The organism is Pseudoduganella aquatica (assembly GCF_009857595.1).
Lineage (GTDB): Bacteria > Pseudomonadota > Gammaproteobacteria > Burkholderiales > Burkholderiaceae_D > Rugamonas > Rugamonas aquatica_A.
This window is the reverse complement of sequence record NZ_WWCU01000032.1, coordinates 1-57671: the sequence shown is the minus strand read 5'-3', so window position 1 is coordinate 57671 and position 57671 is coordinate 1. Positions and strand designations below refer to the sequence as shown.

The 57671-nt window shown below is 67.2% G+C and carries 45 protein-coding genes and 1 tRNA gene (1 of these 46 running past the window's edge); 20 read left to right on the top strand and 26 right to left on the bottom strand.

Translation table 11 applies throughout. The features are described 5' to 3' along the window. Together GTP77_RS22610 and GTP77_RS22605 are read left to right on the top strand one after the other, a co-directional pair. Positions 1–108, top strand: the end of a protein-coding gene (locus GTP77_RS22610) for a M13 family metallopeptidase (protein ID WP_161074412.1). Its footprint begins 1941 nt before the window's first position; the window shows 108 of its 2049 coding nt (coding positions 1942–2049); the start codon falls outside the window, past its left edge; it ends in the stop codon at positions 106–108. A gap of 149 nt (positions 109–257) precedes the next feature. Further along, positions 258–2300, top strand: coding sequence for a M13 family metallopeptidase (locus GTP77_RS22605; RefSeq protein ID WP_308807768.1), 2043 nt, complete (start codon positions 258–260; stop codon positions 2298–2300). 118 nt (positions 2301–2418) lie between these two features. Here the strand turns inward: GTP77_RS22605 and GTP77_RS22600 are convergent, their stop codons facing one another. Further along, positions 2419–2967: a c-type cytochrome gene (locus GTP77_RS22600; protein ID WP_161074410.1), complete on the bottom strand. Its 549-nt coding sequence runs from the start codon at positions 2965–2967 to the stop codon at positions 2419–2421. 212 nt (positions 2968–3179) lie between these two features. On the opposite strand from GTP77_RS22600, the gene GTP77_RS22595 reads away from it, so the two are divergent. Further along, positions 3180–3255, top strand: a tRNA-Arg gene (locus GTP77_RS22595). A 130-nt stretch (positions 3256–3385) separates the two neighbouring features. On the opposite strand, the gene GTP77_RS22590 is transcribed toward GTP77_RS22595, so the two are convergent. The 4 genes from GTP77_RS22590 to GTP77_RS22575 all read right to left on the bottom strand — a co-directional run bounded on the left by GTP77_RS22590 (position 3386) and on the right by GTP77_RS22575 (position 7240). Further along, positions 3386–3625: a hypothetical protein gene (locus GTP77_RS22590; RefSeq protein ID WP_161074409.1), complete on the bottom strand. Its 240-nt coding sequence runs from the start codon at positions 3623–3625 to the stop codon at positions 3386–3388. 237 nt (positions 3626–3862) lie between these two features. Further along, on the bottom strand, positions 3863–4246 hold the full coding sequence (locus GTP77_RS22585) for a hypothetical protein (protein ID WP_161074408.1): 384 nt from the start codon (positions 4244–4246) through the stop codon (positions 3863–3865). A 191-nt stretch (positions 4247–4437) separates the two neighbouring features. Beyond that, positions 4438–4884, bottom strand: a complete 447-nt coding sequence (locus GTP77_RS22580) for a hypothetical protein (protein WP_161074407.1) — start codon at positions 4882–4884, stop codon at positions 4438–4440. A gap of 64 nt (positions 4885–4948) precedes the next feature. Next, positions 4949–7240, bottom strand: coding sequence for a dynamin family protein (locus GTP77_RS22575; RefSeq protein WP_161074406.1), 2292 nt, complete (start codon positions 7238–7240; stop codon positions 4949–4951). 160 nt (positions 7241–7400) lie between these two features. On the opposite strand from GTP77_RS22575, the gene GTP77_RS22570 reads away from it, so the two are divergent. From GTP77_RS22570 to GTP77_RS22560, 3 genes are all read left to right on the top strand, one after another. Continuing rightward, positions 7401–8063, top strand: a complete 663-nt coding sequence (locus tag GTP77_RS22570; protein ID WP_161074405.1) for a glutathione S-transferase family protein — start codon at positions 7401–7403, stop codon at positions 8061–8063. Positions 8064–8163: 100 nt separating this feature from the next. Continuing rightward, a complete protein-coding gene (locus tag GTP77_RS22565; RefSeq protein WP_228894307.1) occupies positions 8164–9468 on the top strand; it encodes a sugar MFS transporter in 1305 nt (434 codons plus the stop codon). A 65-nt stretch (positions 9469–9533) separates the two neighbouring features. After that, positions 9534–10595: a S46 family peptidase gene (locus GTP77_RS22560; RefSeq protein WP_161074404.1), complete on the top strand. Its 1062-nt coding sequence runs from the start codon at positions 9534–9536 to the stop codon at positions 10593–10595. Here the strand turns inward: GTP77_RS22560 and GTP77_RS22555 are convergent. The 5 genes from GTP77_RS22555 to GTP77_RS22535 are packed head-to-tail and all read right to left on the bottom strand — an operon-like array spanning position 10592 to position 19623. Further along, a complete protein-coding gene (locus GTP77_RS22555; protein ID WP_161074403.1) occupies positions 10592–11863 on the bottom strand; it encodes a DUF2264 domain-containing protein in 1272 nt (423 codons plus the stop codon). The two genes, GTP77_RS22560 and GTP77_RS22555, sit on opposite strands and share 4 nt — an antisense overlap. 8 nt (positions 11864–11871) lie before the next feature. Next, complete coding sequence (locus GTP77_RS22550) at positions 11872–14232, bottom strand: beta-galactosidase (protein ID WP_161074402.1); 2361 nt, start codon at positions 14230–14232, stop codon at positions 11872–11874. Between the two features lie 3 nt (positions 14233–14235). Beyond that, positions 14236–15411, bottom strand: coding sequence for a glycoside hydrolase family 88/105 protein (locus GTP77_RS22545; protein ID WP_229202299.1), 1176 nt, complete (start codon positions 15409–15411; stop codon positions 14236–14238). A 26-nt stretch (positions 15412–15437) separates the two neighbouring features. Then, positions 15438–16775, bottom strand: coding sequence for a BNR repeat-containing protein (locus tag GTP77_RS22540; protein ID WP_161074401.1), 1338 nt, complete (start codon positions 16773–16775; stop codon positions 15438–15440). Between the two features lie 13 nt (positions 16776–16788). Beyond that, positions 16789–19623, bottom strand: coding sequence for a TonB-dependent receptor (locus GTP77_RS22535; RefSeq protein WP_161074400.1), 2835 nt, complete (start codon positions 19621–19623; stop codon positions 16789–16791). A 228-nt stretch (positions 19624–19851) separates the two neighbouring features. Between GTP77_RS22535 and GTP77_RS22530 the strand changes: the two genes are divergently transcribed. Genes GTP77_RS22530 through GTP77_RS22520 form a run of 3 tightly spaced genes read left to right on the top strand, consistent with a single transcriptional unit; the run spans position 19852 to position 23966 of the window. Next, a complete protein-coding gene (locus GTP77_RS22530) occupies positions 19852–20868 on the top strand; it encodes a LacI family DNA-binding transcriptional regulator (RefSeq protein WP_161074399.1) in 1017 nt (338 codons plus the stop codon). Continuing rightward, positions 20868–22226 carry an MFS transporter gene (locus tag GTP77_RS22525; protein ID WP_161074398.1) on the top strand — a complete coding sequence of 453 codons (1359 nt, stop codon included), beginning with the start codon at positions 20868–20870 and terminating at the stop codon, positions 22224–22226. Before GTP77_RS22530 ends, GTP77_RS22525 begins: the two co-directional genes overlap by 1 nt. 36 nt (positions 22227–22262) lie before the next feature. Beyond that, the gene (locus GTP77_RS22520; RefSeq protein WP_161074397.1) at positions 22263–23966 is read left to right on the top strand and encodes a sensor domain-containing diguanylate cyclase; all 1704 of its coding nucleotides are present in this window, start codon (positions 22263–22265) and stop codon (positions 23964–23966) included. A 10-nt stretch (positions 23967–23976) separates the two neighbouring features. On the opposite strand, the gene GTP77_RS22515 is transcribed toward GTP77_RS22520, so the two are convergent. The 3 genes from GTP77_RS22515 to GTP77_RS22505 form a co-directional block, all read right to left on the bottom strand. Further along, positions 23977–24957: a fatty acid desaturase family protein gene (locus tag GTP77_RS22515; RefSeq protein ID WP_161074396.1), complete on the bottom strand. Its 981-nt coding sequence runs from the start codon at positions 24955–24957 to the stop codon at positions 23977–23979. A gap of 14 nt (positions 24958–24971) precedes the next feature. Then, positions 24972–25586, bottom strand: coding sequence for a TetR/AcrR family transcriptional regulator (locus GTP77_RS22510; RefSeq protein WP_161074395.1), 615 nt, complete (start codon positions 25584–25586; stop codon positions 24972–24974). Between the two features lie 105 nt (positions 25587–25691). Beyond that, positions 25692–27311 carry a glucosyltransferase domain-containing protein gene (locus tag GTP77_RS22505; RefSeq protein WP_161074394.1) on the bottom strand — a complete coding sequence of 540 codons (1620 nt, stop codon included), beginning with the start codon at positions 27309–27311 and terminating at the stop codon, positions 25692–25694. Between the two features lie 149 nt (positions 27312–27460). On the opposite strand from GTP77_RS22505, the gene GTP77_RS22500 reads away from it, so the two are divergent. Genes GTP77_RS22500 through GTP77_RS22490 form a run of 3 tightly spaced genes read left to right on the top strand, consistent with a single transcriptional unit; the run spans position 27461 to position 31978 of the window. Further along, the gene (locus GTP77_RS22500) at positions 27461–28597 is read left to right on the top strand and encodes an acyl-CoA dehydrogenase family protein (RefSeq protein ID WP_161074393.1); all 1137 of its coding nucleotides are present in this window, start codon (positions 27461–27463) and stop codon (positions 28595–28597) included. A 26-nt stretch (positions 28598–28623) separates the two neighbouring features. Then, positions 28624–29829, top strand: a complete 1206-nt coding sequence (locus tag GTP77_RS22495) for an acetyl-CoA C-acetyltransferase (RefSeq protein ID WP_161074392.1) — start codon at positions 28624–28626, stop codon at positions 29827–29829. 10 nt (positions 29830–29839) lie between these two features. Beyond that, positions 29840–31978, top strand: a complete 2139-nt coding sequence (locus GTP77_RS22490) for a 3-hydroxyacyl-CoA dehydrogenase NAD-binding domain-containing protein (RefSeq protein WP_161074391.1) — start codon at positions 29840–29842, stop codon at positions 31976–31978. A 60-nt stretch (positions 31979–32038) separates the two neighbouring features. On the opposite strand, the gene galE is transcribed toward GTP77_RS22490, so the two are convergent. Both galE and GTP77_RS31095 read right to left on the bottom strand, forming a co-directional pair. Beyond that, the gene (gene galE, locus GTP77_RS22485) at positions 32039–33037 is read right to left on the bottom strand and encodes a UDP-glucose 4-epimerase GalE (RefSeq protein ID WP_161074390.1); all 999 of its coding nucleotides are present in this window, start codon (positions 33035–33037) and stop codon (positions 32039–32041) included. 54 nt (positions 33038–33091) lie between these two features. Then, positions 33092–34048, bottom strand: a complete 957-nt coding sequence (locus tag GTP77_RS31095; RefSeq protein ID WP_308807767.1) for a methyltransferase domain-containing protein — start codon at positions 34046–34048, stop codon at positions 33092–33094. 161 nt (positions 34049–34209) lie between these two features. On the opposite strand from GTP77_RS31095, the gene GTP77_RS22475 reads away from it, so the two are divergent. After that, complete coding sequence (locus tag GTP77_RS22475) at positions 34210–35175, top strand: glycosyltransferase (protein ID WP_161074389.1); 966 nt, start codon at positions 34210–34212, stop codon at positions 35173–35175. Here GTP77_RS22475 and GTP77_RS22470 read toward each other — a convergent pair. Further along, on the bottom strand, positions 35172–36647 hold the full coding sequence (locus GTP77_RS22470; protein ID WP_161074388.1) for a lipopolysaccharide biosynthesis protein: 1476 nt from the start codon (positions 36645–36647) through the stop codon (positions 35172–35174). The genes GTP77_RS22475 and GTP77_RS22470 overlap by 4 nt on opposite strands. Before the next feature lie 15 nt (positions 36648–36662). Continuing rightward, on the bottom strand, positions 36663–37856 hold the full coding sequence (locus GTP77_RS22465; RefSeq protein ID WP_161074387.1) for a glycosyltransferase family 4 protein: 1194 nt from the start codon (positions 37854–37856) through the stop codon (positions 36663–36665). Between the two features lie 168 nt (positions 37857–38024). Here GTP77_RS22465 and GTP77_RS22460 point away from each other — a divergent pair, with 168 nt between their 5' ends. The 7 genes from GTP77_RS22460 to GTP77_RS22430 all read left to right on the top strand — a co-directional run bounded on the left by GTP77_RS22460 (position 38025) and on the right by GTP77_RS22430 (position 48367). After that, the gene (locus GTP77_RS22460) at positions 38025–39461 is read left to right on the top strand and encodes a UbiA family prenyltransferase (RefSeq protein WP_161074386.1); all 1437 of its coding nucleotides are present in this window, start codon (positions 38025–38027) and stop codon (positions 39459–39461) included. Positions 39462–39810: 349 nt separating this feature from the next. Continuing rightward, positions 39811–41100: a nucleotide sugar dehydrogenase gene (locus GTP77_RS22455; RefSeq protein WP_161074385.1), complete on the top strand. Its 1290-nt coding sequence runs from the start codon at positions 39811–39813 to the stop codon at positions 41098–41100. Next, complete coding sequence (locus GTP77_RS22450; RefSeq protein ID WP_161074384.1) at positions 41100–42146, top strand: SDR family oxidoreductase; 1047 nt, start codon at positions 41100–41102, stop codon at positions 42144–42146. Before GTP77_RS22455 ends, GTP77_RS22450 begins: the two co-directional genes overlap by 1 nt. Before the next feature lie 85 nt (positions 42147–42231). Continuing rightward, positions 42232–43635, top strand: coding sequence for a TIGR03013 family XrtA/PEP-CTERM system glycosyltransferase (locus GTP77_RS22445; RefSeq protein WP_161074383.1), 1404 nt, complete (start codon positions 42232–42234; stop codon positions 43633–43635). A 34-nt stretch (positions 43636–43669) separates the two neighbouring features. After that, the gene (gene prsK / locus GTP77_RS22440; protein WP_161074382.1) at positions 43670–45751 is read left to right on the top strand and encodes an XrtA/PEP-CTERM system histidine kinase PrsK; all 2082 of its coding nucleotides are present in this window, start codon (positions 43670–43672) and stop codon (positions 45749–45751) included. Between the two features lie 36 nt (positions 45752–45787). Continuing rightward, positions 45788–47143: a PEP-CTERM-box response regulator transcription factor gene (gene prsR / locus GTP77_RS22435; RefSeq protein ID WP_161074381.1), complete on the top strand. Its 1356-nt coding sequence runs from the start codon at positions 45788–45790 to the stop codon at positions 47141–47143. Positions 47144–47155: 12 nt separating this feature from the next. After that, entirely contained in the window at positions 47156–48367 is a 1212-nt protein-coding gene (locus GTP77_RS22430) for a VanZ family protein (RefSeq protein ID WP_161074380.1), read from the top strand. A 4-nt stretch (positions 48368–48371) separates the two neighbouring features. Here GTP77_RS22430 and GTP77_RS22425 read toward each other — a convergent pair whose 3' ends face one another. From GTP77_RS22425 to GTP77_RS22385, 9 genes are all read right to left on the bottom strand, one after another. Continuing rightward, positions 48372–49175 carry a tetratricopeptide repeat protein gene (locus GTP77_RS22425; protein WP_161074379.1) on the bottom strand — a complete coding sequence of 268 codons (804 nt, stop codon included), beginning with the start codon at positions 49173–49175 and terminating at the stop codon, positions 48372–48374. Between the two features lie 19 nt (positions 49176–49194). Further along, complete coding sequence (locus tag GTP77_RS22420) at positions 49195–50460, bottom strand: glycosyltransferase (RefSeq protein WP_229202298.1); 1266 nt, start codon at positions 50458–50460, stop codon at positions 49195–49197. Then, a complete protein-coding gene (locus GTP77_RS22415) occupies positions 50454–51374 on the bottom strand; it encodes a hydrolase 1, exosortase A system-associated (protein WP_161074377.1) in 921 nt (306 codons plus the stop codon). Before GTP77_RS22415 ends, GTP77_RS22420 begins: the two co-directional genes overlap by 7 nt. Further along, positions 51364–52227, bottom strand: coding sequence for a hydrolase 2, exosortase A system-associated (locus GTP77_RS22410; RefSeq protein WP_161074376.1), 864 nt, complete (start codon positions 52225–52227; stop codon positions 51364–51366). The genes GTP77_RS22415 and GTP77_RS22410 overlap by 11 nt, the downstream gene beginning before the upstream one ends. Positions 52228–52241: 14 nt before the next feature. Then, entirely contained in the window at positions 52242–52490 is a 249-nt protein-coding gene (locus tag GTP77_RS22405) for an acyl carrier protein (protein WP_161074375.1), read from the bottom strand. Positions 52491–52493: 3 nt separating this feature from the next. Next, positions 52494–53591, bottom strand: a complete 1098-nt coding sequence (locus tag GTP77_RS22400; protein WP_161074374.1) for a GNAT family N-acetyltransferase — start codon at positions 53589–53591, stop codon at positions 52494–52496. Continuing rightward, positions 53588–54865 (bottom strand): aminotransferase class I/II-fold pyridoxal phosphate-dependent enzyme, encoded by a 1278-nt coding sequence (locus tag GTP77_RS22395; RefSeq protein WP_161074373.1) that lies wholly within the window; start codon positions 54863–54865, stop codon positions 53588–53590. The genes GTP77_RS22400 and GTP77_RS22395 overlap by 4 nt, the downstream gene beginning before the upstream one ends. Before the next feature lie 96 nt (positions 54866–54961). Then, on the bottom strand, positions 54962–55960 hold the full coding sequence (locus tag GTP77_RS22390; protein ID WP_161074372.1) for a polysaccharide deacetylase family protein: 999 nt from the start codon (positions 55958–55960) through the stop codon (positions 54962–54964). Beyond that, entirely contained in the window at positions 55957–57309 is a 1353-nt protein-coding gene (locus GTP77_RS22385) for a putative O-glycosylation ligase, exosortase A system-associated (RefSeq protein WP_161074371.1), read from the bottom strand. Before GTP77_RS22385 ends, GTP77_RS22390 begins: the two co-directional genes overlap by 4 nt. Positions 57310–57671 lie beyond the last annotated feature (362 nt).

Sequence of the window (57671 nt, the reverse complement as noted above, 5' to 3'; positions counted from 1 at the left end):
CGCGCCAACGGCACCATGAAGAACCAGCCCGGCTTCTACGAAGCGTTCGGCGTGAAGGAAGGCGACCCGATGTACCTGGCGCCGGCGCAGCGCGTGATCATCTGGTAAATCTTCAGTAATCGGAAACGACAAAATGGCCACTACTTGTGGTCATTTTGTCATCTGCCGCAAGGCTCTGTGCTAGAGTAAAAATCCCGGTCACGAGCCGGACATAAAACCAGACCTATTCGAGAGGAAGCATCGCTGTGAAACGACATTTGTTGAGTGCATTAACCCTGGCCCTGCTGGCCAGCGCAACCGGCCTGGCCGGCGCCGCCGACGCCGCCAAAAGCCCGACCGGCGGCAAGCTGACTTCCGGCATTGCCGTGGAATACGTCGATCCCGCCGTGCGCGCGCAGGACGACTTCTTTACCCACCTGAGCGGCAAGTGGCTGGCCACCACCGAGATCCCGGCCGACAAGTCCAACTGGGGCGCCTTCGCCAAGCTGCACGACGACATCCAGCCGCAGCTGCGCGCCATCATTGAGCAGGCCGCCGCCAAGCAGAACGCCGGCGCGGACGAGCAGCGCATCGGCGCCTACTACGCGTCGTATATGGACGAAGCCAGGCTGGAGCAGCTGGGCGCCGCGCCGCTGCAAGCCCAGCTGGCCCGCATCGCCGCGCTGAGCGACAAGAAGCAGCTGCCTGCGCTGATCGCCCACAACAACCAGACCGGCGCCAGCGCCCCCATCGACCTCGGCATCCACCAGGACAACAAGGACTCCACCAAATACGTGGTGGACTTCAGCCAGAGCGGCCTGGGCCTGCCGGACCGCGACTACTACCTGAAAAAAGACGACGCCAAGCTGGCCGACACGCTGGCCAAGTACCAGCTGCACATCGCCAAGATGCTGACGCTGGCCGGCGACGCCGACGGCGCCGCCAAGGCCAAGGCCATCATTGCGCTGGAAACCGAGCTGGCCAAGATCCAGTGGAGCAAAGTCGAGCTGCGCGACCCGGTGAAAGCCTACAACAAGGTCGAGGTCGCCAAGCTGGGCGAACTGACCCCCGGCTACGACTGGAACGCCTACCTGGACGCGCTGAAAATCACCGGCAAGGTGAACTACGTCATCGTCAGCCAGCCGAGCTACCTGAAAGGCTTCAGTGAACTGCTGGCGGCCACCCCGCTGGAGACCTGGAAAGCCTACTTCCAATGGCATACCGTGCGCGCCAACGCGACCTACCTGTCGAAAGCCTTCGTCGACGAAAACTTCGCCTTCTACGGCACCGTGCTGAGCGGCGCCAAGGAAATGCGTCCGCGCTGGAAGCGCGGCGTGTCGGTGATTGAAAACGCGCTGGGCGAGTCGGTCGGCAAGGTCTACGTCGAGCAGCACTTCCCGGCCGAGCGCAAGGCGCGCATGGAAGCGCTGGTGAAGAACCTGCTGGTGGCCTACAAGCAAAGCATCGACAAGCTGGACTGGATGAGCCCGGCCACCAAGAAGCAGGCGCAAGCCAAGCTGGCCAAGTTCACCACCAAGATCGGCTACCCGAACAAATGGCGCGACTATTCCGCGCTGGTGGTCACGCGCGACGACCTGGTGGGCAACGTGCAGCGTTCGCGCCAGGCCGACTACGACAAGGAAATCAACAAGCTGGGCAAGCCGATCGATCGCGACGAATGGGGCATGACGCCGCAGACCGTGAACGCCTACTACAACCCGGAGATGAACGAGATCGTGTTCCCGGCCGCCATCCTGCAGCCGCCGTTCTTTGACGCCAACGCGGACGACGCGGTGAACTACGGCGGCATCGGCGCCGTGATCGGCCACGAGATCAGCCACGGCTTCGACGACCAGGGCGCCCAGTACGACGGCGACGGCAACCTGCGCGACTGGTGGAGCGCAGCCGACCACAAGAACTTCGAAGCCAAGACCAAGGCCCTGGTGGCGCAATACAACGCCTTCAGCCCGCTGCCTGGCTACAACGTGAACGGCGAGCTGACGCTGGGCGAGAACATCGCCGACAATTCCGGCGTGGCGATTGCCTACAAGGCCTACAAGCTGTCGCTGAAAGGCAAGCCGGCGCCGGTGATCGACGGCCTGACGGGCGACCAGCGCTTCTTCATGGGCTTTGCGCAAGTATGGCGCAGCAAGATGCGCGATCCGGAAATGATCAGCCGCATCAAGACCGACCCGCACTCGCCGGGCCAGTTCCGCGCCAACGGCACCATGCGCAACCAGCCGGGCTTCTACGAAGCCTTCAAGGTCAAGCAGGGCGACAAGATGTACCTGGCTCCCAAAGAGCGCGTCATCATCTGGTAAGCAAGCACGAAAAAAAACCGCTCGATGATTCGAGCGGTTTTTTTTGGGGGGCGGTACCAAACCCCCGGCGTATCGTATCGATCGTAGGGCGGGTTAGCGCAGCGTAACCCGCCGCCTGTCAGCCCTTGGGCGCAGCGGCAGGAGCCGCCGCAGCCGGAGCCGCCGGCACTTCAGGCTCCTTCAGCTTGCCGCCCGACTTATTCGCCATAAACACCACGGCGCGCGCCACTTCCACGTCATCCAGATCCGGGTTGCCGCCTTTTGCAGGCATGGCGCGCAGGCCTTCCAGCGCATGCTTCACCACCGTATCCTGGCCCTGGGCCAGGCGGGCGCCCCAGGCTGCGTTGTCGCCCACTTTAGGCGCACCGGCCACGCCGGCGCCATGGCAAGCCGCGCAAGTCGAGGAGTAGATGGCTTCGCCGGTCTGCAGCACCTTAGGCGCGTTCGCATCCTTCAGCGTAAAGCCCACGTCGGCCACAGGCTGCAGTCGCTTGCCGATGGCTTCGGCCGACTGGCTTTCCGTCCCGGCGCCGGTTAGTTTAGTTGCGGTAACGAATTGCACCAGCAAGGCGATGCCGAGCACAGTGATGAGGAAGAAGCCGATCACTGCTGCTGCGAGCTGTTTTGGCGTTCTGATGGCGGATTCGTGGTTGTGTGCGTCGCTCATGATTTCCTTAATAACAAACAAATGTCGAAACTTGCGTCGGCGTTACGTTATCGGTTTTGCATGCAGGTGTAGAAGCGCAATTGCTCGCCAAACGGGCGATTATAGTCTCAAAAGATTGCCTGTGGATGCAGAACGGTGCAAAAGCGACACTTTTCATGGACGCACAAGACGAAACCCGGTATCCTTCTGTCACCTCCGAAGTTCCCTCCTACGCGGCTGTAGCTCAATGGATAGAGTATTGGCCTCCGAAGCCAAGGGTTGTGGGTTCGATCCCCGCCAGCCGCACCAGTTTTTTCTATATAAATCAATGATTTTGTGATTCGATCCATCACGGGGGCGTTGTAAGGATGCCAGCGTAGGGCATGGCGGCGATGCCCAAGCCGACCAGCAGGCCGGCATGGCCGGCGGACCACTAGGCTTAGCGGGTAGACGCTTCCGGGCTGGCTGCGCTGCCGCTGGTGATGGTCTGCATATCGTGCTCGAGGCGTTCCTTACTGGTCACTTTCACTGTCGCGTCGCGTCGCGGGAGGCGGCTGCCAGTCTGCGCATATTCTTCCTGGTAGGCAGGTTTGCCCGCGATGTCGGCATCGGTGGCGCAGCCGCACAGGGCGGAGCAGGTGGCGAGTATCAGCGCGGACAGTAATGGTTGTTGCTTCATTTGCACTCCTTTTTGATAACAATTTATCAGAATGCAATCCTACATCGTTGCCCTAAAAAAATGCAACAAAAAACCCGCACTGCCATAAGACATGCGGGTTGTGTTGGGTGCCGCATGGGCACTCACTTTGCCGCTTTCAGGCGGAGCGCATGCCGTCATTACTACCGTCAAATCTTTGCGCGTACCCGTGGTCTACTGTTTCTCATCCGTTTGCAAGTGACTACGGTTTAGCAGCATTCATGAGGTCTTTAACAGTGGACCAGATGCCGCCAAGCTAGCAAGCCTTTTACATTGGCCTGCTATTCCGTGCAGCTCTGGATCGTACATTTTCCCGGATTCGAGTTTGACTTCGCCCAGTTCAGCAAGCGCATCACAGTAAGTAGAAATACGAGACATTACCGATATCAATGTACTTATCTGGTCATGGCCAAAAATTGGCATATCGCCAAACTGGTTATCCAAGTTTAATATGGCGCAGTATCTAAAGTAAGGGTCAGAATGCTCGCATAATTCAACCACCCCAACCTTGATGGTAGAGGTATGCCATTCACCGAAGCCACTTGGTGTCCTCGTCCTTGCATGAATAGTGCGCGAAGCGAAAATTGTGGGTCGTTGTTCCATTCCGTATCCTAAAATCGAGCGTAACAGCCAGTTTTACAAATAGTCTTGCGCGATTCATATCGGACTCCTAGCCGGTAGAATGGAGCGCTGCGCCTTGGGCGGTTTAGGAAACGTATGAAGCTGGAACCATAGCCTGCCGTTGGCAAGGATAATGCATCCAAACACAGGCGTGCAGTTTCAGGCACGCGCCGCTATACCTTCCGCAGGGCCGCCAGGAAAGGGTCTTGTTCCCTGTCGTAAGTGTTGCTGGACGTGATGCCGGCCATGCCGCCGTAGTCGGTTTCCGATTTGCCGAGCAGCGTGCAGCGCCAGTCTTCCCACGTGGGAACGTTGAGCTCCAGGCGCAGGCCAGGCTCGATGTTGAAGCGGCCGCCGTCGAGGCACTGACGGGCATCGTTGAGGACGGCCAGCGCCTGGTCGTAGCCTTCGAAGTCTGCTTTGATGACGCCCGGGGTTTCGGTGTCCAGCGTCACCGGCCCCAGGCCGCTTGCCAGCCGCGCCTGGCCTATCCCCGTTCCGACCCGCGTGCACAGCGCAAGGAAGCTGTCCTTGATGGCTTTCTTGCGCACACGGCGCCGTTCGTCCTTTGCCCGGCTGAGCGCAGGCCGGGGCGGGGACGGCTGCTCCGGTTCCGTCAAGGCATCGTAGAGTTGCTTGACGCCGTAGGCTGTCGCCACGTGCGCTAACAGGGACCGGGCCATATCACGCCGCCCGGCTGGACTCGCCGGCGCGCATGGACGCGAGCGCTGCCGTGACGGTGTGCACGGACTGGTCGAGCTGGGCCGGGTCGTAGGCCATCGCGGCGTCGCGCTTGAGGCCGTCGATATGCGCGTCGGTCTGCTGGATCAGCTCGTTCAGGCCTGCGCCCATGGCTTGCTCAGTGCTGGCCCAGAACGCATCGACAGGCTGTTCGAGGCGGCTCAGCAGCTTGTTCTCGCGCAGCCCGTCGGCCACTTTGCCGGCCAGGCTTTTCTGCCAGGAGCCGCCGAGCAGGCGGTAGAACATATAGCCGATGGCGGCCGCGATCGCGATGCCTATCGTGATGGGACCGCCAATCGCGGCAACGAAAGACGTGACCGAGGTGACGCTGCCGACCATGCCGAGCGAGGCCATCACGCCGGCGGCCTTGCCGACCATGAGATAGGCGCCCAGATTGCTGGCGATGGTCCCCACGTAGAGCGACATGGCGCCCAGGCTGCCCAGGCCCGCCATGCCGCCAACGAAGGCGGCGCGCGAGTTGAACGCGGACAGGTCCATCTCCAGCTTGGCGCCCGGCGCGGACGCGGTCCCCGCCGCCATTGCCGGCGCGGCCGTTTGCCAGCGCTGCAGCAGGTTGTCGACCTCGGCGGAAATCGAACGGCCGCTGGCCTTGAGCACGCTTTCCAGCTTGGCGGTAAACAGCTGGGACAGGTAGTTCACCACTTCGCCCTGGGCTTCCTTCTTGTCCGTGTAGGTGTCGTGGATCAGCTTTTCGATGCTCTCGGCGGAGGCCTGCACGCGGTAGTAGTCGCCTATGCTTTCCAGGTCTTGTTTCTTGCGCTGCGGGCACGAGGCGATCAGCGCCTGGAACTTGGCTACAAGCTCGCCAGCCTCGCCGCGAAATCGGGCCTCCTGTTCTTCTACCTCCTTCACGCGCTTGATCGTGTCCTCCTTGCGGAAGGCCAGCTGATCGACGGCCGTTTGCAGCGCCGCCACCATCTGCTCCATGGTCTGGGCTATGCGCTGGTCGACAATCGCGTCGTAGCTGGCGGTCAGCTTCGTGGCCATGTCGCGGACGCGGCGCAAGGTGGCGCTGCGGTACAGGTCGTTCTCGCGCCAGAAGGGCTGGACGCGTGAGGCAAGCTGCTCCGCGCTTGGCAGCGTATCGATGTGCCGTTCTTCCATCCACGCGCCGAAGATCATATTGTCCAGCTGGCGCTTCACGCGGCGGAAGGCGCTCAGGCCAACGCCGTCGACGTCGGCTGCGGGAATCTCGCCATGGCAGTGCGACTGCACGAACAGCAGGTGCTCCAGGCTGTCGCTTCCTTTGGCCGGCGGGCGTGCGCGGATAACGTTGGCGGCAAAGCCGAGGTCGCTGTCCTTGAGGAAGCCGGTGTGGTTGGACATGAACACGATGCCGTCGGTCAGCTCCACGCCGGCCAGCGCCTTGTCGGTGTCGGAGTCGTCGCCGTCGCCCAGCTGGCCCGGCGTGTCGAGCAGCCAAACCTGGTTCAGGATATCCGCCGCCGAGAACACCACCGCCACGTAAGCCTGCTGCGCCTGTTCGTTGTCTTGCTGGTGCATGCCGTAGCGGCGCAGCAGCTCGCCGTCGCCTTGCTCGATCAGGTGCTGCTCAACCAGGGCCGCGTCGTGGATCATGTGCGGCATAAAGCCCTTGCTGAAGACGGCCACGTTGCCGACCAGGGCGGCGGGGCGGTCCGACGTATGCATCAGCAGGTTGATGACCGAGGTGGCGGGCTGGTACTTGGTGGGCAGCACCGATTCGCTGATGAGCGTGTTCAGCAGGGTGGACTTGCCGGCGTCGAAGTGGCCGAAGCAGCCGATCACGGGTTTGCGCTGCAGGCCGTTGAGCAGTGCGTGGCTGCGCTCGAAGGTCTCGCCCAGCTGCAGGGAGCTGATATACGTGTCCTTCGCAGCGGCGATGATGGCTTGCGCCTGCTCGAGCCTGGCATGCGCCTGGGCCAGTTTTTCGTGGATGCCGCTGTGTTGGGGGGTGGCCATGTTCGGGTCCGTTTCTTCTTGAATGGTTAATCGGGACAATTCGTTGAAGTAGTCGGTGGGCGTGCATCCCACCGCCGTCATGTAGGCTGCGATTTTGAGCGCGTCCGAGGACAGGGGCGCCTGCTCGATGCGCGACACGGCGCGCTGGTCCAGCAGGCGTCCCATGCCGAACACTTCCGACCGGGCTGCGACGTCGCTTTGCGACAAGCCTGCTTCGTCGCGTTTGGCAATGAGGAAGGCCTTGAGCTGCTCTTCCAGGGTTTCAGTGTTCATTCCAGTTCCTCGCTAGGCATCGATGACTGAATCTTAGACTGATTTGTCTGAGTGCGCAACATGTTAGTCAAAAATGTCTGAAATGTTTGCGGGGCGTGCCGATCGCCCCCAGCGGTGGTACTCTAGCCATGGGAAAAGTACAACAACAAGGAGATGAATCTTGAGCGAGCTCGCACTTTATGGCCATCCGTTTTCCTCCTACACGCAGAAGGTGTTGATCGCCCTGTACGAAAACGGCCTGTCGTTTGACTTCCGCACCCTGGGGCCGGATACGCCGCAGCATGCGGCGGAGTGGCTGCGGCGCTGGCCCTTGCAGAAGTTCCCGCTGCTGCTGGACGGCGAGCGCCAGGTGGCGGAGAGCAGCATCATCATCGAGTATCTGCAGCTGGCGCATGCCGGACCCGTGCTGCTGCTGCCCGCCGAGCCCATGGCCGCGCTGGACGTGCGTTTCCTGGACCGCTTCTTCGACCTGCACGTCATGAGCCCCATGCAGCATGCGGTGGGCGGCGCGCTGACCGGCGTGGCGGCCAAGCGGGAAGAGGCGCTGGCCTTTGCCACCGGCAAGCTGGAACTGGCCTATGCCTGGCTGGAAAGCCATCTGGCGGGACAGACCTGGGCCGCCGGCGAGGCGTTCACGCTGGCCGACTGCGCGGCCGCCCCGTCGCTGTTCTACGCGGACTGGACCCACAGGATAGGCGAGCAGTACCCGCTGCTGCGCGCCTATCGCGCGCGCCTGCTGGCCCGGCCCTCCGTGGCCCGCGCGGTGGACGAGGCGCGCGTGTTCCGGCCGCTGTTTCCGCTGGGTGCGCCGGACCGCGACTAATATCAAAATCGATATAGATCCTCGCAATTTAGTTATTGGTATTGAATAGCAGAACCCTCTAGCATGGACGGCTCCAAAATAAGATTCCAGGGGACGTTCCGTGGCTGCGCCGATTGCTTCCGTTAGTACCAATTCCACCGGGCAAGCGCCCGCCACCGCCAGCTACAAGTCGGCCATGTCGCTGCTTGCCAGCCTGTTCTTCACCTGGGGCTTTATCACCGTCATCAACAACACGCTGCTGCCGCACCTGCGCAGCGTGTTCGAGCTGAACTACACGCAGACCACGCTGATCGAGTCGGTCTGGTTCATTGCCTACTTTGTCGCCTCCATCCCGGCCGCGCGCCTGATCGAGCGCGTCGGCTACAAGAAGTCGCTGGTGGTGGGCCTGTCCATCATGGCGCTGGGCGCGCTGATGATGATACCGGCCGCGCGCCTGCCGTCCTACATCGTCACCCTGGTGGCGCTGTTCGTCATCGCCTGCGGCATCACGCTGCTGCAAGTGGCGGCCAATCCCTACGTGGCCGTGGTGGGAACGCCGCAGACCGCGTCCTCGCGCCTGAACCTGGTGCAGGCCTTCAACTCGCTGGGCACCATGTTCGCGCCGCTGTTCGGCGGCTACCTGATCCTGGGCCGCTCCAACGCCGGTACGGCGGGCGCGGACCAGGTGCTGACCCAGGCCGAGCGCCTGGCGGACGCACAGGCGGTGCAGCTGCCTTACCTGATCGTGGCGGGCGTGCTGGTGGTGCTGGCCGTCATCATCGCGCGCTTCCCGCTGCCGGAAATGGGCGCGGCCACCAGCCGCGTGTCCAAGGCCGAGCGCGCCTCGCACTCGCTGTGGCGCCACCGCAACCTGGTGTTCGGCGTGCCGGCCATCTTCATCTACCTGATCGCCGAAATCGGCGTGGCCAATCTGTTCATCAACTTCGTCTCGCAGCCCGACATCGGCAATGTCAACCATGAGCAGGCGTCGCACTACCTGTTCCTGCTGTGGGGCGGCATGATGGTGGGCCGCTTCATCGGCAGCGTGCTGATGCGTTCCATTTCCGCCGAACACGTGCTGGCCGCCGCCAGCGTGGGCGCCTGCATCGTGATGCTGGTGGCCACCTTCAGCACCGGCCCGACCGCCATGTGGGCGTTGATTTCCGTGGGCCTGTTCCATTCCATTATGTTCCCCACCATCTTCACGCTGGGCATCAAAGGCCTGGGTCCGCTGACCGAGGAAGGCGCGGGCCTGCTGATCATGGCCATCGCCGGCGGCGCGCTGGTGGTGGTGCAGGGCTGGCTGGCCGACATCTACGGCCTGCAGACCTCTTTCCTGCTGACTGCGGCATGCGAACTGTACGTGCTGTTCTACGCGCTGTGGGGCGCGCGCGCCACCAACGCCTTCCCGGAAGCGGAACAGTAGGCAGCGGGGACGGTCCGGATTCGCTTCCGTTGTAAGATGGGCATGTCTGAATCAAATGGAATGCCATGAATCTGGATAAATTGTATTACGGTACGGCGGCCACGCTGGCTTTGGCGCTGGCGTCGGCCGGCGCCGCGGCCCAGGAATGGCCTCGGCTGGAAAATGGAAAAAACGTGGCCGAGTGCCAGGCTGCCCTGCAGCTGGCCAAGCTGGCGCATCAGTCCGGCAGCGTGCTGCCGTGGACGCATCCGGACGCGATCCCGGACGATTTCAGCAGCGACCTGGTGCTGGCCCCCAAGAGCACCAGCGTGACCGCCGGCGATGTGCTCGAATTCGACGCCGAAGTCTTCACCCAGGTGCCCCTGCCCGAATACAAGCCGCGCAGCATCTACTGGCAGACCGCGCCCGCCAACGGCAAGCGGCTGGTGGTGGAGGAAGTGCCCTTCGGCTGGCGCGGCGATATGCACCGGGTGCGCGTGGTGGACCAGGCCATGAGCGTGAAGGACTACTTCGGCGCTTCGCTGGACGAGCGCAACGCCAGGCTGGGGCCGCCCTTCAGCGACGGCTGGCGCGCGCCCTTTATCTTCAGCAACGAAAGCGGCGGCCTGTGGATGATGTATATCGCCGAGCCGGGCGGCTTCTCGGGCAACTGGAAGGTGTATCTGACCGCCTCGGGCCAACCCAAGCTGGCTTGCGAAGTCCAGTTCCGTCCACAGGTGAAGCGCGCGGAACAGCTGCTGCCGCCGGCGCTGCAAAAGCTGGCGGCGCTGCTCGACCGCACGCTGGGCAGCGGCAAGGACGACGGCCCCTGGCAGCCCACCGCGCGCGTGCGCGCCAGCGTGCAGCAGGCCTGGGCCAACGCCGTGCTGCGGCCGTGGGTCACGGAAACGCCTTACAACACCCGCACCGAGGTGGACGACAACCTGCTGGAATGGTCGCAGCAGGACAAGGCCAACAAGAAGCTCTACGCGTCCATCCTGGCGCAATATGACGTGGCCGAGCGCGCGCTGGCGCAGCACTACGCGCGCCAGCTGCGCATGCCGGCGGAGGAAGCGTCGGCGACGGCCAGGACCATACTGGATATCGCCTTCCGCATGCACTTCATGATCAACAAGGAGAGCTACTAGTAGCTCACGTGGTAGTCCTTGGGGAATTTCTTGCCGGCAAAGGCTTTCTTCTGCGTCCAGTCCTGCGCCGGCGCGGTCCAGTAGGAATCGCTTTCCGGCAGGCCCAGCGGCAGCAGCGTGGCGGAGGCGATGTACATGCTGCCGTTGTTGGAGTACCAGTCGCCCAGTTCCGGCTGGTGGCCGACGAAGCCTATGGTCAGGTAGCCGTCCCTGGTGAAGTTGCTGGGCTCGGTCCAGATCGCTTTGTGCGCCGCGTGCAGGGCGGCGCGCACCTGGCCTTCGGGCAGCGACGTTGGCAACTGCTTGCGCCAGGCCAGCAGGGCCAGCGGCTGGAAGGCGGCGGTGCGGTAGGTCAGCGAGCGGCCTATGGGCGGATAGCTGCCGTCGGTGCCGATAAAGCGCTCCAGGTGCTCGCTGTAGCGCTGCATGCGCTTCACGGCCTGGGCCTGCAGCTCATCCGGCTTGCCGTTCCAGAACGGCCCCTTGAACTTGGCCAGCACGTCCAGGATTTCCACCAGCATCGGGTACATCACGTAGGAATTGTAGTAGTCGAAGTGGAAGGCTTCGCCGTCCTTGATCCAGCCGTCGCCCACATACCATTCGTTGATTTTGCGGATAGCCACGTTCATGCGCATGGGGTCGTATTCTTCGCCGATGGACATCAGCCAGGCTTCGTTCATGGCGGCGAACAGCATCCAGTTGATGTAGGGCGGCTCGATGCGCCGCAGCCCCTTGATGGCGGCGATGATGCGCTGCTTGGTGGTGCTGTCGAGCGGCTCCCACAGCGTCTTGGGCGCGCGCATCAGGGCGTTGGTGTAGTAGGCGGAGTCCACCAGGATCTGGCCGGGGCCTTTCCACAGCAGGCAGTCCGGGCTGGCCGGATCGACCGAGTGGACATAGCTTTGCAGCGCCATCTGCTGCATGCGCTGGCGGTAGCGGCCTTCCGGCGTGGCGTCGGCAGGCAGGGCCAGCCAGGGCGCAATGCCGGCGATAAGGCGGCCGTAGCATTCCAGATAGGCCACGGCGGGATCGCGGCCGTCCCAGGTGGGGCTCAGTTCCAGCGCGAATTTTTTGTGGAGCTGCCCCTGGGACATGGCGTTCAGCACCGGGTCCGACATTTTTTGCAGCAGGCCCAGCAGGTAGGCGCGGTCGCCGCCGGCGGCTGCGCTGGCCGGGGCGGCGGCTCCGGCAGCGATTGCGTTGCCGCTGGCGCCGATCAGGCCGGCCGAGCCGGCCGCCAGCGTGCGCATGAAGTTGCGTCGTTCCATGGTTTCTCCTAGTTGCCCGTGACGAGCTGGTCGCCGATATAGATGCGGTATTGCTTGACGCGCCCGGTGACTTCGGCCGTGCCCTGGCGCGGCACATAGCGCAGGCCCGCCACTTCCACCGTCTTGCCCAGGTCGATCACGATGCGGTGCGGATGCGGCGTGCTGGCCGCCGCGCCGGTGTAGGCCGTGTGCCAGTAGTCGGTGTTCTGGCCGTTGATGGCGTTGAGCGCCGAGCCGTCCTCCTTGCGCGCCTCCTCGCTGCTGGCGTAGGCGATGGTCCAGCTCGACTGGTTGAGCGGCTTGCCCGCCTTGTCCAGCAGGGCGATCTCGGCCACGGCGGCGTAGCTCTTGCCGTCGAAGGCGCTCAGCGATTCCAGGCAGAACTGGCGGCCGCTGGCGGGCGCGGCGAACATCACCTGCTGCGTGGCGGAGCCGGGCGCGAACTCGGCCGCATGCACCGGCGCGGCGCCGTCCAGCTGCAGCCTGGCGGTGCTGGGCGGGCGGGCCAGGTCCAGCTCGGGGCGCAGCTGGTCCAGCACCGGCACGGCCAGTCCGGCGATGCGCGCGCTGCGCGGGCCGGTCAGGTCCAGCACCACCACTTCGTTGCGGCCGCGCTTGATCCACGGGCCGGGCAGATACATGGTCTGCGTCGGCCCTATGCTCCAGTAGCGGCCCAGGCAGCGGCCGTTGATCCACACCACGCCCTGGCCCCAGCCGGCCATGTCGAGAAAGGTGTCGCCGGTCTTGTCCACGCTGAAGCTGCCGCGCCAGAAGGCCGGGCCTTGCGCGCGGCTGCGCTTCCATGCCAGCGGCGGCAGCACGCCGTCCGCGTCGAAGTCGATGGCGCGGATGGTCCAGTTTTCCACTGCCTGAGCTTCACCCTCCTGCGGCGTGAACGTGACCGGACCGTGCAGGCCCTTGCGGTCGTGGATCTCCACGCCGAAGTTCACGCGCGCTATCGTGTACAGCAGGATGTCGACCGTGACCGGCTTGCCGCGCGCAGGCAGCGCCACCTTGAAGCGGCGGTGGCGCGTGTCCATGGTGCCCAGCTGCTTGCCGTCCACGAAGACCCAGGCCAGGTCGCGCACCTTGGCCGCCGCCAGCACGCCGGCCGGTCCTGCGGGCAGGGTGGCGCGGTAGGCCACCAGGCCACGGCTGATGTCGTACTGCTCGATAGGCTTGGGCGACACGTCGCTGATGGCGCGCGCGGGCAGGTTGGCCATCACGGCGGCGCTTTCCTGCAGTGCGAAGGCGGGGATGGTGATGACGGGCATGCGCGCCGGCGCGTCCGGCAGCGTTTCGCCGGCCGGCAGCAGCGGCGTGATGCCGTCGCGGTAGGCCGTGAACTTGTCGCCGGTCCAGCCGGCTTCGCCTATGGGCGCGTCGTAGTCGTAGCTGCTGGTGTCCGGGCGGAAGGGACGGTCGCAGCCGCCCCACAGGCCGAAGGTGGTGCCGCCGTGCGCCATGTAGAGGCTGAAGGAGCCGTTGGCCTTGAGCATGGCCTGGATGTCGGCCACGGCCTTGTCGGCCGAGCCGCGCCGGTGCGGCGCGCCCCAGGTGTCGAACCAGCCGGAATAGTATTCGCCGCACATGAGCGGGCCGCGCTGCACCTGGGCCAGCGTCTTGAAACCGGTGGCCGGATCGCTGCCGAAATTGGCCACCGAGAACAGCTCGGGGATATGCGACTTCGCCACCGCGTTGGTGGGGTTGCACTGGAACAGCGGCACGTCGAAGCGCGCGTCCAGCAGCGCCTGGCGCATCACGCGCAGGTAGTCCAGGTCTTCGCCGAAGAATCCGTATTCGTTCTCCACCTGCACCATGAGGATGGGGCCGCCCTGCGTGATCTGCATGGGCGCCAGCGCGCGGCCCACCTCGCGCAGCCAGCGCCGCGCCGGCTGCACAAAGGCGTCGCTGCGGGTGCGCAGGAAGGCGTCGCCGGGCTGTTTCAGCAGCCACCACGGCAGGCCGCCCATTTCCCATTCGGCGCAGGCGTAGGGGCCGGGGCGCAGTATCACCCACAGGCCTTCCTGCTGCGCCATACGGCAGAATTCGGCCGCGTCGCGCTGGCCGCTCCAGTCGTACTTGCCCTCGCGCCATTCATGGTAGTTCCAGAACAGGTAGGCGCACACGGTGTTCAGGCCCATGGCCTTGATGGCTTGCAGGCGGTGGCGCCAGTACTCGCGCGGCACGCGGGCAAAGTGCATTTCGCCGCAGCGGATCTGCAGCGGTTTGCCGTCGAGCAGGAAGTCGTCCTGGCCGATGGCGAAGCGCGCGGCGGCCTGGGCGCTGGAAGAAAAAGGCAGCAGCGTGGTGGCTGCTGCAACCGCCGCCCCTTGCAGGTGGCGGCGGCGAGAGAACTGTAGTGTCATGGATTAGCTCAAAGTTTGCTTGTCGAGGAAGCGCGCCAGTTCGGCGGCGGCCAGCAGGAAGGCGCCCACGCCGAAGGAGGCGGTGGCGTTCTGGTCCACCACCTGGCCCGGAATGGCGCGCTCGCCGATGGGCTGCACATAGCCCAGCTTGCCGTCCGGCTGCAGCGCGGTGCGGCTCAAATAGGTCCAGGCGCGCTTGACCACCGGCGCGTACTCCGCCTGGCTCAGCAGGCCCTGGTTCATGCCCCACAGGTAGGCGTAGGTGAAGAAGGCGGTGCCGCTGGTTTCCGGGCCGGGCGCGTGCGCCGGGTCGAGCAGGCTGCGGGTCCAGTAGCCTTGCTCCTGCTGCGCCGGTTTCAGGGCCTGGGCCATGCGCTGGAAGCGCGCCACCAGCAGCGGGCGGGAGGGGTGGTCCTGCGGAATATAGGGCAGGGTCTTGGCCAGCGCCGCGAACACCCAGCCGTCGCCGCGCGCCCAGAAGTCCTTGCCGCCGTTGCTGCTCTTGTGCTTGGGGTAGATGTATTTGGCGTCGCGGTAGTACAGGCCGGCTTCCTGGTCATACATCAGCTGGTCGGCGAACAGGAAGTAGTCGTGCAGCTTGTCCAGGTAGCGCCGCTCGCCGGTTACCTTGTAGAGCTTGGCCATGGCCGGCATCACCATGTACAGGCCGTCCGCCCACCACCAGTAATCGTTGTTGGGCGTGCCGGTCTGGTATTCCAGCACTTCGCGCGCGCGGGCGATCTTGCGCGGGTCTTTGGCCGGGTCCAGGTTGTACAGGTCGATATAGGTCTGGAAGCAGACCTGCCAGTCGCCGAACAGCACGTGCTCGCTGGTTTCGCCGTAGGTGTATTTCCACGCGGCCTTCACGTCCGAGCGGGCCGAACTCCATTGGTTGTGCTCGGCCCAGGCGGTGGAGTATTGGCGGTAGCGCTCCTCGCCGGTGAGGTAGTAGGCCTCCATATTGCCGGTGTGGTAGGCGGCCACGTCCCAGAACGACCACAGCGCGGGGCTGTTGTTGCGCTGCCAGTAGTCGTTTGCCAGGCGCAGCGCGGCCAGCACGTCGGCTTTTTTTACTGCGCCGGCGGCGGCGGGCGCAGCCACGCCGCCCAGCGTGCAGCCCGCGGAAAGGGCCGCCACGCTGGCCAGCGCCGCTTTCAAACAAAGTCGTCTTCTCATCATGTCGTGATCCTTGCGTGGATGGGGAGTCAGAAGTTCGGTGTCCATTGCAGCACGCGCACGGTGGAGGGGGCGGCCTGGGCCACGCCTTCGCCGTCGACCTGCTGCACGGTTTGCAAAAACAGGTTCAGTTCGCCGCTGCGCTGCCACAGCTCGGTGTCGAAGCTGGGTTCCCAGGCGCCCACAGTGGCGCTGTCGAGGTCGAGCACGTTCCAGCGCGCCCGGCCGAAGTCGCTGATGCGCACGGCCGACACTTTGCTGCCGCGCTCGGCGTCGCGGAAGATCAGCAGGCCGGACGGCTTGCCGTGCTGGATGTTGACCATGATCTGCGGCCGCGCAATCGGGATGGCCTTGGTGCCCATGCCGCTCAGCGAGAAGGGCTGCTTGCGGAAGTCCAGGGCCAGTTGCTTCCATGCGCCGCCGTCCAGGTAGAGTACGCGGTATTGCGGCGCCGGCGAGGCCGCGTCGCGCCAGTAGCTGGCGATATAGGGATTGCCGTCCTTGTCGGCCGACATCGAGGTTTGGTTGATCAGCTCGCTGTTTTGCGGGATGCGTGCCGCATACTCGGCGGTGGCTGCCGTAATCGGCAGCGTGTAGCGCTCGCCGGTCGACTTTTCCCAGGTCGCGCCGCCGTCGCGCGAGCGGGCGTAGGCCATGTCGTGGTTGCTGGCCACGTCCGGCGATTCGCGCCACACCCAGGACAGGTGCAGCGTGCCCCGGTGGTCCAGGAAGGCCTGGGTGTAGGCGCTGCGCCGGCCCTCGCCGCTGATGAGTTTGCTGTGCAGCCGGGTCCAGCCGGAACCGGAGGCTGCGGCCGGGTCGTAGCGGTTCATCACCAGGTCGCCGCGCCCGGAGCCGCCGTCGCGGTACAGGAACAGCAGCTTGCCGTCCGGCTGGCGGTAGAACTCGGGGTAGGAGACGGAGTTTTCCTGCTGCCCCGTCATCGCCGTGGTGTCGCCCAGCGTCAGCGCGCCGGGGGCGGTGGAGCGCGCGTAGCGCAGCGGCTGGTTGTGCAGGTCCCAGGCCAGGTGCAGAAAGCCGGCGCCGTCCACCATGAGGCTGATGCTGTTGTGGGCGTCGCGCACCCGGCCCTGGTACTGGGTGCGCTGCAGCTGCCACTGTTCGCTGCCCAGCTGGCGCTTGCCCAGCACCAGCCAGGCTTCCTGGTCGTAGAAGGCGATGTACTGCGTGCCGCCATGCGTGACCAGGGAGTTTTTGCGGAACACGACCGCATTGACCGAGTTGCCTGCCCAGCCAGGCGCGACGTCGACAATGCGCACCGGGCTGTCACCGCCGGCGCGCGCGGGCGCGGTGAGGACGGCAAAGGCGGCAAAGGCGGCGGCGGCAAGGCGGGTGGTCAGGGTCATTGCTTGCTTTCCTTTACAGTTTGCCGCGTATGCCGAACTTGATGGTGCGGCCGTCGTACTTGGCGTAGTCCATGCGGGTCTTCTTGCCGCTGCCGAACTGGCCGGAGGCGTCTTCGAAGTAGTCGTAGCTCAGCGTGTTGGACAGGTTCATCGCATCAATGCGCAGTTCCAGCATGTCATTGATCTTGTAGCTGATGTTGCCGTCCAGGTAGCCGCGCGCTGCGCGCCAGCGTATCAGGTCGTCGCCCAGGTTGCGAGGGTTGTCGCCGTGCAGGGAGCGGCCCTTGTAGTTGTAGGACAGGCGCACCGCCAGCGGGCCGTTTTCATAATAGGCCGTGGTGCTGTAGGCGTACTTCGGCACCGAGTTCACCTCGATCTCCTTGCCCGCGTTGGTGATCCACTTGGCGCTGTTGAAGGGATTGATGTGGGTATAGCTGGCCAGCGCGCCGAAGCCCTTGAACGGTTCGGGCAGGAAGCTGAAGGCCTGCTGGTAGGCCAGCTCGTAGCCTTTCAGCGTCTGCTGGCCGGCGTTGGTGTAGCTGCGCAAGGTCATCGGCAGGTTGGGGTCGACCTTGCCTTGCGCGTTCTGGAAGATGGCGCCCAGCGCCGTGTCCGGCAGGCCAAGCGCGCCGAAGGTGGTGTTGCTGGTGTTGGCCACGGTGGCGTCGGTCAGGTCCTTCTTGAAGTAGGCGGCAGACAGCAGGCTGCCCGGCTGGAAGTACCACTCCAGGCTGGTGTCCAGGTTCTTCGACTGCTGCGGACGCAGGTTGGGATTGCCGGCCGTGGCCGAGTTGTCGAAGGGATTCGGGATCACGGTCTGCGCGGCGATGATGGACAGCGAGGCGCGGCTGATGGTCTTGCCCCAGGACGCGCGCCACATCAGGTTGTCGCTCACGTCGAAGGCGGCGCTGAAGGCGGGCAGCAGGTTGTGGTAGGAGCCGGACTCGGTGTTGGGCGCGTACACCAGGCTGGCGCCTTGCTGCTTGTAGTTGTCGATATCGGTCTCGGTGCGCGAGTAGCGCAGGCCGGCGTTGAAGCGCAGGTCGTGCTCGAACACCTTGCCGCTGAAGTCGGACTGCACGAAGCCGGTGGTGACTTTCTCGCCCGCCGTGAAGCTCTGCGCCGGGGTGAAGGTGGACTCGGCGTTGTTGACCAGCGGATTGAAGGTGGAATAGGCGTAGTCGCGCGTGAACGTGCCCCAGGCGTGCGGCCAGCCGGCGCCCATGTCCAGGTTGCCGATCGGCAGCTGCGTGGTCATGCCGCTGCGGATGCCGGCCGTGCCCAGCTGGTTCATGGTGGCCTTGGCCAGCGCGGTGCCGTTGCGCTTGTTGATGCCCTTGGTGGTGTCCACATAGCTCACGCCGGCTTTCAGGTGGCCCTTCCATTCGCCGGGCAGCTGGTAGTCCCAGTCGGCGATCAGGCGGCCCTGCTTGGCCTTGTCGGTTTCGCGGGTCCAGCCGGTGCCGATGTCGAAGCCCTGGTAGTTGTTCAGGTCGGTGTAGCTGGAGGTCGACGACAGCGAGGGGTAGACGTGGTCCGAGCCGTAGTCGATGGTGGAGGTGACGCCGAAGATCTGGCCGGACAGGGTGTCCTGGTAGCTCAGGGCCTTGCTGTCGTTGCTGCTCAGCTGGCCGCTCAGCACCAGGGTGTCGCTGGCGGCCCAGCGCCCGTTCAGCGAGACATAGCCGAACTTGGTTTCGTCCTGGCTGTAGGTGACGCCGCTGCTGTAGGAGGTGTTGCCGAAGGTGCCGGTCAACAGATTGGACTCGGGATCGATCTTCACGTTCATCGGCACGAAGCCGTTGTGGCCGGCCTGGCCGGCGGGCGCGGCGGGGTTGGTGGTCTTGCTGTTGCGTACCAGCAGGCCGAAGTACATCTCGTCGCGCGTGTTTTTCAGTTTCGAGTACAGCGTGTCCAGGCTCAGGTTCAGGCCGCCGCTCTTGTATTGCAGCGAGGACACCAGGCCGTCGCGCGTGCGGTCGTTGGCCGAGCCGTAGAAGCGGTAGATGCGCGGCAGCAGCGCGTTGTCGACCTGGGCGCGGGTGTAGGCGCCCAGGTTGGCGCGCGGATCGTCATAGTCCAGCGTGACGGCGAAGTTGCCCTTGACCGGGCTCTGGCTGCCGCGCGCCGAGCTGTTGTAGCCGCCGGTGGCTTCGAAGCCGGAGCGGTTGTTCACGCTGGAGCCGTGCGAGCCGCCGATCAGGAAGCCGAACTCGTTCCAGGTGTTGGAGTACAGCGCGAAGCCGCTCGGGTCGGCGTGCTTGGAGGTGGTGTTGTAGGACTCGGACAGCGCATAGCGCACGGTGCGCTTGGGATTGTCGAAGGGGCGCGGCGTCTGCAGGTCGACGATGCCGCCCAGGCCGCCTTCGGTCAGCTCGGCCAGCGGCGATTTGTAGAAGTCCACGCGGCCGAACAGCTCGGAGGCGAACACGTCGTAGTTGAAGCCGCGCGCGGCCGAGCCGATGGTGCTGGTGGAGGTGGTGTTGACCGGCGCGCCGTTCAGCGTGGTGACCGAATACTCGGTGGGCAGGCCGCGGATGGAAATGCGCTGGCCTTCGGCCGAGCTTTCGTCGCGGTTCAGTATCACGCCCGGCACGCGCTGCAGCGATTCGGCCACATTGGCCTCGGGGAATTTGCCGATGTCCTCCGCCACGATGGAATCGCGCACGCCGATGGCCTGCATCTTCAGGTTCAGCGCTTTTTGCAGGCTGGAACGGAAACCGGTGATCACCACGGTGTTTTCCGGCGCGGCCGCTGCCGATGCCGCGGCTTCCTGCGCCAGGGCGGACCCGCCGTAAGCGGCGGCCAGGGCGGCCGGCAGCAGGGTGGCCAATATTGTTTTCTTCATGTGCTCCTCCAAGTGAACGACATTCAATCCATCTCCCCAGTACCTTTGATATTGTTGTCAGTACCGTATGGTCACGTTACCACCCTATCCGGAACGGCATGCCATGCGCATTGCTCATCTTTTTGAGCAATCTTTTAAGCCGTTGATTTTTATGACGAATTGATTATTGGAAGGACGGCGGTGGATGTGGTATCGTGACCACATTGCATATCAGCGGTGGAAACAAGCATGGGCAAAGCCAGCAAACTGAGTGAAGTGGCCAAGATCGCCGGCGTGTCGCCGATCACGGCCTCGCGCGCGATCCGGGGCAACGGCTATGTGTCCGAGGCGGCGCGCGAGCGCGTGCTGGCGGCGGCGGCCCAGCTCAACTACACGCCCGACATGCTGGCGCGCCGCATGCGCGGCGACAAGAGCAAGCTGATCGGCGTGTTCGTCAACAATTACGGCTCGCTGGTGGTGCACGAGATCGCCAAGGCCATCAGCCAGGAAGCGCGCAACATCGGCTACGACATCCTGATCTTCAACGCCGAGCGTTTCGACGGCCCCGGCCGCGCGCCCACCTGCGACATGCTGAGCAAGCTGTGCGACGGGCTGGTGCTGCTGCTGCCCAACGGCGAGGACGGCTACCTGGAGGTGATCGAGCGGCAGCGCATCCCGGCCGTGTTCTTCAGCTTCGACGCGCGCGACGTGAGCGTGCCCGTGGTGGCGGTGGAGAACCGCGAGGCGGCGCGCGCCGCCGTCGAGCACCTGATCGGCCTGGGCCACCGGCGCATCGCCTTTATCGGCGGCTCGCGCGCCACCGGCCAGAGCGGGCAGCGCCAGAAGGGCTATGCCGACGCGCTGGCCGCCGCCGGCCTGCCGGTGCTGCCGGAGCTGATGGTGGAAGGCCGCTTCGTGCAGGCCGGCGGCTACGCGGCCACCGAGCAGCTGCTGGCGCTGGAGCAGCTGCCCACCGCCATCTTCGCCGCCAACGACGAAATGGCCTTCGGCGCCATCGACGCCATCCACAGCCGGGGGCTGGAAGTGCCGGCCCAGATCTCGGTCATCGGCTTCGACGACATCCCCACCGCCAGCGGCGTGTTCCCCACCTTGAGCACCATGCGCCAGCCGCTGGCCCAGATGGCGGCCTGCGCGGTGGACGAGCTGGTGGCGATGATAGACGGCGCGCCCGTGGCTTCCAAGAAGCTGGCCTTCCCGATGGAGCTGGTGGTGCGCAATTCCACCGGCCCGGCCCCGGCGGCCTGATGTCCGCCGACGGCGCCGCGCTGTCCAGTGGCAGGGCTTCCGCCGCCTTGCCGCTGACCGCCGCCGGCCTGTTCGCCATCGGCTGCTGGTTGATGCTGGGCGACCTGGGCATCGCCATGCGCGAGCGCGTGGCCTTGCCCAGCGGCCTGGAGCTGCTGCGCCGCAACGCCGCCTCGGACACCACCACCTCGTTGCTGCTGGCCACCATTCCGGCCGTGCTGAGCGTGCTGCTGGTGCCCTTTATCGGCTACCACTCGGACCGCTTCCGCAGCGCCTGGGGCCGGCGCCGTCCCTTCCTGCTGGCGATCGCGCCGATAGGCTGCGCGGCCATGCTGGGCCTGGCGCTCTCGCCCGTGCTGGGCGCCTGGACCGACGCCGCGCTGGGCGCCGCCTCGCCCGGCGCGCGGGTGTGCAACCTGGGCTGGTTCTGCCTGTTCTGGACCGTGTTCGAATGCGCCGCCATCAGCGCCGCCTCGCTGTTTACCGGCCTGGTCAACGACGTGGTGCCGCAGGGGCTGCTGGGGCGCTTCTTCGCCGGCTTCCGCATCGTCGGGCTCAGCCTGGGCATCGTCTTCAACACCTGGGTGTTCGCGCTGACCGACCACTACCTGGCCGAGATCCTGGCCGCCATCGGCGTGGTGTTCGCGCTGGCCATCCTGGTCATGTGCGCCACCGTCAAGGAAGTGTGCCCGCCGGGCCAGGCGGCGCCGCCTCCGGGCGGGCCGCGCGGCCGCTGCACGCTGCTGGTGCCGCGCGCCCATATCCTGGAATGCTTTAGCTACCGGCCCTATCTTTGGATGGTGGCGGCCTTCATATTCGCCTGCGTCACCTTCAGCCCCTTCAACACCTTCTGCCAGTACTACGCGCAGATGATGGGCATCTCCAAGGCCGCGCTGGGCGGCATGACGGCCTACGGCTACGCCTTCTCCATCGCCTCCGCCTTCGGCGTGGGCTGGCTGGCGGACCGCTACGGCGCGGTGCGCGTGTCGGCCGTGTTCATGGGCCTGTACTGCGCCGCCGCCGCGCTGGGCTACCTGGCCGTGCGCGGCGCAGACAGCTTCCGCGTGTTCTACATGGCGCATATCATTATTTCCGGCGCCTATTTTACGGCGGCCTCGTCCATGCCGATGGCGCTGTTTCCGCGCGCCCGCTTCGTGCAGTACAACTCCACCAAGGATTTGATGGTGGTGTTCGGCAATATCCTGGTCAGCAGCGCGCAAGGCCCGATCCTGGACCTGTCCGGCCACGACTACCGCCTCACCTTGCTGAGCGGCGCCATTTTCGCGCTGCTGGCCATTATTTGCCTGCTGCGGCTGCTGCGGCTGAGGCGCTGGCCAGCAGAGGCTTGCAAGGTGTAAGCTGTCGGGCACGTTTATCGGAATAAGGACGCAGGCATGCCCGAGCCAAGCAAGATGGCGCCGCCCCGTTTGGCCACCCTGGTTACCCTGGGCACGGCCGCCATTGTGGCGGCGACCGTGTTGCTGCTGCTGGGGCTGATCAACCACTACGCCATCCGCTATGCCGGCAAGGAAGCCGGGCTGCGGCTGCAGCAGCTGTCCTGGCAGATGCGCGATTCGCTCGACCGCGTGGTGGCCCAGGCCGCCGGCGACGTGCAGCAGCTGTCCGAACTGCAGCAGGTGCGCGAGGCGCGCGCGCCGGCCGAGGTGCGCGCGGCGCTCGACAGCCTGCAGAAGACCTTCCCCGACTATGCCTGGATAGGCATGGCCGACAACGGCGGCGTGGTGTACGCCGCCACCGGCGGCATGCTGGAGGGCGCCAACGTCAGCGCACGGCCCTGGTTCCAGAAGGGCAAGGCGGGCCTGCGCGCCGCCGACTACCACCCGGCCGTGCTGCTGGGCAAACTGCTGCCGCAGTCCGCCGATCCCTGGCGCTTTGTCGACGTGGCCGCGCCCGTCACGCAGGCCAACGGCGACGCGCGCGGCGTGCTGGGCGTGCACCTGAGCTGGGACTGGGCGCGCCGCCTGGCCCGCACCCTGATCACGCCGGCGCTGCGCGAGTACGGCGCGGAAATCATCGTGCTGCGCGACGACGGCACCGTGCTGCTCGGCCCGCAAGGCATGGAGGAGCAGAAGCTGGCCACCGCCAGCCTGGCGCTGGCGCTGGACGGCCAGACCGGCTTCCTGCAGGAGGTGTGGCCGGACGGGCGCCGCTACGTGACCGGCTACAGCCGCACCGGCCGCGCGCAGGATCTGGCTTCGCTGCAATGGGTGGTGCTGGTGCGCCAGCCGGAGCATGCCGCGATGGCGGACTGGCACAAGCTGGAGCGCCGCATTTTGTGGCTCAGCCTGGCGCTGGGCCTGGCGCTGGCGGGCACGGCGGCCTGGCTGGCGCGCCGCCTGGCGCGGCCCATGAATGCCTTGAGCGAACTGATGGAGGCGCGCGCGGCCGGCGCCGGCGGCACCGCCGCTGCCGACGTGCCGGTGCTGGACGGCTTCCGCGAGGCCGGCGTGCTGTCGCGCGCCATGCGCCACCTGCTGCAAGCCGAGGAGCAGCATCTGTCCGCGCTGCAGACCATGAACGAGGAACTGGAGGCCAAGGTGGCGGCGCGCACCGCCGAACTGGAGGCGATCGCCATGCGCGACATGCTGACCGGCCTGCCGAACCGGCGCGCGCTGATGGCGGCGCTGCAGGCCGCCCTCAACCGTTCCCGCCGCACCGGCAAGGCCTGCGCGGTGCTGTTCCTGGACCTGGACGGCTTCAAGGGCGTCAACGATACCCACGGCCACGACGAAGGCGACGAGCTGCTGCGCCAGGTCGGCGCGCGCATCCTGGCCTGCGTGCGCAAGACCGACATGGTGGCCCGCCTGGCCGGCGATGAATTCGTGGTGCTGCTTGAACTGCTGGCCTATCCGCCGGACGCGGAGGAAACGGCGGCCAAGATCATGCCGCTGCTGCGCGCGCCGTACACGCTGCGGACCACCGAGGTCGCGCTCAGCGCCAGCATCGGCGTGGCGCTGCACCAGCCGCACGACACGGAGACCCTGGAGGGCCTGCTGTCGCGCGCCGACCACGCCATGTACGGCGCCAAGCGGCAAGGCAAGAACTGCATCGCGCTGGCCCCGCCGGCCCAGCCTTAGCGCGCCCGGTTCAGGCGCCCGCGGCGCGGCCCGGTGTGGACACCAGGCGCAGCACGTCCAGGTAGCCGGGCGGCGCGTCCACCGCGCCGCGCGCGCGCAGCATGGCGTGCATGGCGGGCAGGCGGTGGTAGGGCACGGCCGGCATCAGGTGGTGCTCGATATGGAAGTTCACGCGCAGCGGCGCCACCGTGGCGCGCGCCAGCAGGCCGGCGCGGGTGGTGCGCGTGTTGCGCAGCATGTCGCTGCCGGGCGCGGTGCACGCGTGTTCGGCCATCGAGCGGATGCGCATGAACAGGCTGTAGGTGCTGAGGTAGGCGCCCAGCCAGGCCTGGTAGAGCCAGGCGTGGCCGGCGGCGGCCAGCAGGCCCAGCAGCAGGGCGTGGAAGGCCAGGTATTTCCAGCTGTTGCGGACGCCGTCGCGCGCATAGTCGCGCCAGCGGCGGCCTTGCCGCGGCAGCCATTGCACGTCGCTGGCCACGGTCCAGCGCAGCAGGCCCAGGTTCATCAGCAGCAGGCCGTATTCGCGCTTCAGGCCGGACACGCCGCTCAGGTCGCGCAGGAATTTGCGCGCCAGCGAGGCGCGCGTGGCGGGGAAGGGCGCGGACAGGCTGCGGTCCGGATCCTCCCCGGTGCCGGTCTTGCCGTGGTGGACCAGGTGGTGGCGCTTGTAGCGCTGGATATCCACGCCGACCGGGCTGCCGCACAGGTAGTCCGCCAGCACCTCGTTGAGCCAGCGGCGCTGGAACAGCGTGCCGTGCGCGGCGTCGTGCATCAGGATGGCCAGGCTGAGCTGGCGGCCGCCCAGCACCACCAGCACCGCCAGCCACATCAGCGGATGCGGCTGCCAGGCCAGCAGCGCGAAGCACAGCGCGATCACGCCCCAGGTGAACAGCACGGCGCGCGCGCCGGCCCAGTCGGAACGCGCGGTGAGCGCGGCGATGTCGTCGCGGCTGAACAGCTCGCTGAGTTTGCGGCGCGGGGCAGTGCTCATGGGGACTCCGTGGTTTAGTTGAAAGCGATGCGCATGATGGCGGCAGTGGCTTCCCTTTGCAGCTCGGCCAGTTCCTCATGCTTGGGGCGGGTGTCGGACAGGAAGATCATCAGCCCGATAATTTGCGACACGATCAGCGCGCCGCGGATCTCGGCCTGGGCCGGCGTGAGCTGGGGCGCAATGTCGCGGATCAGGTTGCGCGTGGTGCGGCGCGCGCGCGTGAGCATGCCGTCGAACATCTGCGCGGCATAAGGATGGCGGTTGGCCAGCGCGGCGATTTCGAAGAACAGGCCGCTGGAAATCTGGTCGCGCAAGTCGTCCAGGAAGTAATCGATGATGGACTGGAACACGGCCATGCCGGACTTGTCGCCTTGCTGCGACAGGCGTTCATCGACGGCGGCCTGGTAGCCGTTGAAAGTCTGGTTCAGCAGCGCTTCCAGCAGCACTTCGCGGCTGGGATAGTAGTGCTGCACATTGGACAGGCTGACGCCCACCCGCAGCGCCACGCTGCGCATGGACAGCGCCGCATAGCCCTCGGTGCCGAGGATCTCGTGGGCGGCCGACAGGATGGCGCTGGCCCGTTCCTGGCCCTTGGTGGTGGTGTTCGATTCCTTGCGTTGCATGGTCATGGCCGCTTGCGCTTTTCCTGGGTGGTTTTGCCTACCGGGAAATATAGGTCATATGACCTAGAAACGCAAGCGGCAGTTTGGAAGGACCGCGCCGCCCCTTAGCCTTCAGTGCGGAGGCGTGGCCGGGCCGCCATGGGCCGCGTCCGCCGACGGGCCAAGCTTGACCAGGTAGCGGTCGCCGTCGCGCACGACCGAGCCCGCGCGCGGCCACACCGGCATTTGCTCGAACTGCGCGGTGTTGGCGCCGCGCTGCTCCGGCGGCATGGCCTGGATGCCGGGATGGCCCATGATCTTCATGAAGGCGACCACACGCTGCAGATTGCCCTTGTCCCAGCCGAAGTGCGAGCCGGCGGTGGTGTTGGTGGGCGCCGTCGCATAAACGGTCTGGTGCGATTCCAGCAGATGGCCGTAGGTGTCGAGGATGATGGCGGGCGGCGTCTCGCCGGGAGGGGCGAGTTCGGCCAGGCGCGCGCCCAGCGCCAGCGCGGTGTGGCGTTCGGCCGCCTGGGCGATGGTGGCGGCGGCGGTGTACTGGGACGTCAGGTTGATGACCTGCAGCTGGTACAGCGCGAGCAGGAGGGCGCCGGCCGCCGCCAGCTGGGATTGCCGGGCGTGCAGCACCAGCAGGGCGGTGAGCCAGGCGATGTAGGGCAGGGCGACCACGGTGCGCATGGGCAGGTCCGGCGTGGCGGCGGCCAGGTGCAGCAGGAAGGGCGCGCCCAGCACCAGCACCAGCAGGGCGGCCAGCGGCAGGAGCTTGCGGCGCGCGGTGGCCAGCACGCAGGCGCAGGCCACCGCCAGCAAGGGGCCGGCCGCCCACAGCGTGGCGCCAAACACGGTGGCCGAGCCGGCATAGATTTTCAGCGCCGACATGAGCAGCGCGTGCGCCAGCCACAAGGGGGCGGTCAGGTTGTGCGGCTGGAAGAATTTTTCCACATACTTGCTGGAGCCGGTATCGAGCAGCGCCAGGGCGGTCTTGTTGATCAGCAGGTAGAGCACGCCGGCCACGCAGGCGCACAGCACGGTTTGCACCGCGCCCCGCAGCAGCGGCCGCAGCAGCTCCCGGCTGGCCAGTTCCGAGCGCTGGCAATGCACCAGGGCGACGCCGGCCATGGCGGTGACGAACAGGACCAGCAGCGACTGGTAGGCGCCGGCGGCAAAGGTCAGCAGCAAGGCAGCGCATGCCGTGCGGCGCCAGCCGGCCGGCGCGAAGATGCGCGGGGAGTGGTCGCACAGCACATGGACGGCCAGCGCCACGGCCAGCAGCCCCAGGCCGAGGGCCGGTACATTGGCGGCGAATTCGGAGATCAGCCACAGCACCGGCGAGGTGACGAAGGCCGGAAATGCGGCGTAAGTCTTCCACGAGACCGCGTAGCCGTGCGCCCGCACCAGCAGCATATGGCTGAGGGCGAGGCATAGCACCAGCAGCAAGTAGGGCGAAAACGGCACGGCCGGCTGCGGCACCAGCCAGGATTCGATGAGATAGATGGTGTAGCGGCCTTGCGCCAGCCAGACCCCGTGGTTGCTGCGCACGGCGGCCAGCTCGTCGTCGATGGACACCGACAGCGTGGACAGGAAATACAGGTTGGCAATCGCCCCGAGCACGAGCAGCACCAGCAGCTCCTTCCAGGTGAAGGCGCCGCCGCGCAGCCAGGCCGCCGCTGCCGGCCAGCGCTGGCTGGCAGCCAGCCCTTCCACGGAGCCCAAGCTCGGTTCTTCTCTCATCTTTGCCTCTTGAATTCAAAATTATCAATATATCATTTCCCTCCAGGCCTGCGAAGGCAGGCCGGGCCACGCCGGATTGCGCTTTTCCTGAAAACAGGTCAACATAGCTGAAAATATAGGTCATGTGACCTAAAACAAAGGAGACGACAGTGATTCCCCGCACCCTGTTCACGGAAGAACACGAGATGCTGCGCCAGTCCGCGCGCCGCTTTATGGAAACCGAGGTGCTGCCCCACCACGAGCGCTGGGAGGAGCAGGGCTATGTGGACCGCGAAGTGTGGCGCAAGGCGGGCGCCGCCGGCTTCCTGTGCGCCAGCATGCCGGAGCAGTACGGCGGCGCCGGCGCGGACCAGCTCTACAGCGTGGTGCTGATCGAGGAGCAGGCGCGCGTCAACGCCACCGGCCTGGGCTTCGGCCTGCATTCGGAAATCGTGGCGCCCTACCTCCTGCACTACGGCAGCGAGCAGCTGAAGTCGCACTACCTGCCCAGGCTGGCCAGCGGCGAGATGGTGGGCGCCATCGCCATGACGGAGCCGGGCACCGGCTCCGACCTGCAGGGCGTGCAGAGCACGGCGATCCGCGACGGCGACCATTACATCCTGAACGGCTCCAAGACCTTTATCACCAACGGCTGGCATGCGGACGTGGTGATCGTGGTGGCCAAGACCGACCCGGCGGCCGGCGCGAAAGGCATCAGCCTGTTCGTGGTCGATACCGGCATGGCGGGCTTCTCGAAAGGCAAGCGCCTGAAGAAGGCCGGCATGAAGGCGCAGGACACCTCCGAACTGTTCTTCGACAATGTGCGCGTGCCGGCCGCCAGGCTGCTGGGCGAGGAGGGGCGCGGCTTCGCCTACCTGATGCAGGAGCTGCCGTGGGAGCGCCTGCAGATCGCCATCATGGCGGTGACGTCGGCCGAGGCGGGCCTGGACTGGACGCTGCAGTACACGCGCGAGCGCAAGGCCTTCAAGCGCGCGCTGGCCGAGTTCCAGACCGTGGCGCACACGCTGGCCGAGATCAAGACCGAGATCAGCTGCATGCGCGTGTTCGTGGACCGCTGCATCGAGCTGCTGCTGGAGAAGCAGCTGGACGCGGCCACCGCCTCCATGGCCAAGCTGGCCGCCACCGAGATGCAGTTCAAGGTGCTGGACCGCTGCGTGCAGCTGCACGGCGGCTACGGCTATATGTGGGAATACCCGATCACGCGCGCCTGGGCCGACGCCCGCGTGCAGCGCGTCTACGGCGGCACCAGCGAGATCATGAAAGAGCTGATCAGCCGCAGCCTGTAAGCAAGATACCAGCACTGGAGACCAGCATGGAAGCATACATCTACGACGCCGTGCGCACGCCGCGCGGCAAGGGCAAGAAGGACGGCTCGCTGCACGGCGTGACGCCGATACGGCTGGCCGAAACGGCGCTGCGCGCTATCGCGGCGCGCAACGCGCTCGACACCGCGCTGGTGGACGACGTGGTGCTGGGCTGCGTGGAGCCGGTGGGCGAGCAGGGCGCCTGCATAGGCCGCATCGCGGTGCTGGCGGCGGACTACGCGCAGAGCGTGGCGGGCGTGCAGATCAACCGCTTCTGCGCCTCCGGCCTGGAGGCGGTCAACATGGCCGCCGCGCAGGTGATGGCGGGCCAGTCCGACATGGCCATTGGCGGCGGCGTGGAAGCCATGTCGCGCGTGCCCATGGGCGCGAGCGGCTGGGCCTGGCCGGTGGACCCGCAAGTGGCGTTCAAGACCCACTTCGTGCCGCAGGGGATCTCGGCGGACGCCATCGCCACCCTGCACGGCTACAGCCGCGCCGACGCGGACGCCTACGCCGCCGAAAGCCAGCGCCGCGCCCACCACGCGCAGCAGCAGGGCTGGTTCGACGGCAGCGTGGTGCCGGTAGTGGACCGCAACGGCCTGACCATCCTGGCGCGCGACGAATTCATCAAGCCGGACACCACGGCCGCCACGCTGGCCGCGCTCAAGCCCGCCTTTGCCGACATGGGCGAGCAGTTCGGCTTCGACGCCGTGATCCGCAAGCGCTATCCGGAAATCGAACAGATGCAGCACATCCACCATGCGGGCAACAGTTCCGGCATCGTGGACGGCGCGGCGGCGGTGTTGATCGGCAGCCGCGCGGCGGGCGAGCGGGCGGGCCTGAAGCCGCGCGCGCGCATCCGTGCCTTCGCGTCCATCGGCTCAGAGCCGTCCATCATGCTCACCGGCCCGAGCTACGCGGCCGAGAAGGCGCTCAGGCGCGCCGGCATGACAGCGGCCGACATCGATCTGTGGGAACTGAACGAAGCCTTCGCCTCGGTGGTGCTGCGCTTTATGGACGTGCTGTCGGTGCCGCACGACAGGATCAATGTGAACGGCGGCGCCATCGCCATGGGCCACCCGCTGGGCGCGACCGGCGCCATGATACTGGGCACGCTGCTGGACGAAATGGAACGCCGCGGCGTGTCCACCGGCCTGGCCACGCTGTGCGTGGGCGCGGGCATGGGCACGGCCACCATTATTGAACGCATTTGAGGAGCTGCGCATGATAAGCGTAACTGTAGAGGCCAGCGGCATCGCGGTGCTGAGCTGGGACATGGCGGGCCGCAGCCAGAATGTGCTGAACGCCGAAAGCTGCCAGATGCTGTGCGACCTGATAGACGAGGCGGCGGCGGACGGCGCCGTGAAAGGCATATTGATGACGTCGGCCAAGCGGGACTTCATCGCCGGCGGCGACCTGGAATGGCTGAGCGCTACGGACGACGCGGCGGTGCTGTTCGAACGCGTGATGCGCTTGCACCGCGCGCTGCGCAAGCTGGAGAACTGCGGCAAGCCGGTGGCCATGGCCTTGCCCGGCTCGGCGCTGGGCGGCGGCCTGGAGCTGGCGCTGGCGGGCCACTACCGGGTGGCGGCGGACAATCCCAAGGCGCGCTTCGGCCTGCCGGAAGTGACGCTGGGCCTGCTGCCGGGCGGCGGCGGCACGCAGCGTTTGCCGCGTTTGATCGGCATCCAGAAGGCCTTGCCGCTGCTGCTGGAGGGCAAGCGCCTGAAGGCGGCGGACGCGCTCAAGGCCGGCATCCTGCACGCCGTGGTGGCGCCGGGCGGCGAACAGGAGGCCGCGCGCGCCTGGCTGCACGACGCGATGCTGGCCGCGCCGTCCGAGCGCGTGCAGCAGCCGTGGGACGTGAAGGGCTACAAGGTGCCGGGCGGCGCGGTGGCGTCGCCGGCGGTGCAGCAGGCCATCATGGCGGCCAACGCCCTGGTGCACGCCAGGACCTGGGGCAATTACCCGGCGCCGCACAACATCCTGTCCTGCGTCTACGAGGGCCTGATCACCGATATCGACACCGGCCTGATGACGGAGGCGCGCTACTTTGTGCAGACGGTGCTGTCGCCGGAAGCGAAAGCCATGATACGCACCCTGTTCTTCAGCATGGGCGAGGCGAATAAACTGGCCGCGCGCCCGGCCGGCGTGCCGCAGCAGAAGTACACCAAGGTGGGCGTGCTGGGCGCGGGCATGATGGGCGCGGGCATTGCTTACAAGGCGGCGCAGGCGGGCTTGCAGGTGGTGCTGATCGACCGCGCGCAGGCCGATGCGGACAAGGGCAAGGCTTACTCGCAGGCGCTGCTGGAGAAGCAGGCGGCGCACGGGCAGGGCACGCCGGAGCAGGCCGCGGCGTTATTGGCGCGCATTACCCCCACCACGGATTACGCGCAGCTGGCGGGCTGCGATATCGTCATCGAAGCCGTGTTCGAGGACCGCGCGCTGAAAGCGGCCGTCAACGCGCGGGCGGAGGCGGTGCTGGGGGCGGACGCCATCTATGCGTCCAACACGTCCACCCTGCCGATCAGCGGACTGGCGGAGGCGAGCGCGCGGCCGGCGCAGTTTATCGGCCTGCATTTCTTCTCGCCGGTGGACAAGATGCCGCTGGTGGAAGTCATCGTCGGCAAGCAGACCAGCGCGGCCACCTTGGCCCGCTCGCTGGACCTGGTGCAGGCGCTGGGCATGACGCCCATCGTCGTCAACGACGCGCGCGGCTTCTACACCAGCCGCGTGTTTTCCACCTATGTGCTGGAAGGCCTGGCCATGCTGGCCGAGGGCGTGGCGCCGGCGCTGATCGACAACGCCGGCCTGCAGGCGGGCATGCCGGTGGGGCCGCTGGCGCTGACGGACGAGGTGTCGAGCGAGCTGATACACAAGATCGACCGCCAGACGCGGCTGGACCTGGGCGCGGCCTACCAGGGCCGTCCCGGCCACGCGGTGGCGGCGCGCATGGTGGAGCTGGGGCGCATCGGCAAGAAGGCGGGGCAGGGGTACTACGATTATCCGGAGGCGGGCAAGAAGCGCTTGTGGCCGGGGCTGGCCGAGCATTTCCCGCGCGCGGCCGCGCAGCCGGACCCGGCGCAGCTGGTGGAGCGCCTGATCGCGGTGCAGGCGGTGGAAGCCGTGCGCTGCATGGAGGAGGGCGTGCTGACCACCGCGCGCGACGCGGACGTGGGCGCGATACTGGGCTGGGGCTTCCCGGCTTTCCGGGGCGGTCCGCTGAGCGAGGTGGACAGGGACGGCGCGGCGGCCTTCCTGGCGCGCTGCGAACGGCTGGCCGCCAGCCACGGCGAGCGCTTTGCGCCGCCCGCGCTGCTGCGCGCCATGGCGCAGTCGGGCAAGACCTTTTACGGCGCTTGAGTCCAGCGGCCCCGCACGGCGGATTACGCTGGCTCGGCGCCCCCCGCTAATCCGCCCTGCTCACGAATCGGCGCTCTGGTAGCGCCAGGCGTCGCGGCACATCTGGTCGATGGCGCGCTCGGCTTTCCAGCCCAGCTCGCGCTCGGCGCGCGTGGGGTCGGCGTAGCACTGCGCCACGTCGCCCGCGCGGCGCGGGCCGATCTGGTAGGGCACGGGACGGCCGCTGGCGGCGGCGAAGGCCCGCACCATTTCCAGCACGCTGTAGCCGCGCCCGGTGCCCAGGTTGTAGGTCAGCAGGCCCGGCCCTTGCGCCAGCCGCGCCAGCGTGCGCACATGGCCCAGCGCCAGGTCGGTGACGTGGATGTAGTCGCGCACGCCGGTGCCGTCCGGAGTGGGATAGTCGTTGCCGTGCACCGCCAGCTGCGCGCGCTGCCCGGCCGCCACCTGCGCCACATAGGGCAGCAGATTGTTGGGGACGCCGTTCGGCGTTTCGCCTATCAGCCCGCTTTCGTGCGCGCCCACCGGGTTGAAATAGCGCAGCAGCGCCACCCGCCACTGCGGCTCGGCATGGCACAGGTCGCGCAGCATGTCTTCAATGATGAGCTTGCTGCGGCCGTAGGGATTGGTGGCCGACAGCGGGAAGTCCTCGGTGATGGGCACGCTGGCCGGGTCGCCGTAGACCGTGGCGGACGAGCTGAACACCAGCGTGCGCACGCCGGCCTCGGCCATGGTCTCGAACAGCACCAGGCTGCCGGCCACGTTGTTGTCGTAATACGCCAGCGGCTTGCCGACCGATTCGCCCACCGCCTTCAGGCCGGCGAAATGGATCACCGCGCCGATGGCGTGCTCGCGGAACACGGCGCGCAGCGCGGCGCGGTCGCGGATGTCGGCCTGCACCACGGGAAAGCTGCGCCCGGCGATGCGCTCGACGCGCTGCCGCACCGCCAGCTGCGCGTTGCTCAGGTTGTCGTAGACGACGATGTCGTGGCCTTCGGCCAGCAGTTCGACACAGGTGTGCGAGCCGATATAGCCGAGTCCGCCAGTAACCAGAATTTTCATAACATGCCCGGGATGAGTGCTTTCCAGCGGCGATAATAAATTGATACGGTTTTTTTAGCAAACCGAGCCCCGGAAGCCGCGCAGCAATTCCTGGTCGGACAGGGGCTCGCCCTGCAGCCGGCCGAAGAAATAAAAGCCGGAGGCGGCGTCGTAGTTGCCGCGCTTGGCGTGCACCGCGTAGTCCAGCCAGCGCAGCGGCCAGGCCGCCAGCAGGCCGGCCAGCTTGAGCCAGCGGCGCGGGCCGGGCCGGTCCGACAGCGCGGCCAGCGCGTAGCGCAGCATCTGGCCGGCGCTGACGCCGGTGCCGGCGGTGGTGCCGCTGCGCAGTTCGGCGAAGTGGCGGAACAGGCGGCGGTGGCCCAGGTGGGTGAAGCGGGTGAAGTCGTATTCGCGCATATGCACCGGCTGCATGAAGGGCGTCTCGGCGTAGACGTAGCCGCCCGGGCGCAGCACGCGGCGGATTTCGTCCACGCAGCGGTAGGGGTCGAGCACATGCTCGAGCACGGCGCAGGCCACGCAGGCGTCGAAGCTGGCGGCCTCGAAGGGCAGGTCGTGCGCGTCGGCGATGCAGCTGACGTGCTTGCCGAAGGCCACGTCGGTGTAGACCGCGCCGCCGGCCACCGTGCGCTCGCCGGCGCCGATCACCAGGATGCGCGCCTGCGGCTGCTCGCGCAGGATGGCGGCCAGCGCGTCGGCCAGGCCGAAGTCGCGCCGTGGGGCGCCGGCGTCCATCAGGCGGATCACGGCGCGGCGGTACAGGCGGCGCAGCCCGCTGCTGCGGTCCAGGCTGCCGGCGTAGCCGCTGGCGCCGTCGTAGCCGCCCCGGCCCTGCCGCGGCAGGTAATCGGCCTCGCGGAACACGCTGTTGCTGTGATGCAGCAGGATCGGGATGCCGTCCACCGTGGGGTAGCTGCGGCCGCATTGCGCGCAGTGCCAGTCGGCCAGCGCGGTCTTGTGCACCGGGCAGGCGTAGGGCGCAGGATGGCCGGGGCCGGGTGCGGCGTCGCTCATGGCTACTCCCTCGCGTGGCTACAAAAAACCACCATAGCAAGGGGGCGGCGCGGCCGTTCTGGCCTGCGTCAAACCTTGTGCAATCAGCGCTGCGCGTTGACACTTGGTTTTATATCAACTAGGCTCTGGCAGGAAACCACTCCTTCAAGGATAGAGCAGCCATGCCGCGCGTCACCGTCATCACCGCCACTTACAACGGCACCCGCTATCTCAGCGCCGCCATCGATTCCGTGCTGGCCCAGTCGCTGGCCGATTTCGAGTACATCATCATCAATGACGGCTCGACCGACGGCACCGCGGCCTTGCTGCAGGAGTATGCCGCGCGCGATCCGCGCATCCGCCTGGTGCACCGCCCCACCGCGTCCGGCGGGCCGACGGTGCCCAAGAACCTGGCGCTGGCCATGGCCAGCGCGCCCTATGTCTGCTTTCTGGACCACGACGACTATTTTCATCCTGAGAAACTGGCGCAGCTGTGCGCGGGCATGGACGCGCACCCGGAATGGGTGGGCGCCTTCCACGACGTGCAGCTGGTGGAGGAGGACGGCAAGCCGCACAGCGGCACCTATCTGTCGAACGCCGACTTCAAGCAGATCGCGGCGGCCCACCTCGCGCCGCTGGGGCAGGACTGGTATGACTGCGGCGAACGGTTCTATGAATTCATGTCGCTGCGCTACGCCGCCATCCACACCATCTCGGTGATACTGGCGCCGGGCCGTTTGCTGCAGGATCCGGTGAGCTTCCGCGCGCGCTTCCGCGGCTCGGACGATACCGACCTGTGGCTGCGCGTGGGCTTCCAGGGCCGGCTGGGCTATCTGGACCAGGTGCTGGCTTTTTACCGCCAGCACGGCTCCAACCTCAGTTCGGACAATGTGGCGATGACGCAGAACGCCGTCGAGCTGCACGAGGATAATTACCTGCGCGCGCGCGCCCGGCTGCGCAAGCCGGAGATGGCGGCCTACCGGAAAAAAATCCTGTCCTACCGCAATTCCCTGGCCTATGGCCTGAACCGGGCCGGCCGCTATGCCGACGCCCGCACGGTGTACCGCGACATGCTGCGCGCCGGCCCGTCGCTGCGCGCGCTGCGCGGCATCGGCAAGAGCTGGCTGCTGCAGCTGCTGGGCCGCTAGCGGCGCAGGGCCTTGTCCAGCAGGTAGCGCTCGGCGCCGTCAGGCCGTCCGGCCAGCTGCCACATGGCCAGCAGCAGCAGCACGTACAGCAGCGCGCCGGCGCCGGCGTCTATCATCAGGCGCAGCAGGGGCGCGGCGGCGTGCAGCGTGCTGTCGAGCAGCTGCACGCCGGCGTACATCAGCGCCACGCTGGCGGCCGGACGCCACAGCCGGGTCAGCCAGGCGGACCAGGAAAAGCCCAGCAAACGCTTGGTCACCACGATGGTGTAGGGCAGCGTGCAGGCCGTGGCCAGCAGGTAGGCGTAGCCGGCGCCGACGATGCCCACCGCCTTGAGCAGGAAATACAGCGCCGGGAACAGCACCAGCAGGAAGCCGCCGGCCAGCAGCGTGGTGTTGCGCGGCTTGCCCAGCGCCATCCAGACGGTGCTGTTGTTGCCCTGGGTGGCGCCGATGGCGCCGTGGATGGCCATCAGCTGTATCAGCGGTATCGCGTCCATCCACTTGGCGCCCAGCAGGGCCAGCACCAGCGGCTGCGCCACCGCCGCGATGCCCAGGCCGACCGGCAGGATGATGGTCGAGATGGTGCCCAGCAGCTTGAGGTAGGACAGGCTGATTTCGGCCGCGTCCTGCATCTTGGAAAAGCCGGGCAGGGTGGCGCGGTTGATGGGCGCCACCAGCTCGGTCGAGGGCAGGTTGGAAATCTCGTAGGAGATGGCGTAGATGCCCAGCTCGTTGGCGCCGAACAGGCGGCCGATAATAAAGGTGCAGCCGTCGTGCAGCAGGAAAAACAGCACGTTGTTGACCAGCAGCCACTTGGAAAAATGGAACAGCTCGCTGGCCGCCGACAGGTCCAGGCGCGGCCGGTAGCTGTTCATGCGGTAGCTGATGCCCACGCCGACGATGCGGCCCACCGTCATGCCGATCAGCAGCGCCCAGTAGGAGTACAGCACGAAGGCCGCGCCTATGGTGACCACGAAGGTGACCACGCGGCGCGCCAGCACGAAGTTGAATTCCTGGCGGAAGTTGAGCTCCTTGCGGAAGGCCACCACGCCCACGTTGCCGAAGCCGCCCACGAAGTAGGACAGCGACAGCACGCACATCACCATGGCCAGCCGCGGTTCGCTGTAGAAGGCGGCGGCCGGCCCGGCCAGGGCCAGCAGCGCGCAGCCGCACACCAGGCCGAAGATGACGTTGAAGGTCCACACCGTGTCGTAGTGGCGGCGGGTGGCGTTGGCGTTCTGGATCAGCGCCAGGTCGAAGCTGAAGGCGCTCATCAGGTCCAGCACGCCGCCCACGGCGGTGGCCATGGCCACCAGGCCGAAGTCGCCCGGCACCAGCAGGCGCGCCAGGATCAGGGTGCTGACGATGCCGATGCCGCGGTCGATCAGGCGCGCCAGCACCATCCAGACGATGCCATTGGCCATGCGGCGGTTCAGCGTGGGCATGGGCAGCCCGGTTTGCGTATGCGGCACAAGATCAGCCTGTTCTCAGTGGAGGGGAAAGGGGGCGGACGGCAGCAGCGCGGCATAGCCGGCGGTGCTGGCGTGCCAGGAAAAATGGCGGCTGACATGCTCGCGCAGGCGCGCGCCCATGGCCTGCGCTCCGCCGGCGTCGCTCAGCACGGCGCGCAGCGCCCGGGCCAGGCTGGCCGCGTCGTCCGGCGGCACCAGGTGCGCGGTCACGCCGTCGTCCAGGATTTCGGGCACCCCGCCGACCGCCGAGGCCACCACGGGCAGGCCCAGCGCGCCCGCTTCCAGCAGCACGATGCCGAAGGGTTCCTGGCGGCTGGGCAGCGCGAACACGGTGGCGGCGCCGAACAGCGCGGCAACCTGGGCGTGCGGCACGTCGCGCAGCAGGCGCACCCGTCCGGCCACGCCCAGCCGCGCCGCCTGCTGCTCCAGTCCGGGCAGCGCGTGGTCGCTGGCGCCGGCCAGCGTCAGGGTCAGGTCGGGGAAGTCGGCGGCCAGGCTGGCGAAGGCGTCCAGCAGCACATCCTGGCCCTTCTTGTGCTCGAACTTGGCCACGTTCAGGATGCTGCGCCCGGCCGGCCGGTCCGCGCGGCCGGCCATGGCGGCGAAGCCGGCCGCGTCCAGGCCGTTGTGGATCACGGTCACGCGCAGCTGCGCGCCGAAAATGTCGAGCAGTTCGCGCCGCAGGTCGCGCGAGCAGGTCACCAGCGCGTCCATGCGCGGCAGGGCGGCGCTCCACAGCGCGCGCTCCGGCGCCGGCGCGCGCCGCAGCGCGCCCAGGTCGGCGCCGTGGAAGGACAGGATCAGCGGCACCGGCCGCGCCATGGCGGCCACGCAACGCTGCAGGGCCAGCGCGCCCGCGCCCGGGTAGTGCACATTGACGGCGGCCACGCCGCGCGCGCGGCACAGCTGCTCGAACTGCACGCGGAAGCGGCGCTCCCACAGCCGGTAGGCGAGCTTTTCGCGCAGGCCCATGCCGGCATGGTAGGGGCGCACGCGCCAGCGCAGCGTGGGCAGGCCGCACTCGACGGTCTCGGCCGCTTCGGTGGCGTTCCACTCGGTGACCAGGATCAGGGGCTGGAAATGGCCTTGCTGCTGCATCTCGCGCGCCAGGTTGATGACCACCTGGTTCACCCCGCCCACGCCGGAGAGCGACCAGGGCAGTACAAAAAGATAGACGGGGACGGCGCCGCGTTCGGGTAGGGTGGCCAATACATTCCTCTTATCACAAGGAGCCCTGCGGGCTCCGGCTTGTTGCCCGGACATTATAAAACGCCATGTGTGTAAATTTTCAATTACTTTTTATTATTGGTTTCCGTATGCGGCCGGGCTGGAAAACTTTAATATAATGACAAACTGTGATACACGCATGGAAGTTTAATGGACCCTGTAAACCATACGCTGGTGGTCGATCTGGACGGCACGCTGACGCCGACCGACACCCTGGTTGAATCCGGCCTCAAGCTGATCCGGCGTTCGCCGGCCGCGCTGCTGAGCATGCCGTTCTGGCTGCTGTCCGGACGCGCCGGCTTCAAGCGCGCCATCGCCGCGCGCTGCGGCGTGGCCGCGCCCAGCCTGCCCTACCACCAGCCGCTGCTGGACTACCTGCGCGCGGAAAAGGCGCGCGGTCGCCGCATTGTGCTGGCCACCGCCGCCCACGGCAGCATCGCCGCCGAAGTGGCCGGCCACCTGCAGCTGTTCGACCAGGTGCTGGCCACCGGCGACGCCGGCAACCTGAAGGGCGCGGCCAAACTGGACGCCATCCGGCGCGAAGTGGGCGCCGACTTCGTCTACGCCGGCGACAGCCGGGCCGACCTGCCGGTGTGGCAGGGCGCGCGCGGGGCCATCCTGGTGGGCGCCAGCGCGCGCACCAGCGGCATCGTGCGCGCCGGCGCGGTGCCGGTGGAGCGCGAGTTCCCCGGCCACAGCCGCTCGCTCAAGGTCTGGCTGCGCGCGCTGCGGGTCCACCAGTGGCTCAAGAACCTGCTGCTGTTCGTGCCCCTGTTCGCCGCCTTCTCCTTCCTGGACCTGGCCAAGCTGGGCCACCTTGCGCTGGCTTTCGTGGCCTTCTCGCTGGCCGCCTCGGCCACCTATGTGGTGAACGATTTGTGGGACCTGGAGTCGGACCGCGCCCATCCGCGCAAGCGGCTGCGGCCCTTCGCCAGCGCCCAGCTGCCCATCCTGCACGGGCTGGCCGTGGCCGGCGCGGCGCTGGCCACGGCGCTGGCGCTGGCCGCGCTGGTGTCGCCCGGCTTTTTCCTGGCGCTGCTGCTCTACCTGGCGCTGACCAGCGCCTACAGCTGGGTGCTCAAGGAGTACATGCTGGTCGACGTGCTGATGCTGTCGCTGCTCTACACCCTGCGCATCCAGGCCGGCGCGGTGGCCACCGGCATCACGGCCAGCTCCTGGCTGCTGGCCTTCTCGGTGTTCGTCTTCCTCAGCCTGGCGCTGATCAAGCGCTGCTCCGAGCTGGTGTCGCTGCAGCAGGACGGCCGCACCGCCACGCGCGGGCGCGACTACCGGGTGGACGACCTGGTGGTGCTGTGGCCGCTGGGCGTGGGGGCGGCGCTGAGCGCGGTGGTGGTGCTGGGGCTGTTCATCAGCGCGCCCGAGACGCAGGCGCGCTACCGCAGTCCGGACCTGCTGTGGCTGGCCGCCTTCGGCATGATCTACTGGCTGGGCCGGCTGTGGATCAAGACCTCGCGCGGCGAGATGCACGACGATCCGGTGGTCTACGCCATGCGCGACAACGGCAGCCGGGTGGCCATCCTGGCCATCGTGGCGCTGGCGCTGGCGGCGCGCTTCCTGCCGCGCTAGGGCTCCCGCCCGCCACGCCCGGGACCGGTTTTTGCCGTGATTTATTTCCTGTCGATATGGGCCGACAGGTGCTATCATGAGGAAATATCGCTATGAAAATTGCAACATGTATTGTATTCTAGTACACGATTCGCCATAGTTTTCAATTGTTAATTCTCGATTGAAACTCTGTGGTGCGTGCCCAACAGTTCAGGCCGCATCCAGCGGCGGCATGAACCACGGCCGCGCAGTAGCGCTAAAATGGATGCCCGCCCTGGCTGGCCCGCGCGCCGCGACACGATGTTGCAAGAATTGTAGTGAAGCATGCTGATTTTTTTGCAATGAATTTTATTTCTAGTATGGAATTGAAATGAACAATGCCAAGGTAGTTGCGGTTGTCGGTTTGGGCTATGTGGGCTTGCCGCTGGCGGTGGAATTCGGGAAGAAGCGGCCCACCATCGGTTTTGACTTGTCCGAACGCAAGATCGACAGCTACCGGCGCCATTGCGATCCGACCGGTGAAGTGTCGTCCGAGCAACTGGCTGCCGCCACCCAGCTGCGCGTCACCAGCGACCCGGCCGACCTGGCCGGCGCCGACTACCTGGTGGTGGCCGTGCCGACCCCGGTCGACCAGGCCCACAATCCCGATTTCACGCCGCTGATCGGCGCCAGCATCACGGTCGGCCGCAACCTGAAAAAGGGCGCCATCGTGGTGTTCGAGTCCACCGTCTACCCGGGCGCCACCGAGGAAGTGTGCGTGCCCATCCTGGAGCGCGAATCGGGCCTGAAATGGAAGGAAGACTTCCACGTCGGCTATTCGCCCGAGCGCATCAACCCGGGCGACAAGCTGCACACCCTGACCACCATCCTGAAAGTGGTGTCCGGCGACGACGCCGCCACGCTGGACGAGGTGGCCGCGCTGTACGAATCCATCGTCACCGCCGGCGTGTACCGCGCCTCCAGCGTCAAGGTGGCCGAGGCCGCCAAGGTGATCGAGAACACCCAGCGCGACCTGAACATCGCCCTGATGAACGAGCTGGCGCTGATCTTCGACAAGATCGGCATCGACACGCTGGAAGTGCTGCAGGCGGCCGGCACCAAGTGGAACTTCCTGCCCTTCCGTCCGGGCCTGGTGGGCGGCCACTGCATCGGCGTCGACCCCTACTACCTGACGCACAAGGCCGACATGGTCGGCTACCACCCGCAGGTGATCCTGGCCGGGCGCCGCATCAACGACGGCATGGCCAAGTTCGTGGCCGAGAAAACCGTGAAGACCATGATCGCGGCCGGCTGCCACGTGAAGGGCTCGCGCGTCAACGTGATCGGCCTGACCTTCAAGGAAAACTGCCCCGACCTGCGCAATTCCAAGGTGGCCGACATTATCGCCGAGCTGAAATCCTACGGCGTGGAAGTGCATGTGCACGATCCGGTGGCCGAAGCGGACGAGGCCCTGCATGAATACGGCGTGGAACTGGAGCGCTGGGAAGACCTGCCGCGCGCCGACGCCATCGTGGCGGCGGTGCCGCACAAGGAACTGCTGGCGATCCCGTTCGGCGAGCTGTGCGCCAAGCTGACCCCGATGGGCTGCTTTATCGACGTCAAGTCGGCCTTCGACCTGGCGCCCATCAGCGCCGCCGGCCACGCGGTTTGGAGGCTGTGATGACGCCGGCGCCGGCGGCCTACCTGGAGCGGCAGCGGCAGCTGCGCGCCCAGCCGCGCCACTGGCTGGTGACCGGCGCGGCCGGCTTCATCGGTTCCAACCTGGTCGAGGCGCTGCTCAAGCTGGGCCAGCGGGTTACCGGGCTGGACAACTTCGCCACCGGCCACCAGCACAATCTGGACCAGGTGCGCGCCGCCGTGGGCGAGGCGCAGTGGGCGCAATTCCGCTTCCTGCGCGGCGACATCCGCCAGCCGGCCGACTGCGCCCAGGCCTGCGAGGGCGTGGACTACGCGCTGCACCAGGCCGCGCTCGGTTCGGTGTCGCGCTCGATCGAAGACCCGCACACCACCAACGACGTCAACATCACCGGCTTCCTGAACATGCTGACGGCCGCGCGCGACGCCAAGGTGCGCCGCTTCGTGTACGCCGCCTCCAGCTCCACCTATGGCGACCATCCGGACCTGCCCAAGGTGGAGGGCCAGATCGGCAATCCGCTGTCGCCCTACGCGGTCACCAAATACGTCAACGAGCTGTACGCCGGCGTGTACGCGCGCTGCTACGGCGCCGAGTCGGTCGGGCTGCGCTATTTCAATGTGTTCGGCCCGCGCCAGGATCCGAACGGCGCCTACGCCGCCGTGATCCCGCAGTGGGTGGCCGCGCTGATCGCCGACCGGCCGCTGTTCATCAACGGCGACGGCGAGACCAGCCGCGATTTCTGCTTTATCGACAATGTGGTGCAAGCCAATGTGCTGGCCGCCACCGCCACCGCGCCGGACGCGGTCAACCAGGTCTACAACGTGGCGCTGAACCAGCGCACCAGTTTGAACCAGCTGTACGGCTTGATGGTGGCCCTGCTGCGGGAGCGTTTCCCGCACCTGGACCAGCACCGGCCGCAGTATGCCGGCTTCCGGGCCGGCGATGTGCGCCACTCGCAGGCGGACATCGGCAAGGCGGCGCAGCTGCTCGGGTATGCGCCCACGCACCGCATAGAAGAAGGCTTGGCCGTGGCGATGGACTGGTATGTCGGTAGCCTGACAGCCAGGTAGCACAAATAGAACGAGCCCGGCCTGCGCGCGGCCGGCGCCGTCATCCATCGCCGCGAGGTGCGCGCACTGGGGAAGGAACAACAACATGTTAAAAATTGCCAATCACTACGTGTCCAAGGTCGCGTTCAGCTTGCTGTTCGTGGAAATCCTCATCCTGATCGGCGCCTTCTACGCCGGTTCGGCCATCCGCTTTTTCGACGGCGACGACTTCCTGCTGCCCCGGCTCGACCATTTCCTGATGTCGGCCTGCGTGTTCACCGCCGCCATCGTGTTCTCGATGAGCGCGCTGGGCATGTACCAGCTCAATTTCAGCGAAGGCCTGCGCAATCCCTTCTTCCTGCAGCTGGTGCCCTCGTTCGCCATGGCCTTCGGCATCCTGACGCTGGTGTTCTACGTGGCGCCGGAGCTGTATTTCGGGCGCGGCATCCTGCTGCTGGTGTTCGCCATCTCGGCGGCCGGCATCCTGATGGCGCGCGCCATCTTCTTCACCAGCTCCAAGTTCCGCTTCCTGGAGTCGCGCATCATCTTCCTGGGCAACGGCGCGCTGGCCAAGGAGTGCGGCGACCTGGCCCTGCATTCGAACAGCTACCACAAGTACGACGTGGCCGGCTATGTGGCCATGCCGGAGGAGGAGTCGCGCGTGGCCGCCAATTCGGTGCTGGCCATGGAGCCCGGCATGTCGCTGGTGGCCCTGGCGCAGAAATACAATGTGCGCGAAATCGTGGTGTCGGTGCAGAACCGGCGCGGCGGCACCTTCCCGATCCGGGAGTTGCTCGAGTGCAAATTGTTCGGCATCAAGGTGACCGACGCCGCCACCTTCTTCGAGCGCGAAACCTGCCAGATCCGGGTCGAGTCCCTGCAGCCGAGCTGGCTGGTCTTCGGCGGCGGCTTCGACCAGAGCTTTATGCGCACCTTCATGAAGCGCGGCTTCGACCTGATCGTGTCCATCATCATCCTGCTGCTGGCGCTGCCGGTCATGCTGTTTACGGCGGTGTGCATCAAGCTCGAGGACGGCGGCGCGCTGATCTACAGCCAGGAACGGGTGGGCAAGGGCGGGCGCAGCTTCAAGGTGCTGAAATTCCGCAGCATGGGCACGGACGCGGAAAAAGGCGGCAAGCCGCAGTGGGCCGCGCAGAACGACCCGCGCGTGACGCGCGTGGGCGGCATTATCCGCAAGCTGCGCGTCGACGAGCTGCCGCAGCTGTGGAATGTGTTCAAGGGCGAGATGAGCTTTGTCGGCCCGCGCCCGGAGCGGCCCTATTTCGTCGAGCAGCTGAGCGCAGACATCCCCTACTACAACGTGCGCCACAGCATCAAGCCGGGCATCACCGGCTGGGCGCAGGTGCGCTACGGCTACGGCGCCTCGGTGGAGGACGCGGTGCAGAAGCTGCAGTACGACCTGTATTACGTGAAGAACAACAGCCTGTTCCTCGACCTGCTGGTGCTGATCGATACCCTCAAGGTGGTGTTGTTCGGCAGCGGCCGCTGATGGCGCTGCCCTTGGCCAGGGTGCCGGAGCTGCCATGCTGAGCAGCGTCGCCGCGTACAGCTACGGCGCCGCCGCGCTGGCCTTTGCGCTGCTGTGCGGCTTGCTGCTGAGCATATGGCGCGCCCGCGCGCACGCTGCCGTGCTGGCGGCGGCCGCGCTCGTGACGGCGCTGTGGGCCGGCCTGAACGCCTGGGAGGCGGTCCACGCGCCTGGCCCGTCCACCCTGAACGACGCGCTCGACATTGCCCGCAACGCGGCCTGGTCGGCCTTTCTATTGTTCCTGATGGGCCTGTTCCAGCAGGGCGCCGGCTGGCGCTTGCTGCGCCACAACCGCCTGCTGCGCCTGGTGGCCGGCTTCTACGCCCTGCTGCTCGCGGCCGAGCTGCTGGCCAACTGGGCGCCGGGCGTGCTGGCCAGCCTGGGCGGCCTGCTGCCGCTGGCCATGCTGCGCGCCGGCGCGGCGGTGCTGGGCATGATCCTGGTCGAGCAGCTCTACCGCAACAAGCCGCTGCAGGAGCGCTGGGCGCTGAAATACGCCTGCCTGGGCATAGGCGGCATGTACGCCTACGACTTCTACCTGTACAGCGACACCATGCTGTTCCGCCAGGTCAACGGCGACATCTGGGCCGCGCGCGGCTTCGTGCAGGCGCTGACCATGCCGCTGATCGCGCTGGCGGTGTCGCGCAGCGCGGCCTGGTCCAACCAGCTGTCGGTGTCGCGCCGGGTGCTGTTCCATTCGGCCGCGCTGGCCGGCTCGGCCGGCTATCTGCTGGTGATGAGCTCGGCCGGCTACTATCTGCGCTTCTTCGGCGGCAGCTGGGGCTCGGTGATGCAGGTGGCCTTCCTGTTCGGCGCCACCGTGCTGCTGGCCGGGGTGCTGTTCTCCGGCACCTTCCGCGCCTGGCTCAAGGTCTTTATCAGCAAGCATTTCTACAGCTACAACTACGACTACCGCGAAGAATGGATGGGCTTTACCCGCATGCTGTCGGCCGACGGCCCCAAGCTGGCCGAGCGCGCGGTGCAGGCTGTGGCCGGGCTGGTGGAAAGCCCGGGCGGCGCGCTGTGGCTGCTGCGCGAGTCCGGCCGCCACGAGCCGGTGGCGCAGTGGCACGTGCCGCTGGCCAGCGAGTCGGAGGCGGCCGACTCGGAACTCTGCCAGTTTCTCGAGAGCAAGCAGTGGGTCATCGACATGCAGGAGTACCAGCGCAACCCCGGCCTGTACGGCGACATCGCCATGCCGGACTGGATCTGCCGCTACCCGCGCGTGTGGCTGGTGCTGCCGCTGATTATGCAGGGCCGCCTGTCCGGCTTCATGCTGCTGCAGCAGCCGCGCAGCGCCATCCAGCTGAACTGGGAGGTGATCGACCTGCTGAAGATCGCCTGCAGCCAGGCCGCCAGCTATCTGGCGCAGCAGGACGCCGCCATGGCCCTGATGGTGGCGCGCCAGTTCGAGTCCTTCAACCGCATGTCCACCTTCGTGGTGCACGACCTGAAAAACCTGGTGGCCCAGCTGTCGCTGCTGATCCCCAACGCGCACAAGCACCGCAACAACCCGGAATTCCAGCAGGACATGCTCGACACCGTCACCCATTCGGTGCAGAAAATGAAGCTGATGCTGCAAAAGCTGAGCCGCAACGACGCGCCGGCCCGTCCGCTGCCATTGTTTATTGACCAACTGTTGCAACAGGCCGTATCCTTGAAGGCGGCGTTCGAACCGCGTCCGCAATTGCGGGTGGAAACGCCCGGCCTGCGGGTGCTGGCCGACTGGGAACGGCTGGAGCGGGTGCTGGGGCATTTGATACAGAACGCGATCGAGGCCACGCCGCTGGACGGCCAGGTGCGCATCGCGCTGCGCGGCGAGCATGACGCGGTGCTGGTGGAGATCAGCGACAGCGGCGCCGGCATGACCGAGGAATTCATCCGCGAGCGGCTGTACAAGCCCTTCGAATCGACCAAGCCGGCCGGCATGGGCATAGGCGCGTTCGAGAGCCGGGAATACATCCATGAACTGGGCGGCGAGCTGGAGGTCAGCAGCAGTCCGCGGCAGGGCACGACCTTCCGCGTCACCCTGCCGCTGTACCGGCAGGACGCCGGTTCCGTGGAGCGCGCGGCCTGAGATTTCCGGCCGCCAGACTGAACATAGAGGAATACCGTGAGCAAAGCGAAGCTGCTGATTATCGAAGACGACCCCGGCCTGCAAAAGCAGCTGCGCTGGAGCTTTGACCAATACGAAGTGCTGGTGGCGGGCGACCGCGAGGCGGCGCTGGCGCAGGTGCGCCGCCACGAGCCGGAAGTGGTGATCACCGACCTGGGCCTGCCGCCCGATCCGGACGGCGCCACCGAGGGCCTGGCCACCTTGCAGCAGATCCTGGCGCTGGCGCCGGAAACCAAGGTGGTGGTGCTGACCGGCAACCAGGACCATGCGCACGCGGTGTCGGCCATCGGCCTGGGCGCCTACGACTTCCACCAGAAGCCGGCCGACCCCGACCTGCTGGGCCTGGTGGTGCAGCGCGCCTTCTACCTGCACGCGCTGCAGCGCGAGAACCGCCGCATGCAGCAGGCCCAGGCCGATTCGCCGCTGGCCGGCGTGATCAGCCGCGACGCCGGCTTGCAGAAGATCTGCCGCAGCATCGAAAAAGTGGCGCCCACCTCGGCCTCGGTGATGCTGCTGGGCGAGAGCGGCACCGGCAAGGAAGTGCTGGCGCGCGCGCTGCACCAGCTCAGCCCGCGCTCGAAAGAGCGCTTCATGGCCATCAACTGCGCCGCCATCCCGGAAAACCTGCTCGAGTCCGAGCTGTTCGGCTACGAGAAGGGCGCGTTCACCGGCGCGGCCAAGCAGACCAAGGGCAAGGTCGAGCTGGCGCACGGCGGCACCTTCTTCCTCGACGAGGTGGGCGACCTGCCCATGCCGCTGCAGGCCAAGCTGCTGCGCTTCCTGCAGGAGCGCGTGATCGAGCGCATCGGCGGCCACGAGGAAATCCCGGTCGACGTGCGCATCGTCTGCGCCACCCACCAGAACCTGAAGGAGCTGGCGGTGGCCGGCCGCTTCCGCGAGGACTTGTACTACCGCCTGTCCGAAATCGTGGTCACCATTCCGCCGCTGCGCAACCGCGTGGGCGACGCGGCGCTGCTGGCGCACCACTTCAAGAACAAATTCTGCGCCGCCGAGTCGCGCCCCGCGCTGCATTTCAGCCAGGAGGCCATGAATGTGATCGAGGCCTACCCCTGGCCGGGCAATGTGCGCGAGATGGAAAACTGCATCAAGCGCGCCGTCATCATGGCCGACGGGCCGCACATCGTGGCCGAGGACCTGGGCCTGTCCGGCGCGCTGCTGCCGGAGGAGCCGCTGAATTTGCGCCAGGTGCGCGACGAGGCCGAGTACAAGGCCATCGTCAAGGTGCTGGCCCGGGTCGACGGCAACATCGTCAAGGCCTCCGAGCTGCTGGGCGTGAGCCGCCCCACGCTGTACGACCTGATGAGCCGGCACGCCATCAAATCCGGTTCCTGACCGGGGCGCGCCATGCGCCAGGCCGTCGCCGTCTACGTCTTGCTGCTGTTTTACGGCAGCCTCTATCCCTTCCAGTGGGCGGCGCGCACCGAGCCGCTGTTCGGCTTCCTGCTGCATCCGGGCGCGGCCTACCTGGAGCGCGGCGACCTGCTGCAGAACGTGCTGGTGTACATGCCCTTCGGCCTGCTGCTGGCGGCCTGGTGGGCGCGGCGCCACCGCTACTGGCTGGCGCTGCCGCTGGCGGTGCTGGTGGGCGCCGGTTTCAGCGTGGCCGCCGAGGTGGCGCAGGAATGGCTGCCAGCGCGGGTCTCGTCGGCGGCGGATGTGGCCATGAATGTGCTGGGCACGCTGTGCGGCGCCCTGCTGGCCGGCCTGCTGCGGCGCGACACCTTCAGCGGCGCCCGCCTGCAAGCCTGGCGCGACGGCTGGTTTGCGCGCGGGGCCATCGCCAACACCGGCCTGGTGGTGGTGGCGCTGTGGTTTTTATCCCAGACCAGTCCGCTCATGCCGGTGTTCGGCCTGTGGCGCTGGCGGCGCGCGCTGGCGCCGCTGTATTTCCAGCTGCAGGCGGCCATGCCGGTGAGCCTGCCTGCCATGATCTGCCTGGCCTGCCAGTTCGCCGCGCTGGGCCTGCTGCTGCGCGCGCTGATACGGCCGGGGCGGCCGTGGTGGCGGCTGTACGGCGCGCTGCTGCTGGCGGTGCTGGCCTGCCAGGTGCTGATCGACGGCCACACGCTACGGCTGGAGGAGGTGGCGGGCGCGGCGCTGTCGCTGCCGCTGCTGGCGCGGCTGTGCCGTTCCCCCTCCACCAGCGCGGCCGGTCCGTCCGCCTGCGCCGCCATCGTGCTGCTGGCCCTGGCGATGGCGCTGGGCGAGCTGACCCCGGTGCGCGGCGGCTGGCTGGGCGGCGGCTTCAACTGGATACCGTTCCGCGGCCATATGCGCAGCCTGCAGGGCTATACCAATATCCTGGAATTCCTGTGGCCCTTCATGGCCATGGCCTGGCTGGCGCGGCAGGTGTCGGCGCCGGCGCGCCACCACCGCATCGCCCTGGCGGGCGGGGTGGCGGTGGGCGCGGCCATGTTCGCGCTGGAGTGGGCGCAGCTTTCCCTGCCGGGCCGTTCGGCCGACATCACCCAGGTGATGCTGGCCTGCGCCGGCTGGTGCGCGCCGTGGCTGGTGGAGGAGTGGGTGCTGGCGCACCCGCAGCCGGCCACCGCTTAGCGTATCAGCGTCCGGCCGTGCCGGCGTCCGGCTTGGCCGGCGGCGGCGCATCCTGGCTGGCGGCGGGTGCGGCGGGCGCGGCCTCGCCGGCTTCCGCCGGCTCGCCGTCGGCCGGTTTCTTCCTGGCGGCCTCAGGCGGCGGCGCGGCGGACACGTCCCATTTGCCGGCTTGGACCAGCATATTCTTCAGGCCCGGCAGCGGGAAGCCCAGCGCATAGGCTTTCTGCGCGTATTTGTTGGCGTTGACCATGTCCTTGTTCTTGAAATAAACCAGGCCCATGTTGTAGTTGGTGCTGGGATTGTCCGGGTCCAGCTCCACCGCCATCAGATAATGGGGCCGGGCGTCGGCCTCGCGGCCGACCGACAGCAGGTAGCTGCCGTACAGTGTGTGGGCGGCCGGATCGTCCGGCGCGAAACGCACCGCGCGGTCGAAAAAGCATTCCACCGGCCGGTTGCCACCCGGCAGATAGAGGTTTTTCGGGTTGCGCGCCGCCACCCGTATCACGGTGTTGAGCGCGCCGGGGTGGTTGGGGAAGGCGCGCAGCGTGTAGTCGATGTCGCCGCCCAGCGTGCTGGCGTTGCCTTTGATGCCGTTTTCCACCTCGTCGGTGAAGTGGGCGCCTTCCACCAGCTTCAGGTGGTGCGCGAACTCGGTGGTGCCCTTGCGGTAGTCGTAGGGACCGTAGGCGTTGGCCAGGTTGCCGCAGAACGGCGTGGCCTTGCGTTCGGCGGCGCGCGCGGGCAGCGCGGCGGCGGCGGCGGCCACGGCCAGCAGGCCGGCCGCCAGGATGCGTTGCTTGTGCTTCATGTTGTCCATCTCCCCATCTTCATTGAGCGTGGCTGGCGCTGACCTGGTCCAGCAGCAGCGCCAGTTGTTCGGTGCGCGCGCGGCGCGAATGGGCGGCGATCACGGCGGCCGAGGCCAGCGGCGCGGTGCCGCTGCGCACCTGCTCCAGGAAGCGCGGCAGCATGGCGATGATCGCATCTTTCTGGTCCAGCGGGGCGATGCTGTCGATGCCGGCCTGGCGCAAGGTGGCGGCGGTGTCGCCGTCGCTGTCGGTCAGGGCCAGGATGGGACGGCGCGCGCGCAGGTATTCGTACAGCTTGGCCGGCACCTGGTGGTTGCAGTTGCTCGCCTGCAAGATCAGCAGGCCGTCGGCGTTCAGCATCTCGGCCAGGGCGTCGCGGTAGGGCACGTGCGGCGCCAGCTGCACCAGGTCGGCAATGCCGTGCTCGGCGATCAGGCCGCCCAGGTAGTCGTCGTGGGCGGTGGCGCGCAGCACCACGCGCACGCTGGCGGCGCTGACGGCGCCCTGCCGCTTGAGCGCGGCCAGCGCCTGGAACAGCGGCACCGGGTCGCGCTCGGAGGGGTAGATGATGCCGCTGTGCACCAAGGTCAGCGGGCCGCCGTGCGCGCCCGGCGCGGCCGCCGCGCCGCCGCGTTCGGCGTCGGCGAAGTTTTCCTCGTCGTAGGCGTTCTCGATCAGGCGGTAGCGCTCGCGCGGGATGGCCGGGAAGCGCGCCTCGTAGGTCTTGATGGCGCCCGGCGTGGTGCACACGGCCACCGTGCAGTGCTCGATGGTCTTGCGTTCTATCCACTGGAACACGCGGCGCGTGCGCGGGTCTTCCGGATAGCTGACGTCGGTCATCGGGTCGCGCAGGTCGGCCACCCAGGGCAGGCCGGTCAGGCGCCGCAGCACCAGGCCGATCAGGTGGGCGCTGGCGATGGGGTAGGTGGACCAGATCACGGCCGGGCGGTGGCGGCGTATCAGCCGCCAGCCGGCCGGGATGGCGCCCAGGCACCAGCTGGCCCAGCGGTCCGGCAGCGCCATGAAGCCGGCGTAGCGCCCGCCCACGGACAGGTGGCGCGCGGTGTCGAGCGCGAAGGCGCGCGTGACCGGCACGCTGGCCGGAATGTCGGCCATCTGGTCGTCGCCCGGATTGCTGTAGGCGCGCGGATGGGCCGACAGCATGACCGGGCCCCAGCCCGACTGCGGCAGGTATTGCGAAAACTTCAGGGTGCGCTGGATGCCGCTGCTGCCGCGCATGGGCGGGTAGTGGTAGGCGATCATCAGCACGCGTTTGTTTACCATGAACGCATCCATTCTCCGGTCCAGTCTGCTACTTGGTCGCGCCAGGCACGGCGCGAGAAAGTGTGGTCGGCTTGCGCCAGTTCCCTGTGGGTCACGCGCGGCGCGGCCAGCAGTTTTTGCCACGGGCGCGACGCTTTCACCGCGTCGCGGAATTCCTGCGCCGTCAGGTCGGCGCCGCTCAGTATCAGCAGCACCTTGCCCTGGAAGGCGGCCAGGCTGTCGTGCATGCGCCCGGGCAGGGGCGGCAGGTCCGGGTCCGAGATGCGCGGCTTCGGTTCGGCGTGCACCACAGGCGGGGGGCTGGACGGCGCGGCCGTGGGCGCGGCCGCGGCGTGCTGCGGCGCCGGCTTGCCGGACGCGGCGCCCAGCAGGCCGGTGAAGGAGCGCAGCGCGGCGCCGTAGTTGAACTGCCCGGTGAAGATCTTCTTCCACAGCGCCGGCTGCAGCAGGCGGTCGCGGTAGTAGTGCTTCAGCGTGGCCTTGGCCAGTCCGCCTTCGGTGCGCACCCAGGGATTGAGCAGCACCACGCCCTGCACGCGCGCGTCCTGCGCGGCGTAGAACAGGGCCGCCGAGGCGCCGTCGCACAAGCCCCACAGCACCACCTCGCGCACGGCCGGCACCGTGGCCTGGAACTGGCCGATGGCGCTGCGCAGGTCCTCGGCCACCATTTCAAAGTCGCGCTGCTCGCCCTCGGCGTCGCCCATGCCGCGGTAGTCGAAGCGCAGCACGGCGATGCCCTGCGCGGCCAGGTGGCGCGCCAGCAGGGTGAACTGGCGGTGGCTGCCGCCCCGGTACTGCGGGCCGCCCACCACCACCACCACGCCGCGTTCGGCCGGCTGGGCCGGCACGCTGGCCACGCCGAACAGGCAGTCGCCGCCGCAGTCGAAACTGAGGGCGCGTTCTTCAAACTGCATGGGCGGCCTCCTGGAACAGGGCGCGGCTCGCGTCGAGCAGCGCCGGGCAGGTGGCAATTTCCTGGGTGCCCCAGAATTGCGGGCCGGCCACCACTTGCGCGTCCAGCTCGGCGCCTTGCGCGCGCCAGGCCGCCACCAGCTTGGCCGAGGCCGGCGTGAGCGGCCGGCCTTCGGCCGCCACCACGTCTATCCAGTGCAGCGGGCAGGCCGGGGGCGCCATCTTGGCCAGGTCGAGCGCGTCGAGCGCGTTGGCCAGCTCGGGCGCCAGCTCGTAGCCGGCCACTTCCAGCGTGGCGCCGCCGTGCAGCTGCTCGCGCAGCGCGGCGGTGCCGGTTTTCTGGCCGCCGCCGGCGCCCAGCATGTCGTTGGCCATGCGCAGGCGCAGGAACTGGGTCAGGTGGGCGCCGCCGCTGTGCACCGGCTGCCACAGCAGCATGCGGGTGGGCGCGGCCGCGCCCTGGGCGTAGGGCGAGCGCGCGTAGTCGAGCGCGAGCAGCGCGCCCAGGCGCAAGCCCCACAGGCCGACCGGGCGGCCCAGGCGGGCGGACAGCCACTGGCAGCCCAGCGCCACGTCGGCCAGCCACTGCTCCCAGCGCGCGTCGGCGAAGTCGCCGCTGCTGTCGCCGGTGCCGTGCAGGTCGATCTGCAGCACGGCGATGCCTTGCGCGGCCAGCGCGCGCGCCTGCAGCGCGGCCATGCGGCGGGCTTTATTCATTTCCTCGCCGAACGGCGGGACATAGACCAGGCCGCCGCGGCAGGCGCCGACGGCCGGGTGGAACAGGCAGTAGCGCTCCCCCGCAGCGGCCTTCAGGAAGAAGGGCTGGGCGTGCGCGGCAAGGGAGAACAAGCTCATGCTCGGAGGGCGCCTCAGGCGGTCAGCTTGCGCGCCACGAAGGCGGTCAGGCTGCCGACGCTGGCGAAGGTGGCGGCGTCGATCTCGTCGTCGTCCACGCTGAAGCCGAATTGTTCCTCCATGGCGGCGATCAGCTGCACCACGGCCATGGAATCGAGTTCGGGGATGGCGCCCAGCAGCGCGGACTGTTCGGTCAGCGCGTCGGCGCCGGCGCCCAGGCCGAGGACGTCGGCCAGGATGGTTTTTACTTCTTGCAGATACATTGCTTACTCCGTGGATGGTTCGGTATGGCGGGCGGCGGCGGACGGGACCGGCTCGGCGGCGGGCGCCGGCTGGCCCGCGCTGCCGCGCCTGAGCTTATTGACCAGGGTGTGCAGGCTTTTCAGGGCCGGCCACCGGTAGTGGGTGATATGGTACATGCTGCGCACCTCGTCAGTCCATCGCAGGTGCCACTCCATCACCTTGCCGTAGAACTCCAGGCGCTCGAACAGGCGTTCGCGGAACATGACGTGGCAGGTCTCCTCGCGCATCAGGAAGGCCGGCGAATACTGGCTGCTCAGGCTCTCGTCATAGGTGGTTTTCAGCACGATCTTGGCGCCGCCGCCTTCGATGCACAGGTTCAGCGCCACCAGCCGGTCGTCGAACCAGTAGCGGTATACGCTGGCTTCGCCGCGCTGGGCGAAGTTCTCCAGCATGCTGCGGTAGAAGCGGCCCTGGTCGTTGTCCGGGTGGATGGCGGTGCCGCCGCCGGCCTTCCAGCCGGCGCTTTCCATCACGCCGTAGTCGGCCACCGCCTGCGCCATGTCGGCCGGCGCGCGCAGCACGTCCATGCGGGTAGCGATGCCTTCCTTGGCCAGCTTGGCGCGCTGTTTCTTCAGGTTGGCGCGCAGGTTTTTGCCGCGCGAGGCCCAGTATTCGTCGAAGGTGCCGGCAATGGTGATGCGGGCCGTGTTGATGTAGTCGGCCGTGCGCAGCTGGGCGCCGTCGGCCGGGCGCGGATGCAGCCAGCTGTCGAACTGGGTCAGGCCCAGCACCAGCGGCATGCCGGGCAGGCTGCGCAGCAGGCTGTCCATCAGCGCCGGCAGGTTCTCGCCCGGCAGGTGCAGCCACATGCCCAGCGGCTGCTGCGAGGGCTGGAAGGTCTGCCAGGCTCCCTGGCGGCTCTTTTGCAGCAGCGCCATGGCCAGCGTGCGCCCGCCGTCCTCGCACACGGCCAGCCATTCGCGGCCTTCGCCGAATTCGGTCAGCAGCGGCTGCACAAAGGCCGGTTCCAGCAGCGGCGAATCGACGCTGGCGTGGTTCAGTTCATGCCAGCGCGTGGCGTGGGCGGGATAGTCGCTGGCCGGCAGCAGGGTCCACTTCATGGCGCGCGCGCCGCCAGCAAGGCGGTCTTGATCTTGTCTATCATCCAGTCCAGTTCCTGTTCTTGTAGTTCCTGATGGCAGGGAAACTGCAGCACATGGCGCGACAGCTCCGCGCTGGCGCCGCAGACGGTGGCGTCCACGCCTTCCCACAGATATTCGGCAAAGCGGATGATGGGCACGCCATCCCGCTTGAGCGTATCGAATACCGCTTCGGGCTGCTCCACATACAGCGGGAAGACCCAGGGGTAGACCCGTTCCGGCAGCACCGCGTGCAGCGGGCGGCAGCCGGGCAGGCCGTCCAGCGCGGCCTGCAGGTGCTGGTAGTGGCTGCGGCGCAGCGCGCCCATGCGGCCGCGCGAGACCAGGCGCAAGGTCAGGCGCGAGAACAGCGAACCGCGCTTGCCCAGCCAGTCCGGATCGAAGCCGAACCCGCCTTCGGACGAGCGCGGCGCCATGGGCTGCGGCGCGTTGCCGCTGCGCTTGAGCTGGCGCAGCAGGAAATTCTTCAGCCCCAGCGGCAGCGCCAGCAGGCGCTGCACGGTGCGCAGGCGCTGGTATTCAAAGCCATCCTCGAGCGCGTTGACGGCCATCTTGGCTTCGAAGCGGAAGCCGCCCGCCTCGAGCCGCACCGGCGCCAGCGAGTGGCGCGCCGACACCAGGCAGCCGCCTTCGTAGATGGGGAAGAATTTCATGGTGCTGGCGATGGCGTAGTCGCCGAAGGAGCCCACCGGCTGGCCCTCGTGCTCGCCCAGGAAGCAGTGCGCGCAGTCTTCCAGCAGCATCAGGCCGTGCTGGTCGCAGAACGCGCGCAGGCGCGACAGGTTCTGCGGAAAGCCGAAATAGTTGGTGGCCAGCAATACCTTGGCGCCGGCCAGCTTGGCCGCCACGTCGTCCAGGTCGACCTGGGTGTCGCGGTGGATGCGGTAGAACACCGGCGTGGCGCCCAGCCACACCACCGGCTCTATCATCGAGGCGCAATGGTAGGACGGCACCAGCACGCGGTCGCCCGGACCCACGCCCATCTGGCGCAGCGCCAGCGCGATGGCGACCCGGCCGCTGGTGACCAGGCGCGCTTCGCGCACGTCCAGGATGGACGGCGCGTGGCCGCCGCCGGCGCGGAAGGTGGCGCGCGACAGCACCGGCTTGGTCGGAATGCGCGCGCGCGGGTAGTCCGGCAGGGGCGGCGGATGGCCGGCCTGCGGCGTACCGGGCGCGGCCTGCTGGCCGGCCGGGGCCGGGGGGAAGTGCTGCACGCGGTCTGCGCTCTGGGCCATCGGGGTGAATCTCCGCTTGTTTCAATTAATACATCAAGTAGTATAACTGTTGCAACAATTTCACACAATCGCGCCGGCGCCGATTTATGGCCGGATTCACACAGTCTGGCCCGGCCGGTACAAATTGTGCAGCAGGCGCAGCGTGAAACCGAGCGGCTTGCGGTCCCAGGGCGTGAAGCGCGGCAGCTGGAACGGGTCGGTTTCCGGCCCGGCCGCGCCCCAGGCGGTGCACACGGCCGCCTCGAAACCGAGCTCGCGCGCCAGCGCCACGTGGGCGGCGTGGTAGTCGCGCCCCGGCTTGCCGTTCGGGTAGGCGAACAGGCGCACCGGCGCGCCGGTCATTTCCTCCAGCACCGCCTTGCCGCGCGCGATCTCCTGCCGCGCGCCATGCTCGTCCATGCTGGCCAGGATGGGGTGGTGCACCGTGTGCGCGCCGATTTCCATGCCGGCCGCGTGCAGCTGGCGCACCTGCTCGGTGTTCATCATCAGGTCGTCCGGCAGCGCCAGGCCCAGCGCGCCGCGCAGCTTGTCGACCTCGGCCAGGCGCAGCTCGGGTTCCAGGTATTTGAGCTGGTCCAGCAGCGCGTGGATGGCGGCGCTGCGCTCGGCGTCGCTGCCGATGGCGTGGCTGCCATAGCCCAGCGCGGCCAGCTCCAGGCGCGGGCCGGGCGCGCGCCGCACCAGCTCGATCACGGTGTCGTTCCACATGCGCCCGCCGTTCAGGAAGCCGGTGGCGACAAAGAAGGTGGCCGCCAGGCCGTGGCGCTGCAGGATGGGCAGCGCGATCTCGGCATTGTCGGCATAGCCGTCGTCGAAGGTCACGCAGGCCGCGCGCGGCGGCAGGGTGCCGGCGCGCAGGCGGCGCGCCGCCTCGGCCAGCGGCATCACGTGGAAGCCCTGCTTGAGCCAGGCCATTTGCTGCTCGAAGCGCGCCGCGTCCACCTCGTCCGGGAATAGCGGGTCGGCCTGCGGCAGCACGCGGTGGTAGATCAGGATGCTCAGGCTGCGGCGCGCGCGGCCCAGCGCGCCCAGGCGCAGCAGGGCGCGGCGCGCCAGCGTGGCCAGGGTGGGACGGGGATGGTGTTGTGCATTCATATGGACCCTTGCTTGGCGGCGCGCGCGCCGTTCCGCGGCGCCTGCGCGGCGGCGGTGGCGGCAGGATCGGCCGCTTCGGCCGGCGTTGCGCCGGGCTGGCCGGCGGCCGGCTGCCGCAGGCTGTCCTGCACGATCTGGCCGGTGATCAGCAGCGCGCCCATCAGGTAGTACGGCATGTCGAAATACAGCAGGCTGAGGAAGGCGCCGCCCACGCCGAAACCTATCATGCTCACCTGTATCATGCCGGCCAGCTGGCCGGCCCATTTCAGGTCGGCGCGCTTCTTGGTCTGCCTGATAATCCAGTTGGCGCGCCGCCAGCACAGGATGGCGAAGGTCAGGTACAGCCCCAGGCCGACGAAGCCGTGCTCGCCCAGACACTGGAAATAAATGCTGTGGGCGGCGTGGATGTCGTTCGGCACCGGCGCGTAGCGCGCGAACACATAGGCGTCGTAGATTTCAAAGCCGCCGCCCGTCAGCGGGCGGTCGATCGCCAGATTGGTGGCCATCTGCCAGGCATTGATGCGGCCCATGGCCGAACCGTCTTCCTGGTAGTTGTCGATGGTGTCCATGCGCTCGGTCCACTTGGCCGGCATAAACAGGATAATCATGGGCAGCAGCAGCGCCATGCCGACGCCGAGCGCGGCTTTCTTCGGGCTTTTCAGCCACAGGAAGCCGAACATGCCCAGCAGGGCCAGCAGGGCGCCGCGCGAATACGAGCCCAGCGAGGCCAGCGCGCACAGGCCGATGGCGCCCACCATGCCGTATTTCAGCCATTTCTTGTCCGAGATCAGGTACAGGTAGTAGAAGATGGGGATAATCACCACGAAGGCCAGCGCCACTTCGTTATTGCCGAAAATAAAGCTGCCCTCGGGGCCCCAGACGCGGAAGCTGCCGCCGGTGGCGATGGTGAACAGGCCGCCTTTGATGCCGTAGTAGCCCAGCGAGCCGGCCAGCGCCCACAGCATCCAGTGCAGCTGCTCCTTGTTGCGCACCGCCATCATGACCACCAGATTCATCAGCATGATTTTTATGACGCGCTGCAGCATCACCGTGGATTCGCCGGGGTGGATGGCGAACAGGGTGGAAATCGCCATCCACACCGTGAACATGATCATGACGGCCACGGCCGGCGAGGACGGCGGCCGCTTCTGGCCGGGCGCGACCAGCAGGGCCAGCAGGGTGGTGGCGGCGATGATGGCGGCGAAGGGAAAATCGTAGGCGAAGCCCCAGCTCAGGCGGTGGGGGTTCATCACGCTGATCCAGATCCACATCAGGGCGCCGATATACGGTTTCTTGAAAGTGTACGGCAGCGAAGCGAACACGATCAGCGTAATGACGATATCTCTCATGCAGCGTCCTGTAGGGGTGGCATTATCAAGCAAATACTGTTGTAATACTGCAATTGCTTGTTTCCATTTATATATCGCCGTAGTATAACCCGGCCTGGACCATTGTAGTCCGCCTGGGCAAGCTTTTTGACGGTCAATTGTTGCGGCCCCGGCGATAGACACGGCGGGGGGCCGCGCGTACCATGTTGCATTGTGTCACATTGTTAATTCAAACATATTGTTGGAAATCATGAGCGACCTTCTCCACGAATTCATTTTCGCCAGCGCGGCGCGCACGCCCGGCGCCGAGGCCCTGGTGTACGGCCAGCGCCGGCTCGACTACGCGGCGCTGGCGCAGGCCGTGCGCGGCGCGGCCGGCGCGC

Coding starts and splice junctions, on each gene's coding strand:
- GTP77_RS22600 (WP_161074410.1), bottom strand. CDS start 2,967: ATGAGCGACGCACACAACCACGAATCCGCCATCAGAACGCCAAAACAG.
- GTP77_RS22590 (WP_161074409.1), bottom strand. CDS start 3,625: ATGAAGCAACAACCATTACTGTCCGCGCTGATACTCGCCACCTGCTCC.
- GTP77_RS22585 (WP_161074408.1), bottom strand. CDS start 4,246: ATGGAACAACGACCCACAATTTTCGCTTCGCGCACTATTCATGCAAGG.
- GTP77_RS22575 (WP_161074406.1), bottom strand. CDS start 7,240: ATGAACACTGAAACCCTGGAAGAGCAGCTCAAGGCCTTCCTCATTGCC.
- GTP77_RS22560 (WP_161074404.1), top strand. CDS start 9,534: ATGAATCTGGATAAATTGTATTACGGTACGGCGGCCACGCTGGCTTTG.
- GTP77_RS22555 (WP_161074403.1), bottom strand. CDS start 11,863: ATGGAACGACGCAACTTCATGCGCACGCTGGCGGCCGGCTCGGCCGGC.
- GTP77_RS22550 (WP_161074402.1), bottom strand. CDS start 14,232: ATGACACTACAGTTCTCTCGCCGCCGCCACCTGCAAGGGGCGGCGGTT.
- GTP77_RS22545 (WP_229202299.1), bottom strand. CDS start 15,411: ATGATGAGAAGACGACTTTGTTTGAAAGCGGCGCTGGCCAGCGTGGCG.
- GTP77_RS22540 (WP_161074401.1), bottom strand. CDS start 16,775: ATGACCCTGACCACCCGCCTTGCCGCCGCCGCCTTTGCCGCCTTTGCC.
- GTP77_RS22535 (WP_161074400.1), bottom strand. CDS start 19,623: ATGAAGAAAACAATATTGGCCACCCTGCTGCCGGCCGCCCTGGCCGCC.
- GTP77_RS22530 (WP_161074399.1), top strand. CDS start 19,852: ATGGGCAAAGCCAGCAAACTGAGTGAAGTGGCCAAGATCGCCGGCGTG.
- GTP77_RS22525 (WP_161074398.1), top strand. CDS start 20,868: ATGTCCGCCGACGGCGCCGCGCTGTCCAGTGGCAGGGCTTCCGCCGCC.
- GTP77_RS22520 (WP_161074397.1), top strand. CDS start 22,263: ATGCCCGAGCCAAGCAAGATGGCGCCGCCCCGTTTGGCCACCCTGGTT.
- GTP77_RS22515 (WP_161074396.1), bottom strand. CDS start 24,957: ATGAGCACTGCCCCGCGCCGCAAACTCAGCGAGCTGTTCAGCCGCGAC.
- GTP77_RS22510 (WP_161074395.1), bottom strand. CDS start 25,586: ATGACCATGCAACGCAAGGAATCGAACACCACCACCAAGGGCCAGGAA.
- GTP77_RS22505 (WP_161074394.1), bottom strand. CDS start 27,311: ATGAGAGAAGAACCGAGCTTGGGCTCCGTGGAAGGGCTGGCTGCCAGC.
- GTP77_RS22495 (WP_161074392.1), top strand. CDS start 28,624: ATGGAAGCATACATCTACGACGCCGTGCGCACGCCGCGCGGCAAGGGC.
- GTP77_RS22490 (WP_161074391.1), top strand. CDS start 29,840: ATGATAAGCGTAACTGTAGAGGCCAGCGGCATCGCGGTGCTGAGCTGG.
- galE (WP_161074390.1), bottom strand. CDS start 33,037: ATGAAAATTCTGGTTACTGGCGGACTCGGCTATATCGGCTCGCACACC.
- GTP77_RS31095 (WP_308807767.1), bottom strand. CDS start 34,048: ATGAGCGACGCCGCACCCGGCCCCGGCCATCCTGCGCCCTACGCCTGC.
- GTP77_RS22475 (WP_161074389.1), top strand. CDS start 34,210: ATGCCGCGCGTCACCGTCATCACCGCCACTTACAACGGCACCCGCTAT.
- GTP77_RS22460 (WP_161074386.1), top strand. CDS start 38,025: ATGGACCCTGTAAACCATACGCTGGTGGTCGATCTGGACGGCACGCTG.
- GTP77_RS22455 (WP_161074385.1), top strand. CDS start 39,811: ATGAACAATGCCAAGGTAGTTGCGGTTGTCGGTTTGGGCTATGTGGGC.
- GTP77_RS22450 (WP_161074384.1), top strand. CDS start 41,100: ATGACGCCGGCGCCGGCGGCCTACCTGGAGCGGCAGCGGCAGCTGCGC.
- GTP77_RS22445 (WP_161074383.1), top strand. CDS start 42,232: ATGTTAAAAATTGCCAATCACTACGTGTCCAAGGTCGCGTTCAGCTTG.
- prsK (WP_161074382.1), top strand. CDS start 43,670: ATGCTGAGCAGCGTCGCCGCGTACAGCTACGGCGCCGCCGCGCTGGCC.
- GTP77_RS22430 (WP_161074380.1), top strand. CDS start 47,156: ATGCGCCAGGCCGTCGCCGTCTACGTCTTGCTGCTGTTTTACGGCAGC.
- GTP77_RS22425 (WP_161074379.1), bottom strand. CDS start 49,175: ATGAAGCACAAGCAACGCATCCTGGCGGCCGGCCTGCTGGCCGTGGCC.
- GTP77_RS22420 (WP_229202298.1), bottom strand. CDS start 50,460: ATGGTAAACAAACGCGTGCTGATGATCGCCTACCACTACCCGCCCATG.
- GTP77_RS22415 (WP_161074377.1), bottom strand. CDS start 51,374: ATGCAGTTTGAAGAACGCGCCCTCAGTTTCGACTGCGGCGGCGACTGC.
- GTP77_RS22410 (WP_161074376.1), bottom strand. CDS start 52,227: ATGAGCTTGTTCTCCCTTGCCGCGCACGCCCAGCCCTTCTTCCTGAAG.
- GTP77_RS22405 (WP_161074375.1), bottom strand. CDS start 52,490: ATGTATCTGCAAGAAGTAAAAACCATCCTGGCCGACGTCCTCGGCCTG.
- GTP77_RS22400 (WP_161074374.1), bottom strand. CDS start 53,591: ATGAAGTGGACCCTGCTGCCGGCCAGCGACTATCCCGCCCACGCCACG.
- GTP77_RS22395 (WP_161074373.1), bottom strand. CDS start 54,865: ATGGCCCAGAGCGCAGACCGCGTGCAGCACTTCCCCCCGGCCCCGGCC.
- GTP77_RS22390 (WP_161074372.1), bottom strand. CDS start 55,960: ATGAATGCACAACACCATCCCCGTCCCACCCTGGCCACGCTGGCGCGC.
- GTP77_RS22385 (WP_161074371.1), bottom strand. CDS start 57,309: ATGAGAGATATCGTCATTACGCTGATCGTGTTCGCTTCGCTGCCGTAC.